The following is a 55659-nucleotide window of genomic DNA, read 5'->3' on the forward strand; positions in this document are numbered from 1 at the left end:
ACAGTCAGAAACCTAGACAGGAAGCGGCGTGCGGCCGTTAAGGCGCTCCGAAACACCCACGGATACAGCAGGGGAGCCAAAATCTCCGTCAAATTCGTTAGGGAGCCCGCGGTGCCTGAGGGGCGCACCGACGGATGCGCGTGGTCGGCCAACCACGGCACCGCGCCGACCGAATTATTTTCTATACTCGTGCAGAACCTCTTGACTTATCATTAGTACACATCTACTATTACGGTATGGCTGGAGCCCCCACTCCGCACCACCCCACCGCCTCACCGCAGGCGGTGCCTTCCCTCGCGCAGGCACCCCTCGCGCAGGCACCCCGTGCACAGTCACCCCGTGCACAATCACCCCTCGTGCAGCAGCTGCAGCAGGCCCGTGATCTGGCCGCGGCCGTGCTCGACTCGGTGTCTTTCTCGCTCCTGGGCGAGGCGGACGCGATGATGGTGCTGGGCACGGTCGAAGACCTCGGCCGTCGGGTCGATGCGGCCAGGGTCGCCTCCGCCGCTGACATTTCGGTGCGGTCCCGCCGCATCCTGGGCCATGAGTCCCTGGCGTATAAGAACGGGGCCAGCAGCGGCATCGACCTGATCACCCGCCTGACCCGCGTCTCGTCGCGTGAGGCGAACCGGCGGGTGCGCCTGGGCGAGAACGTCACGCCGCGCCGGGCGGGCACCAGCATGTTGCCGCCCTACTACCCGGCCGTGGCCGATTCCCTCACCGCCGGGGACCTCGGCGTGGACGCGGCCGAGAACATCGTCACCGCCCTCGACCAGGTTGCGGCCCGGGTCGCGCCCGACGAGCTCGGCACTGCCGAACGTGCCCTGGTGGCCAGTGCCACCGGCGCCGTCACCGACGACACCCGCGGCCTGCCCGGGGAGGGGTTCGCGTTTCCTGCGGACCTGGTGCGGGGCATGGCCAGCCAGTGGCAGGCCCGCCTCGATCCCGACGGCACCGCCCCCAACGAGCCCGTCGCCGAGGCCCGCAGCACCGTCGGCTTCGGGCTCTTCCGCGACGGTCTCTACCCGCTCCGCGGCGGAGTCACGCCGGAGCTCCGCGGCATCATGAACGCCATCTTCGACACGTATCTCTCCGCCCACGCGGCGCCCAAGTTTCCGACCGAAGAAGAACAGGCGCGCATGGCGGCCGGGCAGCTGATCCCGGGGGCGGAGGCCGCGGCCCTCAGCGACGACCGTAACGGTGGTCAGAAACGCGCCGACATCCTCCGTGGTGTGTTCGAAACCGCCACCCGTGACCCGGGGACCCCGACCATGGGCGGCGCCGCCCCCACCGTCATGATCCACGTCAACCAGGCCGACCTTACCGCCGACCATGGGGTGGGTTGGATCGACGGCGTCGAAGCGCCGATCTCGCTGACAAGTGTGAAGCAGGCGCTCTGCGCCGGCGGATTTCAGGAGATCCGGTTCGGGCCGCACAACGAGGTCCTCAGCCTCAGCACCGAGAATCGTTTCTTCAACCGGGCCCAACGCCGCGCCATCAGCGCCCGCGACGGCGGCTGCATCATTCCGGGGTGCACCGTGCCCGCCGCCTGGTGCGAAGTACACCACGTCACCCCCTGGTACCGCGGCGGAAAAACCGAGATCACCAACGGGGTCCTGCTCTGCTGGTACCACCACCACAGCATCGACACCTCCGGCTGGAACATCCGCATGATCCGGGGCAAACCCGAAGTCCGGGCACCCTACTGCTACGACCCCACCCGCACCTGGCGGCCTGGGGGAGGGAACCCGGCCAGCCGCTCACCGGTCTCGGCGGGCTCGACCAGCGTCACCGTGCGTTCCCGAAATCGGGTCACCACCGCCTCCTAGGAACGTGGCTTCGTCCGCCACCACCCGGGCGCACAGTGCCCCCACAGTTCGACAGGCGCGATCGCGGTGTTGCTTGGCCACCGGAGCACTCCAGCCGACACCAACCCCAAGATCGTGTCACGCTGGTCACATGGATCTGGAGGTGTCGCCCGCGCTGATTATTCCCGAGCGCGAACTCGGCTGGCGGTTCTCGCGGTCGTCAGGGCCGGGCGGCCAGCACGTGAACACCTCCGACAGCCGCGTCGAGCTCATCTGGAGCGTTGCCGAGTCGGAGAAGCTTTCCGACGACCAGCGGATGCGCCTGCTCGCCCGCCTCGCCAAACGCCTCGTCGACGGGGCGATCACCGTGACCGCGTCCGAGCGGCGCTCCCAGCTGCGCAACCGCGAGCTCGCTCTGGCGAAGCTCGCCGACATCGTGGCCACGGGCCTGGCTCCCGATGCGCCCATCCGCCGGCCGACCAAACCCACTCGTGGTTCGGGCCGAAGGCACCTCGCCGCGAAGCAACAGCGGTCGGCCACCAAGAAGCAGCGGCAGAGGCCGTCCGCCGACTAGCTGCGAGAGCGGGTGAATCGTCGAACAGCGCAGCACAAAGCGACGAGTCACCCGCTCTCGCGGCCTGAGGTGTCCGCAGGAGCGGCTAACGCAGGAGCGGCTACCGCACCAGCAACATCTGTCGGAAGAACGCCGCGAGCTCAGCGGTCGCGGTCAGCGGCAGCACGTTAGCCACATACATGTCCGGGCGCACCACCACGACGGCACCGCCGCGGTCGATCCCGCGCAGCTCGAAGATGTCGTGCGCCGGGTCGGTTGCATAGAGCTTTTCGTAGTCGATCAGCTCAAAGGGTCCTCTTTTCGGCAGGAAAACGCCCGGAACCCGGCCGATGTCCACCCCGGTGTGCTCTTGCTGGTAGACCACCTTGACGTCGAAGACACTGTCGATGTCGCTCTCGGTGGGGGTGTAAGCGAGCAGCGGCGACTCGAGTGAGGTGCGGATCCACTCGGCCCACTCGGTCAGCGCCGAGGCATCGCCGGACACAGCGGCATCCGCGAACGCGTACAGGCGCCACCGGCCATCGGCGCGGTGGTGGTGTCCGAGCTGCACGGGGTTGGCGTCGCCGACGCGCACCACCGGGGCGGACTTAAAGCGCTTGCCGAGCGGGAATCCCGTGGCGAGGTGCTGGTGTGTTGCCTCGCCGGTCAGCATCGACGGCGGGTATTCCGTCATGAAACCCGACGGGAACTCGGCCGTCTTCGTATAGAACTCCTCCAGTGGAACTTCCAGGTCCTCCGACTTCGTCGCCATCAGGGTCGACCAGGTCTTGTCGAAATCGATCAGGTTCTTTGCGATGACCTGGCGCTCGGCAGAGTAGGTACCGAGCAGGGATTCGGGGCTGCGGCCTTCGATCACGTAGCCGAGTTTCCAGGCCAGGTTGAAGCCGTCCTGCATCGACACGTTCATGCCCTGGCCGGCCTTGGCGCTATGCGTGTGGCAGGCGTCCCCGGTGATGAACACCCGCGGGGTGCGTGTGCCGATCTCGTGGGGGAGGAGGTCGTCGAACCGATCGGTGAGACGATGGGCGACCTCGTACACGCTGTGCCAGGCGACATTCTTCACGTCGAGGGTATACGGGTGGAGGATGCCGTTGGCCTTCGCGATGATCTCCTCGATCGTCGTCGTGCGCACTGCCCCGTTGTCGTCAGCGGCCACCTCGCCGAGATCCACATACATGCGGAATAGGTATCCGCCCTCGCGCGGGATGAGCAGGATGTTGCCGCCGGATTCGGACTGGATCGCGCACTTCATGCGGATGTCCGGGAAGTCGGTGACCGCGAGCACGTCCATAACGCCCCAGGCGTGGAATGCCTGGTCGCCGGCGAGCGTACAGCCGATCGAGTCGCGCACAGCGCTGCGGGCACCGTCGGCGCCCACCACGTACTTGGCGTGCACGACGCGTTCCTGGCCCTGCTTCTCCCCGGTGGTGTGCACGAGCGTCACCGTGACGGGATACTCGCCCTCGTCGGTGTTCTCCAGGCTGCGGAAATCGAAGCCGAAATCCGGCTCCATTCGCGTGGGGGAGTGCGCCATCACCTCGGCGAAGTAGTCGAGAACACGCGCCTGGTTGACGATCAGGTGCGGGAATTCGCTGATGCCGGTGGGGTCGTCCACGGCACGGGCCGAACGGATGATGCGGGTCACGTCGGCGGGGTCCGGTGTCCAGAAGGCCATTTCGGTGATGCGGTAGGCCTCGGCGATGATGCGTTCCGCGAAACCGAACGCATGGAAGGTCTCGACGCTGCGGGCCTGGATGCCGTCGGCTTGCCCGATTGCGAGGCGCTCACCGCGGCGCTCGACGATGCGGGTCGTGATGCCGGGGAACTGGGAGAGCTGCGCGGCGGTGATCATGCCGGCTGGGCCTGTTCCGACGATGAGAACGTCGACGTTCTCGGGGAGCTCGCCCGGGCGATTGAGGCCGACCCCGGCGGCATCCTGGATGCGGGGATCGGTGGACACGTATCCGTGGTGGTGAAACTGCACGGCTTCCTCACTTCTTTGTGGGCTCTGCGTGGGTGAATCGGACGTCACTGTCGTAGCGTGCATGTCCTGACGTGTTCGATAATCGAACACAAAGTTCTATTATCGCTTCTCGGATCATATATCATCCGGCTGGCCAGGACTAGATGAGAGGCGGCGAACCAATTCGACGGAGATTCTCGTCGAAAACAGCCATTCCGTCGTGTTCGGGCCCGCTATGGGCAAAATCTCCGTCGAATTCGTTCGGGACGGAGGCGCGGCAGGGAGCTACCGGGCGATCAGGCGGTCACGTGCGCACTTTGCAGGTGCGGTAGGGCGGCGAGGATACTGCTGACCACGCCGGCCTCCGAGCTCGACGGCGCGATGTTCGCGGCGCGCGCCAGGATGCTCGGGTGGCCGTTGGCCATGGCATAGGAGTGCCCGGCGGCATCGAGCATCTCGGCGTCGTTGAGGTAGTCGCCGAACGCCATCGTCTGGGCCCGGCTGATGCCGAGCTGCTGCTGGAGCCGTTCCAACGCTCGACCCTTGTTCGCTCCCTGGCGCATCACATCGACCCAGTTCTCGCCCGAGACCACGACCTCCGCGGGCAGCCCCAGGCCGCGCAAGGCCGGTCCGCTTCGCTGTTCGGCGCGGGCAGGGTCGTAGATCGCCAGTTTCAAGATGACATCGTCGAGGGCGGCCGCATGCACATCCGCTACGACCTCGACCGCTGCGTAGTACCGGCGAACCTGGTCGACGAAGCGCTCGTCGCTGCGCTCGATGTAGGCGCTCCGGGCGCCGCAGACGACGAGCCCCAGGTCGGCACCCGTGGCGGCGGTGCCGCGCACCCAGTCCACGATGGGGGCGATGATCTCGGACAAGACGGGTTCGACGTCGATGCTGATGCCGTCCTGCACCACGTTGCTTCCGTTTTCCGCGATGTAGATGAGTCCGTCGTGCTCGCCGAAGATGCCGTGCAGTGTCTGATACTGGCGTCCGCTGGCCGGCACGAACAGGATCCCGGCCCGATGGAGGTCGTCGAGGAGCGGCCAGAACGCGTCGGGCACGTTGCCGTCGTCGTCGAGAAGAGTGCCATCCATGTCTGAAACGATGAGTCGGATGTCGGAGGGCTCTGCTAAGTGGTTCACTGCGGCGGCTTTCGGTCGTTGTTCGTTCCCGGAATCCACGAGTGTTCGCTCGCGTCCCTTGGTCTGTGACGACGACGCTGTCTCTCTCGATGATGTCATCTCTGCCCGCCGGGCTCCGAGTTGCGCGCGAACTGAGCGTTGGGCGCACAGAACGAGCGGCCCTGGTGCCAAACTGGCAGGATTCATTGCACTATCTGCGAGGAGCGTCGACGTGCCTGGTTTTGATTTCTTCAGCGGCCAAGGGCTCGTGCGCCCGGATGTCACCGCGGCCGACGCCGAATCGATGGCGTCCTCGCTCTTCGGGATCACCGGCACGGCCCGCGAGCTCGGCAGCCAGCAGGACCGCAACTTTTTGATCACCGCCACCGGTGCCGCCACCGGTGCCGCCACCGGTGACTCCGCGGGTGACTCCGCCGGTGACTCTGCGGGGGGAGCGACGCAGCGCTACGTGCTCAAGGTCGACAACCCGGCCTTCTCAGCCGCCGAGCTGGCCGCGCAGGACGCGGTGATGGTGTTCCTAACCGAGCACGGCATGCGCGTGCCGCAGCCCGTGCGGGGGCTGAACGGCCTCAGCCGCCAGCACTGGCACGCAACGGATGCCGCCCTCCTCCCGGTGCGGCTACTCACCTTCCTCGAGGGCCCGTCGCTCGAGGCGCGGGGCTATCTGGCCCCGCCGGTGGTCCGGGCGCTCGGCCGGCTCTCGGGCACCACGTCGCTGCACCTGCGTGACTTCGCGGCGGACGGCCTCGACCGCACGCTGCAGTGGGACCTGCGCAACGCGAAGACCGTGATCGACCTGCTGATGCGCTGGGTGCCGGCGGAAGAGACCAGGGATCAGCTCCGTGCCATCGCCGACAGCGCCGCCGCACGTCTGGCGGCTGTGGCGTCCGTGCTGCGGCTGCAGACCATCCACGGGGACATCACCGACGACAACGTGATCTGCCGGGTGCTGCCGAACGGCCACCACGTGCCCGAGGGGGTCATCGACTTCGGCGATCTGGCCACCGGGTGGCTGGTCGCGGAGCTGGCGGTCACGGCGGCATCCGTTCTGCACCACATGCCGGACAATCCGCTGGCGGCCCTCGAGGCGATCGTCGCCTTCGACGAGGTCGTTCCCCTGACCGAGGCCGAGATCACCGCGCTCTGGCCGCTGATCGTGCTCCGCGGGGCGGTGCTGGTGGCCAGCGGCGAGCAGCAGGTGCAGATCGACGCGGACAACGACTACGCGAGGCACCGGATGGACGCCGAGTGGCAGGTCTTCGCCGCAGCCAGCGCGATCGGCTGGGAGGAAGCGGACGCGGCCATCCGGCAGGCGCTCGGTCGGCGGCCGCACACTGGTGCCGAACACACGACCGTGCCCGAACACACGACCGTGCCCGAACAGACGACCGTGCCGATGATCCCCGCGCTCGCCGACGGCGACTACGAAATGCTCGATTTCACCGTGACCAGCCCGGCCCTGACCGACGGCCTCTGGCAGACAACGGATGCCGAGTGGCGGCTCGCGCAGGCCGCCCTCGCCCGACGCAGCGCCGCCGTCGCCCCCTACGGCCAGTTCCGGCTCACCCGAACCCCGCCGCACTCGCGCCGGGAACCCGACACGTTCGCGCTGTTCACCGAGGTCTTCCTGCCTGCCGGTTCGGTGATCGTCGCGCCCGCGGCTGCCTCGGTCACCGAGATCGGAGGCGACACTCTGGTTCTGACGCTGGCCGGTTTCGGGCTGCGCATCGGCGGCATCGTGTCGAACCTCGTGCCGGGGGCCGCGATCGCCGCAGGGGAGCCCGTGGGCGTCGCGAGCCCGGTTGCTCGGGTGACCGTACAGGAGCTCGCTCGCCCGGGTCTGCCGGTCCCGCACTTCACCCAGCCCTCTCGGGCCGCCGCGTGGGCAACCCTCGCACCGGACCCGGCGCGGCTGCTTGGGCTGGCGCCGCAGGCATCCGTCGTCGACCCGGCGATCGAACTGGCCCGTCGCGGTGCCATGATGGCCGCGGCGCAGGAGAAGTACTACGAACGGCCGCCGCAGATCGAACGCGGCTGGCAGGAACTGCTGATCGACACTCACGGGCGCTCCTACGTTGACATGGTCAACAACGTCGCCGTGATCGGGCACAGCCACCCCCGGTTCACCCGTGCCGTGAGCGATCAGCTGGCGTTGCTCAACACGAACTCCCGGTTCCTCTACTCGGCGTTGGCCGACCTCTGCGAACACATCGTGGCGACATCACCGGATCCCATCCTCGACACCGTGCTTCTGGTCAACAGCGGCAGCGAGGCCGTGGACCTGGCCCTGCGCCTGGCCCGGATCCACACCGGTCGCAGCAACGTCGTCGCCTTACGAGAGGGCTACCACGGCTGGACGTCGGCCTCCGACGCGGTGTCGACCTCGGCCTACGACAACCCTTTCTCCTTGGCCTCCCGGCCCGACTGGGTGCACATCGCGGATGTTCCGAACTCCTATCGCGGGACGCATCGCGGTGCCGGGGCGGCAGGGGAGTACGCGGCCGACCTGGCCCGGCTGTTGGCCGATCCGGACGGCCCGGGGGCTGACCTGGCCGCGTTCATCTGCGAGCCCGTGCTGGGCAATGCCGGCGGCGTCGTGCCCCCGGCGGGATACCTCGCCCGTGTCTACGAGCAGGTCCGTGCACGCGGCGGGCTGTGCATCGCCGACGAGGTGCAGGTCGGCTACGGCCGGCTGGGCAGCCACTTCTGGGGCGTGCAGCAGCAGGGCGTCGTGCCCGACATCCTCACGGTGGCCAAGGCGATGGGCAACGGATACCCGCTCGGCGCGGTGCTCACCCGCCGGGACATCGCCGAATCCCTGGCCAGGGAGGGCAACTTCTTCTCCTCGGCCGGCGGCAGTCCGGTCAGCTGCGTCGCGGGGCTGGCCGTGCTCGACGTCATCCGGGACGAATCCCTCCAGCAGAATGCGGATGCTGTCGGCCGGCACCTGGCAGGCCGGCTTGCAGAACTCGCGGAACGGCATCCGTTGATCGGGATGGTGCACGGCCTGGGCCTGTACATGGGGGTGGAACTCGTGCGCGACCGGGACACCCTGGAGCCGGCGGTCAGCGAGACCGCCGCCATCTGCGAACGGATGCTGGAGCTCGGCGTGATCGTGCAGCCCACCTCGGAGAGGCAGAACGTGCTGAAGATCAAGCCGCCCCTGTGCTTGAGTCGGGAGAGCGCGGACTTCTTCGTCGACCGGCTCGACGAGGTGCTGCAGGGCGGCTGGTAGCGTGCACGACGTGCTTGACCACCCCCGCGCCGAGCACCCCCGCGCCGAGGTCGCGGCGCTCTGCGCTCGCGGCCTCGACTGGAACGCCGACGGGTTGTGCCGCCTGACAGTTGAACGGAATCCGGTGACAGACCCGGAAGGCCGAAAAAGTTCACCAAAATGGCTGGCCAAAACCCCTGACAGCGGCAGACTGTAACGACACGGGCGCGACCGGCTCCGGCAGCAGCGGTCCCGTCTTGATCGGCGTCAACGAAGCAAGCTTGGGGAGAAAATATGAACAAGTACACAGTCACGAACCCCGCCACCGGGGACAGCGGACCGAGTTTTACTCTGGCAACCGATGCTGAGGTGACCGAGGCCATCGGAGCCGCAGACCGTGCGCACAGTGAGTTCTCTCGCCGCACGTCTGTCGCCGAGCGCGCGGCCCTGATGCAGCGTGTCGCGCACCTGCACACCGAGCGGCGTGAGCATCTGGCCGAGCTCATCGTGCGCGAGATGGGCAAGCCCGTCGCGCAGGCCCTCGGCGAGGTCGACTTCGCGGCCGACATCTACTCGTACTACGCGACCCACGGCGAGGCCTTCCTCGCCGACGAACCGATCGAGCTGCTCGGTGGTGAAGGCGCGGCGTTCATTCGGAGCGCCTCCCTCGGAGTGCTCGTCGGGATCATGCCGTGGAACTTCCCCTACTATCAGGTCGCCCGCTTCGCCGGTCCGAACCTGGTTCTCGGCAACACAATCCTGCTCAAGCACGCCTCGCAGTGCCCCGAGTCCGCTGCCGCGATCGAGGCGATCTTCACGGATGCCGGTTTCCCCGACGGCGCATACCGCAACGTCTACGCCTCCAGTGCTCAGATCTCCGACATCATCATTCCGGACCCCCGTGTCTGCGGTGTGTCGCTGACCGGTTCTGAAGGCGCGGGTGCGGCGGTCGCGGAGGTCGCCGGCCGCAACCTCAAGAAGGTCGTGCTCGAACTGGGCGGATCCGACCCGTTCATCCTGCTCAGCACGGACAATATGGACGAAGCGGTCGACGCCGCCGTCGACGCTCGCCTCGACAACTCCGGCCAGTCCTGCAACGCGGCCAAGCGCTTCATCGTGATCGACGGCCTGTACGACGCCTTCCTGGCGAGCTTCACAGCAAAGATCACCGGCAACGTTCCCGGAGACCCCACGTCGCCGGACACCACGCTCGGCCCGCTGTCCTCCCTCGGTGCCGCCGAGGGCCTCGAGGAACAGCTCCAGCGCGCCGAAGCCCAGGGCGCAACCGTCACCGCGCGGGGAAACCGCATGGGCGCCTTCTTCTCGCCGACGGTCCTGACCGACGTGTCCCCTCAGAGTGACGCTTACCGGGAAGAGTTCTTCGGCCCGGTCGCCGCCGTCTATCGCGTGGCGAACGAGGCCGAGGCTGTGCAGGTGGCCAACGACGTCCCGTACGGCCTGGGTTCGTATCTCTTCACCACCGACCCGGAACAGGCCCTGCGGGTGGCGGACCAGATCGACGCCGGGATGGTCTTCATCAACGGCTCGCTCCTCGACGGAGCAGAGCTGCCCTTCGGTGGAGTGAAGAGATCTGGCTTCGGCCGTGAACTGGGACGCTTCGGCATCGCGGAGTTTGCCAACAAGAAGCTCATTCGCATCCTCAGGTGACACGCGGTGGCGCGCCGCCCGTCTCAGACGGTGGCGCGCCACCCACCCGCGCCAGACTGCGGCATCCGGTCTCCCTGACGAATTCGACGGAGATTTGGGCCGAAACGGCTCCAAATCTGCCCAAGACTGCGCGCTGCCTCAAAATCTCCGTCGAATTGGTTCGGCGCCGGGCCCGGGCGGCTCCGCCCCCTAGCTCAGGAAGAGCACCACTGCGGCGGTCACCGCGACCACGACCAGGATGGTGCGCAGTACCGGCGCGGAGAGCGTGCGGCCGATACGGGCACCCAGCCAGCCGCCCGCCGCGGAGCCGATGCCGATGAGGAGAGCGATTCTCCAGTCCACGGTCCCGCTGGAGATGAAGATGATCGCCGAAACGATGTTCGCGACTCCGGCGAGCACGTTCTTGGTCCCGTTGGCCCGGTGTATGTCGGTGGACCAGAGTATGCCCAGCAGTGCGAGCAGCACGACCCCCTGGGCGGCACCGAAATACCCGCCGTACACGCCCGTCGCGAGCACCCCGAGAATGAGCCCGAGGGTGAGGGGACGCGTATCCGTTTTGGTCAGCAGTGTGCCGGCGGGTGCCGCCGGCGCCTTACGTCGCACGAAGCCGGCCACCCGAGGCTGGATCGCCGAGAGCACCGCGGCCAGCAGCAGCAGGAAGGGCACGACGCCGGCGAACGCCTGTGCGGGCAGGGCGAGCAGGAGCAGACCGCCGACGATGCCGCCCACGGCGGAGAAGATCGCCATCACAGCTACGGGGCGCCACTGCGACCGCAACTCGCGTCGGTAGCCGTGGGCGCCGGCAATGGACGCAGGGATCAGACCCACGGTATTGGACACGTTCGCCGTGATCGGCGGCACGCCCAACGCCAGGAGAACGGGGAAGGTGATGAGTGTTCCGGCGCCGGCGACCACGTTGATGACTCCCGCGGCCAGCCCGGCGATCAGGATGATCGCACCTTCAAGCAATGTCACATCTACCCCCACCCGCCGTTGGACCGTGCAGGTCAAGGCTAGTTCAGGAAAGCTGGTTCAGGCGATGGCCGGCACCGGGGCAGTGGATGCTGCGGTTGTGGCTTGCATCACCGGCTCCCCATCGCGACGGGCATCGCGACGTGACTATGAACGGGGTCGGAATCTGTCGAACCGTCAGCTTCGGCCCCCGGTAGTCACCGCGCTTCTGGCGCTGGGGGAGCCTGACGTCGAGCCCAGGGAACGGCACGTACGGCACCAGGCTGAGGAGGTGGCTGATGATGTCGAGGCGAACCCTCTTCTTGTCGTCGGTATGCGCGACATACCAAAGCGCCCAGCGGCGTCATCCGCAGGAAGTGCTCGGTCTGATCCGGAGTGCAGAAACCAATCACCCGCTCCACGCCCACATGGTTGTTCCAGCTGCGGTCGAAGAGGACCAGCTCGCCGGCTGCGGGGAAATGCTCCAGGTAACGCTGGATGTACAGCTGGGACTTCTCGCGTTCAGTGGGAACGGCAAGTGCCGCGACTCGGAAGACCCGGGGGCTCACCTGCGCGGTGGTGCGTTGGTAGTGCCGCCCTTGCCGGCCGTGTCACGCCCCGCGAACACGAGGCAGCCAGGCGTCCGGTGATGTTCTCAGCCTTCTTGCGGGACGTGAACGCGGTGAACGGGACCTCGGCGACTTCGGTGCTACGCGATCCACGTTTTCGTGCTGTTGTCATAGATCGCGTTGGTGTACGCAATCGCTGTCCAGGCGTTGTCGGGGATCGTTCCGATCGCTCGTTTGATGGCGGGGTTCACGCGGGCGGTGACGGAGACGTCGGCACCGGCTGTGAGGGCCGCACTGATTGAGGCGTGACCGTAGCAGGCAGAGTCGGCGCGGAGGAGCGCGCGCGTTTTTTCGGCTCCGTGGAGCCGTTTGGTAGTGGCGAGGGCATCACGGATCAAACGGGCGGCGCCGCGCTGTGACTAGCACGCACCGCGGCGGAGCCGTTGACCGATGATGATCGGCGCTGATGATGATCGGCACTGACACGTCAGTTTTCAGCGCGTCGAGCAACACGTTGAGGCCGCGCACGCCGGAGTACCTGTAGCCGGAGCCTTCCTTCTGGTACCCGTGGACTTCGATGATGGTGTCGTCAATGTCGAGGAAGATGTAGCCGTCGGTGTCGTGCACGAGCAGTGGGGTTTCGGGCGCGAGGCCCCGCATGAAGCGTGAGGCGACGGCGTCGAGCTGCCGGACGTGACCGAACGCGAACTCGCGCAGGAACGACCCCGACGTCGACGGCGCGTATCAGTTGGTGAAGACCTTCCGCATGCCGCCGTGATGAAGAATCGCGAGGTCGTCGATCGAGTCTGCGCCGGCGACCATCCCTCCGACCAGTGAGGTGACTTTCAAGCCGGCGTTGGCACCCTTGTCGGCGGGGACGGTCAGCCACTGATCGGCCAGGGTCGCCAGCCCCGCTCTGGCGGCCAATTTCATGATCGGGACCAACTCAGCGCACGACACAAGATTCGGGTCGGTAAATGATGCAGAAACGGTGCGGTCGGTGTGGGTAGCTTGCATCTACAAGATGCTCATCTGTTTGGTAAATTCAAACTCTAGACAAGTTCTATCTACCTGATCAGCTGGGTATTCTTGGTATATCGCGCCGTCAAAATCCCACGTCGACCCGTGGATTCAGGCTAAGAAGACCACACCGAGACGAAACGAGCCGCCGCAACTTCCGCTGGCCTCATTCGCCTTGACAAATCCCGCGAACATGGTTGGCTCGTATCAGTGCCAATTTCCGGAACATAGTCCGACCGTGAAAGGAGGTGGCTCGTGAGCCACCATGCCGTTGTCAACCCCGCCACAGGCGAAACCATCAAAACTTACGCCCAGCTTTCTGCTGATGAAATCGAGCAGGTTATCGCATCGGCGGATGAGGCCCACCGCGGCTGGTCACGCAGCTCTTCAACCAACGAGCGGGCCACACTCCTGCGCAGGGTCGGCGATTTGCATGAGGAGCGCCGTGACAAGCTGGCGGCCATGATCGTGCGCGAGATGGGCAAGCCCGTCGATCAAGCGCTCGGCGAGGTCGACTACGCCGCCGACATCTACCGGTACTACGCCGACAACGCGCAGGAATTTCTGAAGGACGAACCAATCACCCTGCTGAGCGGCGAGGGTTCCGCGTTCATGCGTTCCAAATCGCTCGGTGTGCTGATCGGTGTCATGCCGTGGAATTTCCCGTACTACCAGGTTGCGCGCTTCGCCGCACCGAACCTCATGACAGGCAACACGATCATCCTCAAGCATGCGTCGCAGTGCCCGGAGTCGTCCGCGGCGATTGAGCAAATCTTTCACGACGCAGGCTTTCCGGCTGGTGCCTATACCAATGTGTACGCGGACAGCGAGCAGGTCGCCACGATCATCGCCGACCCGCGGGTGCAGGGCGTCTCCCTCACCGGTTCGGAGGGCGCCGGCGCGGCCGTTGCCGAGGTGGCCGGTCGTCACCTCAAGAAGGTCGTGCTGGAGCTGGGCGGATCAGACCCGTTCATTCTGCTGAGCACCGACGACATGGCCGCCGCAGTGGATGCCGCCGTTGCCGGTCGCCTCCGCAATGGCGGGCAGGCCTGCGACGCCGCCAAGCGATTTATCGTGATCGATGAACTTTACGATGAGTTCACGGAGAAGTTCACCGCCGCCATCCTGGCTTGCTCTCCCAGCGACCCGACCGTCCCCGGGGCAGACTACGGACCCCTCTCGTCCCTCGACGCGGCCGAACATCTCGCGGAGCAGGTCGAGCGTGCAGTCGCACAGGGAGCGACCTTGGCGGGCACTGGCAAACGGTCTGGTAACTTCTACCCGTCTGGCGTGCTCACCGATGTCACGCGAGACAACGACACATACCACGAGGAGTTCTTCGGCCCCGTAGCGTTCGTCTACCGGGCAGGCTCAGAAGATGAAGCCATCGCCCTCGCGAACGACACTCCGTTCGGGCTCGGCTCCTACCTGTTTACGACCGATCCCGAGCAGGCACTGCGGGTTGCCGACCGCATCGAGGCCGGCATGGTCTACGTCAACCTCGTCAACGCCGGCAGCGCGGAGCTACCGTTCGGCGGAGTGAAAAGAAGCGGCTTCGGTCGCGAACTCGGACGCTACGGTGCCAGCGAATTCGTGAACAAGAAACTCATTCGTATCGGCTAGACCCATCGCAGACCCAGGCGAACGCCGTTCAGTCGCCGAGTCTGCGGCACGCGAAAACTGCTCGTGCCGCCTCGTGGTCGTCCTGGCGTTCACGCAGCGCCTAGCGACCGCCGAACCCGCGTTTTCCGTGGGCGACCGCGAGTTCGACTTTCGCTCGACCATCGTTGACGAACAGCGAGAGCAACACGATCATGCGTCCACCTCCGTCGCCTTGTTGTGGATCTTCACAGGTTGCCACCGGTTCTCCGGGTTGAGCAGACCAGCGCCCACCAGTTCGAGCGCGGAACGGTGATCAGCCAGGTTGGTGCTGGCCCGCGGATGCCGCGGCCACGCTTGCTTACCCAGCGTGCTCGACTCAAAAACAATGGTCGGCTCGACACGTGCGGATGCCGCAGCCGGACCCGAAGCGCTGACGTCATCGTGGTCGGCCACGAACAGCATTCATCGATGCGCGCAACGTCGGGCGGATCGCCGCCTCGACCCGGTCCCAGCCCGGCCACATCGGGTCGGATACTTGACGAATTCACAAGCCACACCTATTTGATGCCGCTGCGCGCGAATCCCTGCACGAAGAAGCGCTGGAACACCAGAAACAGCACCACCATGGGCACCACGTTGATAAGGGCGAACGCCATCGTTGCACCGAAATCCGACCCGAATTGGCCCTGCAAGTAGAGCAGGCCGATCGGCAGGGTGAAGAGTTCGTTCTGCTTGAGGGCGATAAGTGGCCAGGCGAAATCATTCCAGGACTGCAGCAGCGTCATGAAGAACAGCACAGCGATCAGCGGCTTTGAGAGCGGCAAAACTATACTCGTGAACACTCTAAAGTGGCTAGCCCCGTCGATGAGCGCCGCCTCGATCAGGTCGCGCGGGATGGAGAGAATGAATTGGCGTGCGAGGAACAACCCGAAAGCGCTCGCGGCCGTGGGCAGGATGACCGCCCAGTAGCTGCCGTAAAGCCCGAGGTTCGTTACGAGCCGAAACAGCGGCACCATAATCACCTGCACGGGGATCATCAACGTTGTCAGGGCGATGAGAAAAACGACGTTCGAACCGCGGAACTTGAGCTGCGACAGGGCATACCCGCCTAACAGGTTGACGAGCACCGTGAGAACTGCCACCGTGATCGAGATCGCCATGGAATTGCTAAACCATGTGGCAATCGGGAACCCTGCGAGGACGCGCTCAAAGTTTCCGACTGTCAGGGTGCGCGGCCAGAGACGCAGTGTGCCACCCAGCAGCTCGGACCGCGATGAGAACGCGACTACAAGCATCCAGTACAGCGGGAACAGCACAACGATGCTGATGAGGATCGCCGCAACGATGCGGGCGACGAGCCCCCGTCGCGAGCCTCTGCGCGAGCGCGGCGCCCCTAATCTTGTCGTCTTCTGCCTGCGGGTCGCCGGCGCTGGCGAGAGGGTGGATGTTGTCACGATTGTGTCCTTATTCGACCAGGTCCCGGCTGCGGCTGGTTCGCCACCGTACCGCAGTGAAGATAAAGGTTACGAGAAGAAGCACGACACCGATAGCGGCGGCGTAACCCTGGTCGCGAGTCACGAAACCCGTGTCATAGGCGTAGGTGACAAGCACGGATGTGGCATTCTGTGGGCCGCCGCCGGTCATCACGAACACGATGTCGAAGACTTGGAAGGAATAGATGACGTTCAGAATGAGCAGAAAGAATGACGACGGGCCAAGCAGGGGCACTGTCACATTCCGGAATCGGACCCAGAAACCCGCCCCATCCAGTTCGGCCGCTTCATAGAGTTCGGGGCCGATGCTCTGAAGGCCCGCCAGGTAGATGAGCATGTTGAATCCGACCCTCCACCACAACGTCACGAGAACAACAGACACGAACGCGGCGAATCCACCGGACTGCCAGTTAACGCTCGGAAGTCCGATAAATCGGATCAAATTGTCGAGGATGCCGTTGTTCTCGTTGAAAACGAGTACACCGATCAGTGCGGTGGCGACGCCCGAGATAGCCATCGGGATGATGAGAATGGAACGGAACACGCCTCGGGCGGGAAGGATCGAGTTGAATAGCACGGCTGCGCCGAGGCCAAGGACCATCGACAGAGGCGTCACGATGATTGTGAACAGCAGGGTGTTCGCCGTGGATCTCCAAAAGAGCGGATCGCCAAGAAGGCGCTCATAATTGGCGACACCGACGTATTCACCGACCCCGAACCCGTTGGTCTCCTGAAAGCTGATCACCACGGTCCACACGAGCGGGACGAGCACGAATAGGCAAAGCAGCAGCATGTTCGGGGTCAGAAACAGCCACCCCGCGAGTGCCTCGCGCACGGTTTTACCATTACGACGCCCCGGGCGCCTTGGAAGCGTAAGCGACGGCGCGACGGTGCCCGCGACCCGGTCCTGCTCGACGGCGACTTTTGTCACGAATTGCCCGTGGTTTGGGCGATCCCTTCTGCGATTGATTTCAGAGTGTCTGCGGTACTTGTCGAACCGGCGAAGGCCGATTCCAGGTTGTCCTGGAGTACGGTGATGATTCTCGACATGTCGGGGGACGCCACCTGGCTTGAGTCCTTGGCGCGCACCGTTGAAGCCTGGCTGAGGAAGATGGGGGCGAGCTCGGGACGTACATCGAAAGCGATGCCCGATTCGCTGAGATCCTTCCGGGTCGGCAGGAGTGAGGCGGTCTCGCAGAAGTCGCGCATTTGCGTGCCGCCCGTGACGAAGTCAAGGAAGGCTGCGGCGAGCTCCGGGTTGGCGGTGCCCGCAGTGGCGACGAGCGCATTCCCCCCGAAGTCGCCCCCACCGCGCTTGCCACGTGGCGCGAAGGTCGCGCCCCACTCGAAGTCGAGTGTGTTCGTGGCATCCGGGATAGCGAACGCACCGGACCAAACCATCGCCGAGGTCTGCGAATACCAGGTGTCGCTCGCGAACGTGGCCGACTTGATGGTGTTGTTCGGCGGGACGAAGTTCTTCGTGAAAAAGCTTGACGAGAATTCCAGGGCAGCCAACCCTGCGGCCGAGTCGATCGCAGGGTCGGTGAGGTTCGTGTCCAGGAACCGGCCGTCCGCCTGGAAGAGCAGGCTAAGCCAGCGGGTGACGCCATTACCCTGCCAGTTGTAGGCCATGGGGTAGGCCTCTGCGGGTTGGGCGGCACGCAGGGTCGCGGCGACCTCGGACAGCTCGTCCCACGTCCAGGCGCTGTCGAGAGAGGTGGGAACCGACGTGATCCCGGCCAGTTCCAGAATGGCTTTGTTGTACAGGATCACTGAGGTATCGGTGTGGTGAGGCACCCCGAACGGCTTATCGTTACCCTGCACGGCCGCCCAGGCCGCGTCGGTGAAGCGATCGGAAAATCCGGATTCCAGGTACGGGCTCAAGTCCAAAAGCTGGTCCCGACCGGCGTAACTGCCAAACGTGTAATACGGCACGCGGAAGATGTCCGGCGGATTCCCCGCCTGCAGCTGGGCATCAATGTTGGTGAACATCTGTCCGTAGGGAACCGAGTTCAGCTCGATCTTCGTTCCCGCGTTTGCCTCCTCGAACGACGCGATGGCGCGAGCGAAACTTGCGAGCTCCGCGTCTGTGCCCCACGTAGTGAATGTCAACGTTTTTGACCCCGTGGCCGTAGAGGTTGACTGCTGCGGCGCGAAACCGCATCCTGACAGGAGCAGGGGTAATGACACCGCTCCGGAGCCGATCAAGAAATGACGTCTGCTAAAATCCATGCAGGGATCCTTCAGCTGGGTCTGGGAGATTCAGATTTCAGTAGTTACGTACACTGATGCCACTGGCACATTATCACGACCCTGGCTGCCGCCAACTGCCGTCTGTCACCGTCGGAATGGGCAAAAGGAATTGACTCACACCGGGCGCAAGACCCGCGCTCGGCCCATCGCTGCCGCGACGACCCTCCTTGTCAACGTCGGGCGTGATGGAGTGGCCACGCGTGCCGTCAGCCGCGCGGCCGGTGTGCAGCCACCCGCTGTATAGCGGATCGCGGCCAGGTCAAACCACTCCCGCTTCTGTGGCGGCAGCAACCACTCTCGCCGGTCCTCTCCACCGCGCAGCCAAAGCCGGGATTCTCGACGTTTCCGAGCTTCCAGGTATCCCATCGCACTCGTGAAGCGGTACTCGCATCTGTCCTGAACGACGCCGGACCGACAGTCGGGTCCGCTGCGGTCACTGCTGCTGTGCGGCTTCGAGCGTCTTTAGCCGACACAACCGTGCTCACCGCGACCGAGAGACAGCTTTTGGGAGACTGGCTCGACCGTGAGGACTCGCGCCGCACGGCCGACGAGCACGGCTGCTTAGCCGGAGTCCACCGGCTGGCTTGTGAGGGAATTCTGATATCGGTTTTGTGGGGGGCTTTGAGAGTTTCAGGCGCGGATGCGGTCCGGGTCTCGCGGCCCGGGGTGTTCCGCTGGTGTTCCTGTTGATGCCGGTGTCCGCTGCTTGGTCAGGTGGGGTCGGGTTGTCGCGGTCGAAAGTTCTGGTCGAACAGGGCCGTCCTGGGTTTCTCCGAGGGCCAGTGCTCGGGCAGGTGCGCCAAGGAACTGCTCTAAGGTCGGCATTCACGAGCGCTATCGTGGCGTGAGTGCGGTGGGTTGTGTCGGCGGCGACGGTGTCGACGGTGCTGGTGGTGAAGAAGGCATGGAATCGATGGGTGTCGAACAGGGTCGCCCGGGGTGGCCCTCAGGTCAACGGACGGGCGGTATCGACGTAGTCGAGCGTGTGAGACTGATGGCAGGGTCTCGGGCACTCCGCCTCGAAAAAGAACAGGAATCGCACATGGAATATCGCTCACTCGGCAACAGCGGCGCGGTCGTTTCGACCTACGCCCTCGGCACCATGACTTTCGGCGCGGAGGCCGATCAGGAGATGGCACACACACTTCTGGACACATATGTAGAGGCAGGCGGCAACTTCGTCGACACCGCGGATGTCTACAGCTCCGGGGTCTCGGAGGAAATGATCGGGTCCTGGCTGGCTTCGCACCCGACCGAGCGTGAGCAGATCGTTCTCGCGACCAAGGGCAGGTTTCCGATGGGCACCGGCCCCAACGATCGGGGAACCAGCCGCCGGCATCTGAACCGGGCACTTGACGATTCGCTGCGCCGGCTGGGCACGGATCACGTCGACCTATATCAACTGCACGCCTGGGACGCGTTGACGCCGCTGGAGGAGACCCTGCGCTTTCTCGACGACGCCATCCGGAGCGGGAAAATCGGCTACTACGGCTTCTCCAACTTTCTGGGTTGGCAGCTGACGAAGGCCGTGTACGTGGCGCGGGCGCTCGGTTTCACGCCGCCGGTCACCCTGCAACCGCAGTACAGCCTCCTCGTGCGCGAAATCGAATCGGAGATCGTGCCGGCCGCACTCGACGCGGGCCTGGGGCTTCTCCCTTGGTCGCCCCTCGGCGGAGGCTGGTTGTCGGGTAAGTACCGGCGCGACACGGACCCCACCGGAGCAACGCGCCTCGGTGAGGATCCCGCGCGCGGGATGGAAGCCTGGGGTCCGCGCAACAAGCAGGAACGCACCTGGCGTATCATCGACGCCGTCGCTGAGGTTGCAGCCGAGATCGGTGCCACGAGCGCGCAGGTGTCCCTTGCCTGGCTTGAGGTGCAACCGGCGGTGACCTCGGTCATCCTCGGGGCGCGGAGTGTGAAGCAGCTCGCGGAAAACCTGTCCGCGGCCGACGTGCAACTGAGCCCAGAGCACCTGGAACTGTTAGGCGCACTCAGTTCACCGGTCGTTTCCGACTATCCCTACGGTGAGGCGGCGGTCGCGCAGCGCTTGCGCGTGGTCGGTTTTTAGGCCCGGTGCTCGAGCCGGACCGGTCGCCGCCACGACCTTGCCCATCGCACCCGACGGCATACCGGTGCACTTCTCGAACGGCCAGGTGCCCTCCGTGCCGTCGATCTGTCCCTGTTTTCATACCCACGGGGTATTCACCGCGGAAGACATAAGCGACATCCTGTTCTGAGACCAGAAAGCGAAAACCCCGAAGGAGAAATCATGACCGTCATCAGTTCGAACACCGACACCGAGGCGCTGACGCTCACCTTCGTGGCCGATTTCGACGCGAGCCCGGAGCGGGTGTGGCAGCTCTGGGAGGACCCGCGTCAGCTCGAGCGCTGGTGGGGCCCGCCGACCTGGCCGGCCACCTTCGAGCGGCACGACTTCGTGCCCGGCGGCCGGTCGAACTACTACATGACCGGCCCGGACGGCGAGAAGGGGCCCGGCTGGTGGGTGACCACGCTGATCCAGCCGCCGCGCCGGTTGGAATTCGAGGACGGCTTCGCCGACGAGAACGGTGACCCGATTCTCGAGATGGGCTCGGTGCGGGCCGTGGTGACTCTGGAGGAGGCCGACGGTCGTACCCGCATGACCACGGTGTCGACGTTTGCGAGCCTCGAGCAAATGCAACAGATTTCCGAGCTGGGTATGGAAGAGGGTATGCGCCAGGCCATGGGGCAGATCGACAGGCTTCTCGCTGAAGACGACAGCGCCTGACCGGAGCGCCGTCGCCGGCGGTCGCGCCTCGCTCAGTGCACGAGCGCCTTGAGTGCGATCAGTGCCAAGCCCATGCCCGCCGTTCCCGCCGCGGTGGCGAGCTTCGCGCGTGAACCGGCCTGCCGTTGCCGGGCAGCCCACCAACCCAGCACCGCGAGGGTGACCACAGCAGCCCACAGTGAAAGGTCTACGGCCGCATCTATCGACCACCCGAGGAGTGCGGCGAGGATCAGGCAGGCTACCGGCACGATGAGCGCCCATAACAGCCCGGCTGAGCGTTGCAGCGCCTCACGGACCGCCTCCCGCCAGCTCAGGTCCCGATTGCCGACGATCTCGGCGTACACATGCGCGCCCCAGAACACCAGGACGGTTCCCACGGTACGGGCGATGAGGGCCGGCAGGCCGGGGTTGTACAGGGAGAACGCGGAAATGAGACCCGCGGTCAGCACAGTGCCGTAGACGGCCTCCGCGTTCATGGCCCGCGACACCCACGGGTAGCGCCGCAACCGGGCATCCAGGTCGAACCCCGAAGGCTTCACCGCCACCGCCGTTTCCGCATTGGCAACTCGCTGCCGCCGCGGTCAGCATAGTCGGGCGAGCTGCGTATGACCCTGCATCAGCAACCACGCCGCGCCAGCATCGTTGGGCGGTCGCGGTCGCGTTCTCGGTCGCGGTCGCGTTCTCGGGCATGCGTCGGGCGGAGAAGTTGCCCCCCCGGAGAAGACCGTACGGCAGGCGGACCGCGACGAGCCTGCGCCGTTCTGACTCGGGATCCGCGATTTCGCGTGCACGTGTTACACGGCGTTGCCGGCGATCCAGTCAAGAACGGCAGGAGTCGCATGGCGAGCGCGTGGCCCAACTCCGTGTCGACACGAGTGCCCCAAGGCCACGACCTCCGCCCGGTTGCTGGCTCCCGAGCACATGGCCAGCCGCCCCGAATATGCGGATGCCTTGCTGGACGACGTACTGGCCGGTCAGACCTCGGGCTCCCGGGCGACCACGCCTGAGACTTCGACGAGCTGGCGGCGACCATCGGCACCCTCATCGGGAGCGACGTCACCTTCCGCAACCTCACCCCGGCCGCGCACGCGGACATGCTGACGGGATTCGGACTCGACGCGGGCCTGGTGGGCTTTGTTGTGGGGCTCGACACCGATATCCGTGACGGCCTGCTCGGTGAGACCACCGGTGACCTCGCGTGCCTCACCGGCAAGCCGCCGACCCCGCTCGCCGCGGGTTTGGCTCGTGCGTCGTGAGGTGGTTGCTCGAGGCGAAGAACGGGGCCTCGGTGACCGACGCTCGATCGGCATCGGCATCGGCATCGGCAGGCGTCTGGCCAGCCCCGAGGGGGCGACGAGCAGGTGGAAGCCTTTGCGGGCAAGGATTGGCACAACCTCAGCCTGCCGGCCAAGGTGGAGGGCCAACGAAGAAACCCCAGTTCTGCGACTGGGGCTTCTTCATTGCGACCTCTGCAGAACTCGGGCTAGTGGCTCAGTGCCGGTTCCTCGAACTGGTTCATCGTGTTGTTGGTGCCGCCGGCCTTCAGGGCGGCCTCGCCGGCGAAGTACTCCTTGTGGTTGTCACCGATGTCGGAGCCGGACATGTTCTGGTGCTTGACCGTGGCGATCCCCTCACGGATCTCTCGACGCTGCACACCCTTGACGTAGGCGAGCATGCCCTGGTCGGCGAAGTAGCCCTTGGCCAGGTCATCGGTGGACAGCGCGGCCGTGTGGTAGGTCGGCAAAGTGATGAGGTGGTGGAAGATGCCGGCCTCGGCCGAGCCGTCGCGCTGGAAGGTGCGGATGCTCTCGTCAGCGATCTGAGCGAGCTCGGTCTCGTCGTAGGCGACGCTCATCAGCTTCGCGCGGTCGTAGGCCGACACGTCCCTGCCCTCGGCGAGCAGGTTGTCGTACGCCTGCTGACGGAAGTTGAGCGTCCAGTTGAACGACGGGCTGTTGTTGTAGACCAACTTGGCGTTCGGGATGACCTTGCGAACCTCGTTCATCATTCCGGCGATCTGGGCGACGTGCGGCTTCTCCGTCTCAATCCAGAGCAGGTCCGCGCCGTTCTGCAGCGAGGTGATGCTGTCGAGCACGCAACGGGCCTCACCGGTGCCCTGACGGAACTGGAACAGGTTGCTTGCCAGGCGCTTGGGGCGCAGCAGCTTGCCGTCGCGCTTGATGACAACATCCCCGTTACCCAACTCGGCCTCGGTGATCTCGTCGACGTCGAGGAAGGAGTTGTACTGGTCGCCCAGGTCCCCGGGCTGGTAGGTCACGGCGAGCTTCTGCGTCAGGCCGGCACCGAGCGAGTCGGTGCGCGAGACGATGATGCCGTTGTCGATGCCGAGCTCGAGGAACGCGTACCGCACGGCGTTGATCTTCGCGATGAAGTCCTCGTGGGGAACGGTGACCTTGCCGTCCTGGTGGCCGCACTGCTTCTCGTCCGAGACCTGATTCTCGATCTGGATGGCGCAGGCGCCTGCCTCGATCATCTTCTTGGCCAGAAGGTACGTCGCCTCGGGGTTACCGAAACCGGCGTCGATGTCCGCGATGATCGGCACGACGTGGGTCTCGTAGTTGTCGATCTGTTCCTGGATGTCCGCGGCCTTGGCGTCGTTGCCGGCGGTATGGGCCCCGTCCAGGGCGGTGAATAGCAGGTCCAGCTCGCGGGCGTCGGCCTGGCGGAGGAAGGTGTAGAGCTCCTCGACCAGCGCGGGAACGGCCGTCTTCTCGTGCATGGACTGGTCGGGCAGCGGGCCGAAGTCGCTTCGCAAAGCAGCGACCATCCAGCCGGACAGGTACAGGTAGCGCTTGTTCGTGGTCTTCAGGTGCTTCTTGATCGAGATCATCTTCTGCTGGCCGATGAAGCCGTGCCAGACTCCGAGGGACTGTGTGTAGACGGAGGAGTCCGCGTCGTACTCCGCCATGTCCTTGCGCATGATGTCGGCGGTGTACTGGGCGATTTCGAGGCCGGTCTTGAAGCGGTTCTGTGCACGCATGCGGGCGACCGACTCAGGGTTGATCGCGTCCCAGCTGCTTCCGGCCGCGTTCTTGAGAGCTTCGACAGCCTGGGTGTCGTCTTGATAGATGGTCATGTGCATTCCTTCGACGTTGAATTGTGCAGAGCGTTGGACGGCTTCCGGCGGCCCGTTATCGGCTGCTACTTGAAGACTGCTGCAATAACAAGCGGTCTTCTTCACGATTCCCGGCAGAACTTTTGGGATTCTTCTTCGTTTGAGAAGAATTCCCTGAGCGAGCCGGATCGTGACCGGAAATATGCCGAGATCGACGACCCAGGTGGGATCGGAGGGGAGGCCACCCCGGTGGATCCCTCCCCGCGCGACTAGGGTGTTGCGCGGAAGAAAGCTTTGACCGGAGGACCACCTGAGCCCTGACCGTGGCTGGGGTGTTCCTCGCGGGAAAGGCACGGCGGCAGAACCGCACCAATCAAAGGAAATCACTATGAACAGCACACCTTCAGTAATCGTTTTCGACGTCAACGAAACCCTCTCCGATATGTCCCCGCTGAGCGCCCGGTTCGTGGAGATCGGAGCCCCGGCCCACCTGGCCCGGGTCTGGTTCGCCTCGCTGCTGCGGGACGGCTTCGCCCTCGCCGCCGCGGGAGGAACCGCGCAATTCTCCATGATCGGATCCGAGATCCTGCGCGGGGTCCTCCGCGACGTCGACCTGACCCGTAGCCTCGACGACTCGGTGCGCCACGTGATGGACGGCTTCGAGACTTTGAGCCTGCATCCGGACATTGCCGACGGCATCCGTGATCTGAAAAGTGCAGGGTTGCGCCTGGTGACCTTCTCCAACGGATCCGCGCAGGTGGCCGAGTCCCTCCTGACCCGCGCGGGTCTCCGAGGGGAGTTCGAGGCTCTGCTCACGGTGGAGGACGCCCCGGCCTGGAAGCCGGTTCGGGCCGCCTACGACTACGCCGCGGATGTCTGCGGAGTGAAGCCGGGCGACCTGCTCCTGGTGGCCGTGCACCCCTGGGACATCCACGGGGCCGCGCAGGCAGGCCTCCGCACTGCGTGGCTGAACCGCGCCGATGAGATCTACCCCAGCTTCTTCGCGGCACCGGACCACACCATCACCGCCCTCGGCGAACTGGCCACCCAGCTCGCCCGCGACTCGCACCCCGCCCATCGCCCCTAACGAATTCGACGGAGATTTTGGCTCTGGAGCCCGGTTTGTGGCCCACACAGGTCGAAAATCGGAAAATCTCCGTCGAATTCGTTCGGGCGGGCCGTGGTCTGGGGGCAAGGGCTGTCGGGAAAGAGACCGAGGCCGATGGTGGCGCTCTAGATACCCTAGGGGGTATACTGATACTTTCAGTGAATCGAGAAGGAGTCAGCTATGTGCAGCCCCATTCGTTGTAACCGTTGCGGCAAGATCACCTGGACCGGTTGCGGTGAGCACGTCGACAGCGTCATGGCCGACATCCCGCCCGCTCAGCGCTGCACCTGCAACTAGGCATGAAGAACCTCGTCGCAGCACTCGTCCTGGCCGGTGCCGCCCTGTTCGGCCTCACCGCGTGCTCCGCTCCGGTCGCCCCGGCGGCTGAGTCCGCCATGGCGGCCGGCACCGTCGTGATCGACGTGCGCACCCCCGGGGAGTACGCCGCCGGTCACCTCGAAGACGCGCTGAACATCGATGTGCAGTCATCCGACTTCGACAGCCAGGTTGCGGCGTTGCCGACCGACGGCGACTACGTCGTGTACTGCCGCTCGGGCAGCCGTTCGGCCGCCGCGGCGGCCCGTCTGGCCGATCTCGGGTTCACCTCGGTGACGGATGCCGGCGCCATGTCTGCCGCCACCGTCTCCACCGGTCTCCCGATCGTCACGACCCCGTAGTGCCCGCAACACCGGCACCACCCACAACACCGCGAAGGGCACCCACGAGCGTGGGTGCCCTTCGCGGTGTTGCCGGTGCTTAGCCGCCGAAAGCGACGAGGTGCTTTCGAAAGCGGCCAGCAGTCGCTCGTAGACCTTCAGCACGTCGGGGGCGGTGACGCCCTCGACCGCGATGGTCAGATCGGCGATGTCGGTCTCCTCGACCGCGCGTCCGGCCTCCATCGCGGTGTCCACGCTGACCGAGCCCTCGGCGAGGAGGGTGTCGTAGAGGTCCTGGGTGTCGTCGGTCAGGAACTCGTCGGCCTCCAGTCCGACGGTCGGGTCGGTGAGCTCATACCGCTCCAGGAGGGTGCACACGGCATCCAGGTGCTTGGATTCCGACTTGGCGATGCGGGTAGAGAGCGCCGGGTCGTACTGGGCGTCGAATGCGGCGTACAGGTCGTACGCGAGCTTCTCTTCTTCGCTCATCGCCGCGAGCTCTGACTTCTGGTCCTCGGTCAGCGTGCCCATGACCATGCCGCTCGGGTTCGACTGGCCGGCCTGGGGGGCGTCGCCGGGAGTCGGTAAGGCGGAGAGGCCGGTCAGGCAGACGCCTTGTCGGCGGCCTGGCGTGCCGCGATGCTGGCGTGCACCTCGTCCATGTCGAGGCTCCGCACGGCGGTGATGACCTCTTCCAGTGAGGAGGCGTTCAGGGCGCCGGGCTGGGAGAACACCAGCACTTTATCGCGGAAGGCCATCAGCGTCGGGATCGAACGGATGCCCGCGGCGGCGGCCAGGCTCTGCTCGGCCTCGGTGTCGACCTTGGCGAACACGATGTCGGGGTGCTTCTCGGACGCGGCGGTGAAGGTGGGCGCGAACATGCGGCACGGGCCGCACCAGGCCGCCCAGAAGTCCACCAGCACGATGGAGTTGTCGGTGATGGTCTGGTCGAAGGTTTTCTCGGTGGTGTCAATGGTTGCCATGACTCCAGAATATACCCCATGGGGTATTTTGGTCAAGCGTCGGGCGACGCCCGGAGCGGCCCGACAGGTTGCTTTTCAGATACCCCTGGGGGTATCGTATCCAATGTGCGATCCGAGCGCACGCACAACGCAGGCAAGACGTCAGCACGACGCACGCAAGACTTGGAGGACTTCGAACCATGGACGTTATCGTTATCGAAACCCCGCAGCTGGGAGACCGCAGCTACCTGGTGCACGACGGCGCGGTCGCGCTGGTCATCGACCCGCAGCGCGACACCGACCGGGTGGAGAGCGCGGCACGCGAGGCCGGAGTCACCATCACCCACGTCGCCGAGACCCACCTGCACAACGACTACGTGACCGGCGGCTTCGCGCTCGCCCGGGTGCACGGCGCGAAGTACCTGGTCAACGCCGCCGACTCCGTCACTTTCGAGCGGGAGCCGGTCACCGACGGCCAGGTCTTCCCAGTCGGCGGCCTGACCGTCACCGTGGTGGCCACGCCGGGGCACACCCACACCCACGTGTCCTACATTGTCAGCGACGGCAGCGAAGAGGCGGTCTTCTCCGGCGGCAGCCTGCTGTTCGGCTCGGTCGGACGCACCGACTTGGTAGCCACGACCGACACGGTCGCGCTCACCCACGACCAGTATGCCTCGGTGCGCCGGCTCGTGCACAAGGCCGAGCATGACGCCGCGCTCTTCCCGACCCACGGGTTCGGCTCCTTCTGCTCCAGCGGCCCGGCCACCGGCGCCGGAGCATCCACCATCGGCGAACAGCTCACGGCGAACCACGCCCTGACCGACTCCGATGAGGAGCACTTCGTGCGCGACCTGATCACCAACCTCACCGCCTACCCCTCCTACTACGCGCACATGGCCCCCGCGAATACGCAGGGTCCCGGCGCGCCGAACCTGCAGGTGCCCGAGTCCCTCGACGCCGTCGAGCTCACCCGGCGCCTGGCCGAGGGGGAGTGGGTCGTCGACCTGCGCAACCGGGTCGCGTTCTCGAGTAACCACCTGCAGGGTGCCGTGAGCTTCGAATACGGCAACGGCTCGAACTTCACCACCTACCTGGGCTGGGTTCTGCCCTGGAAGGAGCAGCTCACCCTGGTCGGCGACCGCGCAGACGTCGAGGACGCCATCCGTGACCTGTCGCGCATCGGCATCGACTCGCCGGATGCCGCCATCGGCACCGAGCCGCACGCCCTGGCCCCGGATGCCCCGGTCGCCACCTACCCGCGTGTGGGCTGGGTCGGGATGCTGCAGGGCCGCGCCGAACAGGATGTCCTCCTGGACACCCGTCGCGCCGACGAGTTCGCCGGTTCCCACCTGCTCGGTGCGGTGAATGTTCCGCTGCACGAGTTGCTCTCCCGGATGGAGGAGATCCCGGCCGGCACAATCTGGGTGCACTGCGGTTCCGGCTACCGTGCCGGGGTCGCCGCCAGCCTTCTGCAGCGCGCCGGCCGTGAGGTCGTGCACGTCGACGGGAACTTCGACGAGGCCACGGCTGCCGGACTCACCCTGGCCGAGCTGACCGTCTAACCCCATGCCGGGAAAGCGAACGGCGATCCACCCGGCCGAGAAGCGCAGTCCCGGCTCGTGGACCGTCCCTGGAAGATGCTGCCGATCGGTGTGCTCTTCGGTTCTGGCCTCGACACTGTCGTCTCGATCAGTCTCTCCGTTTTTGCCCGGGGTGCTCACGCCGGGCCTGTTTTGGTACGCGGCCCTGGTGCTCCCCATCGTCTTCTGGGAGCGGTCCTGTTCGGCGTCGTCGCGCTGACCGGAGTCCTCCTGGTTCTGTGGGCACCATTCCGCCCCAATCTGTCCCTGGAAAGGCACTCATAATGGAACTCACCCCGCAGCAGGTCTTCAGCCGCCTGGCCGAGGCGCAGATCGTCGAAGTGCGGGAAACCCCCGAGCTTCTCGACGGCATGATCGCCGGAGCCCGGCACATTCCGCTCAGTACGATTCCGGAGAACACCGCAGCTCTGGACCCGAAGCGACCCGTGATCCTGGGCTGTCGCAGCGGGAGTCGCAGCGCCAGCGCCGCCGACTACGTGGCTGCCGCGGGATTCGACGCGAATACGATGACGGGCGGAATGCTCGAGTGGACTGCTGAGCGGCTGCCCACTGTTCTGCCTCAGCGCCCGTGATCATCGCGGCCCTCGTCCTCGGGCTCATCGTCGGGTCCCTGCTGGGCCTGGTCGGTGGGGGCGGGGCGATCATCGCCGTGCCGGCCCTCGTCTACGGGGTCGGGCTGCCGTTGGAGGAGGCGATCCCCACCTCCCTGATCGTTGTCGGAGCGGCCTCCGCCGTCGCCGTGCTCCCGCGGCTGCGTCGCGGCGTCAACTGGCGGCTGGCCACCATCGTCGGGTCGGCCGGGGTGGCGACCGCCTACCTGGGCACCATGGTCAACCGGCTGCTTAACCCGGGAGTTCTGTTGCTGATTTTCGCCGTGATCATGGTGATCGCCGGCATCCGCATGTTCATGCCGCCCCGACCTGGCGGCGGCCCCTGTGCGCTCCCGGGCGGGGAGATCAGGTGGCGCAGCTGCCTGCCCCGCGCGATCGCCACCGGCGCGGTGGTCGGTTTCCTGACCGGGCTGCTCGGAGTCGGTGGAGGCTTCCTCATCGTGCCCGCGCTCACCCTCGTGCTCGGCCTGCCCATGAGCGTGACCGTGGGAACCTCGCTGGTCATCATCGTCATCAACTCGTTGGCCGGGTTCACCGCGCACCTGGGTGACGTGCAGATCGACTTGGCCGTGACCGGTGCGTTCGCCGTGACGGCCATGGCTGCGTCGCTGATCGCCGGCCGGCTCGCCCGCGGACTGTCCGACACTGTGCTGAAACGCGGATTCGCCGTTCTGGTTCTGATCGTCGCGGTCTATGTGGCCGTGCAGGCCGTGGTGGCGCTTGTCGACTAGGACAGCGCTAGGAACAGCTTCTCGAGTTCCTCCACGTGGAGGGGCTTCTTGTCAACGGTGTCGCCCTGGTCGGGGAGACACTCCTTCATCGCGGAGGTGATGATCGTGAAGCCGGCGCGGTCGATGGCGCTGGAGACGGCGGCGAGCTGGGTGACGACCGCCCGGCAGTCGGTGCCTGCTTCGACGGCGGCGATCACCGCGACGAGTTGCCCCTGGGCGCGCTTGAGCCGGCTCATGGTCTTGCGCAGATCATCTGGCCTTGTCGGGTCTGACTACATGTGTATAAAATACCCCGTGGGGTATCAACCCTTTTGACAATCGAGGAATCAGCCACACCATGAGAATCTCTAGAACGTTCACCGACCTCCGCATCTGGCCTCGCCGAAGACGGATGGTCGCAGCCGGCATCGCGGCGGCGGCGTTAACCGCGCTGACACTCGCCTCGGGCTCCGTTGCCGTGGCCGGCGGATCACTGATGTTCCCCAGTGCCGTCTGGGCCTATGCGGTCACGGTCGTCGGGGCCGGGCTGATCGGCCTGGTCGTCGCCAGCTACTTCGATGCCCCGATCGGCGGGGAAGCCACCCGGTGTGACGTGCGCTGGCCCGTGCTCGGCCTGATCGCGGTTTATCTCACCACCGAACTGCGGGAGGCCGTTCCACTTATCGCGGCCGCCGTTCGCCCGGTCGTCGCCGTCGCCGCGATCGCGCTGCTGGCGTGGGCGCTGCTCGAGCGTCTGGGCATCGAGCACCGTGCCGTCGACGATCGGAGTGTAAACGGTGAGGACGGCGAGGTCTGCACGACCTGCAAGCCGCTGTTCCCGGCGACGCGGAGCCGCTGACACCGTCAGGGCGCCAGAGGGTCGAGCCGACCGGCAACCACAGGAAGTCAAACCCCCAACAGTCGCACCGACGCTCCACTGCCCGGAAGACCGTGGTGCTCAGGAGGTCACGTTCCTGCGCGCTGAGACCGCCGAGTTCCGGTCTGCTCCCGACGGAGGTCTCCAACGGCCGATGATGTTTTGGCTGGTCTCCCCGTTCCAGATCACCGGGTACACCGCTACATGGATTCCGCGACCACGGCCAGCACGTTGGCGGCCGGGTCCGTGAACCAGGCGATTTGGGCCCGGTCTTCCTCGTCGCGCATGATGCCCTTCTCGTCGTTGGGCGGCATGTCGGCCAGATCCGCATCGCCGTAGATCTTCGTGGTCACGCCGCGGGCGTTGAGCTCGTCGACCGTCTTCTCGACGTCGTCGGTCATGAAGTTGAGAACGGTGAAGGACGCCGGCACATGATCGGGCTTGACGTAAATGAACAGCTGCGCGCCGTTGCCGAGCCGAACCTCGAGGTTGCCCATCATGCCCTCCGTGACGGAGAGACCGAGGGTCTCACCGTAGAAGCGTTTCGCCTTGTCGATGTCGTCAACGGAGAACGAACTGAAGGCCTCGGAACTGGTGAACATGTCAATCTCCTTCGTCAGGAACCATGTGGTTCGCCGACGACGATTGCACTCTGCACCAGAGTTGGATAGCCCCCGGCAGGGTAGCGGATCGCGGATACCCCGTGCCCTGCCGAGGCAGGTGCCTAGTAGCTGCGCGGCTGGCGCGGCGGGCGCTCGGTGCGGCCCTCGCGACGGACCGGTCCGCCGCCGTCGGCACGGATTTCGATGAGCTTGCCGCTGATGCGGGTGTTCTCCAGTCGGCCCAGCACGTCGCCCGGCATGTCGGCCGGCAGCTCGACGAGCGAGTATTCCGGGTTGATCTGGATGTGACCGAAGTCTTCGCGGCTCAGGCCACCCTCGTTGGCGAGAGCGCCGACGATCTGGCGCGGTTCCACCTTGTGGCGCTTGCCGACCTCGATGCGGTACGAGGCCATCGCGCGGTTGTTGTCGCGGGGGCGGCGTTCCACCCGCTCCACGCGTTCGCCGCGCTCTGCGCGTTCGTCACGGCGGTCGCCGCGACCGGCGTCGGCGCGGGCGCGCTCTGCCCGGTCGCCGCGGTCGGCACGCTCGGGCCGCTGCGCGCGGGCATCCGCCTGGGTGAGCAGCAGGGGAGTCTCTCCCTGGGCGACGACCGCCAGGGCCGCCGCGACATCCGCTTCGGGCACGTCGTGATGTGCGACGTAGTGACCGATGATGTCGCGGAAGGCGCCGATCCGTTCGGACTGGCCGAGGGCCTCGGTGATGGCGTCGTCGAAGCGTGCCAGGCGGGTGACATTGACGTCTTCGAAGCTGGGCAGCTGCATCTGCGTCAGCGGCTGGCGGGTCGCCCGCTCGATGGCGTTGAGCAGGTGTCGCTCGCGCGGCGTGACGAAGCTGATCGCTGCGCCGCTGCGGCCGGCTCGGCCGGTGCGGCCGATGCGGTGCACGTACGACTCGGTGTCGATCGGGATGTCGTAGTTGACGACGTGGCTGATGCGGTCGACGTCGAGGCCGCGCGCGGCGACATCCGTTGCGACCAGGATGTCCAGCTTGCCGGACTTGAGCTGGTTGACGGTGCGCTCGCGCTGCACTTGGGCCACATCGCCGTTGATGGCAGCGGCGGAGTAGCCGCGCGCGCGCAGCTTCTCGGCGAGCAGTTCGGTCTCGTTCTTGGTGCGGGTGAAGACGATCATGCCCTCGAAGTTCTCCACTTCGAGGATGCGGGTGAGCGCGTCGACCTTCTGCGGGTACGACACCATCAGGTAGCGCTGGGTCGTGTTCGCGGAGGTCGTGGTCTTGTTCTTGATCGTGATCTCTTCAGGGTCGTTCAGGTACTTCTTCGAAATCCGCCTGATCTGCGGCGGCATGGTCGCCGAGAACAGGGCGACCTGCTTGTCGTTCGGGGTGTCGGCGAGGATCGTCTCGACGTCCTCGGCGAAGCCCATCTTGAGCATCTCATCGGCCTCGTCGAGCACCAGGTACTTCAGCTGCGACAGGTCGAGCGTGCCCTTTTCGAGGTGGTCCATGATGCGGCCGGGCGTACCGACGACGATGTGCACCCCACGACGCAGCGCGGAGAGCTGCACGCCATAGCCCTGGCCGCCGTAGACGGGGAGCACGTGCACGCCGCGCATATGACCGGCGTACTTCTCGAATGCCTCACAGACCTGTAGGGCAAGCTCACGGGTCGGGGAGAGCACGAGTGCCTGCGGGGTCTTCTGCGCCAGGTCGAGGCGCGAAAGAATCGGCAGCGCGAACGCGGCAGTCTTGCCGGTTCCGGTCTGGGCGAGGCCGACGACGTCGCGCCCGGCGAGAAGCGGGGGGATGGTGGCGGCCTGAATGGCGGAGGGAGTTTCGTACCCGACGTCCTTGAGCGCCTTGAGCATCGAATCATTGAGCCCAAGGTCGGCGAAGGTTTTCGTGTCGCGGGCAGTATCTGCCTCGCTCTGCGTGGGGGTCGTGTCAGGGGTGTGCATACTACAACGGTAATCCATCGGAGAGTGCGCCCCGTTCGTGCGGGAGGATAAGACCATGTCGACAACGCAGCAGCAACCCTGGGTAAAGAACTATCAGCCGGGCGTCCCGGCCGAGATCGAGCTCCCCACGGAGTCGCTCGTCGCGATGCTCGAGCGGGCCGTGGCCGAGGCCGGTGACCACCCCGCACTCGAGTTCTTCGGGCGCCGCACGACGTACACCGAGCTCGGCGACGAGGTCGACCGGGTTGCGGAGGGTCTGCGGCACCTCGGGGTGCGAGCGGGAGACCGGGTGGCCCTGATCCTGCCGAACTGCCCCCAGCACGTCGTCGCCTTCTACGCGGTGCTGCGCCTGGGTGCCGTGGTGGTCGAGCACAATCCGCTGTACACCTCGCGGGAACTCCGCCACCAGTTCGAGGACCACCAGGCGCGCATCGTGATCGCCTGGGACAAGTCCGTGGCCTCCGTTCGCGCCTTCCCGCGCGACATCGAGATCGACCACATCGTGTCCGTGAACCTGCTCCTGGCGTTCCCGACCCTCAAGCGCCTCGCCCTGCACCTGCCGGTGAAGAAATTGCGCGAATCCCGCGAGGCCCTCACGATTGCCGCGCCGGGCACGATCCCGTGGAAGGAACTGCTCAGCCATCTCCCGATCGATCCCGCGCATCCGCGCCCGTCGGTCGACGACCTCGCGGCCCTCCAGTACACCTCGGGCACCACGGGCCAGCCCAAGGGCGCCATGCTCACCCACTTCAACCTGTACTCCAACGCTCTGCAGGGCGAGGCATGGATGCACGGGGCCGAGTACCGCAAGGAGGTCTTCTACGCGATCCTGCCGATGTTCCACGCGTTCGGCATGACCCTCTACCTGACCTACGGCATCCGTAAGCAAGGTCTGCTCGTCTTGTTCCCCAAGTTCGACCCCAACTTGATTCTCGACGCCATGAAGAAGTCGCCCGCCACGGTGTATTGCGCGGTGCCGCCGATCTACGAGCGCACGGCCGTGGTGGCGAAGGAGCGCGGAATCTCGCTGCGCTCCTGCAAGTACTGCATCTCGGGTGCGATGAACCTGCCCGACCATGTCGTGGAACTGTGGGAATCGGTGTCGGGCGGGCTGCTGGTGGAGGGCTATGGCATGACGGAGACGTCGCCGGTGGCCCTCGGCAACCCGTTCCACCCCACCCGCCGGCCCGGCACGGTCGGCGTGCCCTTTCCCTCCACGCTGATGAAGGTGGTCGACCTGGACGACCCCACCGTGGAGGTAGTGCAGGGCCGGCCCGGCGAGCTGCTCCTGAAGGGCCCCCAGGTTTTCCAGGGCTACTGGAACAACCCCGAGGAGACCGCGAAGGCCCTCCTCCCCGGCGGCTGGATGCGCACGGGGGACATCGTGACCGTCGACGCAGACGGCTTCACCACGATCGTGGACCGCGCCAAGGAACTCGTCATCACCGGCGGCTTCAACGTCTCGCCCTCGGAGGTCGAGGCGGTGCTGCGACTGCACGCGGATGTCGTCGACGCGGCCGTCGTCGGCAAGGCTCTCGAACGCGGCGGGGAAATGGTCGTCGCGGCAGTCGAGCTGAAGCCCGGAGTGCCGCTCGATGAGGATGCACTGCGGGAGCACTGCCGCGAGCACCTCGCCGCCTACAAGATCCCGCGCCGGATCGTCACGATCGAGGACATGCCCCGCTCCATGCTCGGCAAGATCCTGCGCAAGCAGGTGCGCGAGCAGGTCCTGCCGGGGCTCTGAGACTGATCAGAGGTGCTGCTCGAGCCGACGTTTCGTGAGCAGGTAGGCCCGGCGCAACCACGGATCGCCGTCGCCGGCCCAGCGATTGAGCACCCCGTCTGCCCGGGCCCGGCCCGGCGCATCCAACCGCTCCACCAGCGGACCCACCACGTCGACGGCGAGCGGGTCGACCAACTCGCGCAGGCGGGCACTTCGCACAAATCCCTCGATCCGGCTCAGGTCGGAGTTATCCAGCACCCGCACATTCGATTGCAGCAGCACGACGGCCGCGAGACGGCGCTCGAACACCGGCACCGCCCACAGCTCGGAACTCAGTGCTGTGATGTCGTCGTGCGTCAGGCCGGGATACCGGCGGCCGGCGTCCCGGATCGTTCCGCGCACCGCGCCGACCGAGGCACCGTAGAACCGCAGGTCGCTGCCCAGCCGCTCCTGCGCCGCCGCCGCCCGGTACGAATCCCCCTCGGCCTGCAGCGTCGCGTCTACGAAGCTGCCGGCGTCACTCACCCCTTCATTCTCGTGTTTCCGGAGGCTGCCGGCGCACCCCGGCCGTTACGCTGAGTGCATGACGACGGCATCGGAGAACACCGTGACGGATGCCCGATCCACCCGCCTGAGCAGCGTCAACCTCGCCGCCGCACTCCTCCTGATCGCACAGGCCGTTCTGGTCTCCGTGGTCGTCCTGGCCCAGAGCGCCCCGGTGCTGCTGCCGGTCACGGCCGGCTTCCCCGGCGGGCCGGTGGGTTCCCAGGCCGAAGCGCAGGTCGTCGACCTGGCCGCCGTGAACCTCGGGGTGGCCGTCGTCGTCCTGCTCGCCTTCTCCGCGCTCCTACGCCTCGCCGCCGTGACCCCGACGGTCGCCGGCAGCTACCGGCGCGGCCTGGCCGCCGCGCGCAATCCGCTGCGCTGGGTCGAGTACTCGCAGGTCTCCGCGATCACGGTGTTCCTCATCGCCCAGTTCAACGGCGTCACGGAGGTCGGCACGCTGGTGGCGCTCTACGCCATCACGGCGGGTGCCACGCTGTTCCTCGCACTGCAGGAGCGTGAACCGGCCGGCGGCTCGCTCCGGCCCTTCGTCTTCGGAGCCATGGTCGGCATCGTGCCGTGGGGCATCATCGCCTTCTACCAGGTCGGCGCCGGGGTCCTCCATGACGTGCCCGAACTCTTCGTGCGCACCGTCACCCTCTCGCTGCTCGCGGTGGCGGCCTTGGTCTGGACCAACGCCTGGCTCGGCCGGCGAGCCCACGGCGCATGGGCGCATCCGCACCGAGTGGAGATCGTGCAGATCACCCTCGTCACGCTCGGCACCACGCTGCTGGCCGCGCACGTGGTGTGGGGCGTGCTGCTCTAGGCGAGGTTCGACACCGTCAGGTGCGGGGCCGACTCCAGCAGGGCCTGCTCGAACCCGGCCAGTGCCTCGGCGGGGAGCGACCAGGCCTGCCTTGGGCATCCGTCACCGGGTCTGCCACCCGCATCTGTCGTCACGTTAATACGGAGAATCTTAGGAAACGCCGGTTTGGGCGCCTGGGCGGCATGTCGCCAAAATCTCCGAAGTTAGCGACGGCGCGCCGGGTCTCGACGGGCTCGACCGCCGGAAGTCGAGCTCGACCGCCGGGCTCAGGCGGGCTAGGCGAGCGCGCGGGCCACGTCCAGTCCGGAGCGCACGGCCCGAGAGATGCCCGACGGATGCCCGTGCAGTCGCCCGAAACCGTCTCCCGCCACGAAGATGCCGGGCTGGTCCGCGCTGCGGAAGAACGTGGAATCCGACCCCGAATCTGCAGGCACCACAGCATTCGCATACCGCCAGCGCTTCAACGCTGAGTCCAGAACGCGCACGCCGGGCAGCAGCCGGATCAGCTCGGTCAGCAGCTCCGCCTGCGAGAATGTGGCGTCCGCGTCCCAGGTCGCCTCGCTCCAGAGCGGGCTTGCAATGACCTCGAGCCACACCTGTCGGGCATCGTCCCGGTGCCTGACTCTAATCGTCTCGATGACTCCGTCGGGAGCGGACCAGCCCACGACGTCATTCACGACGTCGGCGCCGTCGACGATGCACAGCAGAACGGCCCGCCTGTCGTAGGCAGCCTCGAGCAGGCCGGGCGCGACAGCGATCCCGCTGCCGCGCAGCATCTGCAGGTTCTGTGGAACCGGCGCTGTGAGAACCACCGCCCGGCCCCCGAACGGTTCCCCCGAGTTGTGCGGCACGACGTGGATGAGACCGGAATTCTGCACGGCGAGGTGGGTGACGAAGGTGCGCCGGAGCGTCGTGCCGCCCGCCCACCGCTTGGCGATATCGCCCGCGGGCTCGTCGAACATCCACTTCGCGTAGCCCTCGGTGTCGGGCACGAACCGGGCTCCCGTTCGGCGGGTGATCTCGCGGGTGACCTCGGCGTCGTGACTGTGAACCGTGTCGACGGACGGGTTCAACAACCGGCCGCCGAGCGGGCGGCTCGCGAGCCGCCCGCCCGGCCGCGATCCCTTGTCGAGGAGGAGGACCGCACGACCGCGCTCCTGCAGGTTCCGGGCGATGGTCAGACCGCAGACGCCCGCACCGACCACGATGACGTCCCACGTTTCCATGTCTGGAGGCTAGTGCACGCGCGTTGCACGCGCGTTGCACGCGCGTTGCACGCGCATTGCACGCGCATTGCACGCACAGCGCGCCCACCGTGCAGTCGTACGCTTGTTCGTGTCGTCCTAGCTGCCGAGACCCGGCACGGATGCCGCAGCGCTGCATCCGCAGCACCGCCCACACAAAGGAGTCCCGCATGAAGATCGTTGTCACTGGTGGAAGCGGAAAGCTCGGCCGGACCGTCGTGACGTACCTCGTCGCCGAGGGTCACGAGGTACTGAACCTCGACCGCGACGGTGCCCGCAGCCACGATCTGGTGGTCGTGGACCTCACAGACTACGGCCAGGTCGTCGACGCGGTCCTCGGTGTCGATGACCGGCATAGCGGGTTCGACGCCATCGTGCACCTGGGCGCGATCCCGGCTCCCGGCCTGGTTCCCGACGTGGCCACGTTCCACAACAACATCCTCTCCACCTACAACGTGTTCCAGGCGGCCCGGCGGGCGGGCATCAAGAAGCTGGTCTACGCGTCCAGCGAGACTGTGCTCGGTCTCCCGTTCGACATCGACCCGCCCTATATTCCCGTAGACGAGGAGTACCCGGCCCGGCCCGAAAGCACCTACTCGCTGGTGAAGCACCTCGAGGAGCAGCTGGCGATCCAGCTCACCCGCTGGGATCCCGAACTCAGCATCACGGCTCTGCGCTTCTCCAACGTGAAGGACCCGGAGGACTACGCGGCCTTCCCCGCCTTCGACGCCGACGCCACCCTGCGCAAGTGGAACCTGTGGGGCTACATCGACGGCCGTGACGGCGCCCAGGCCGTGCTGCGGGCATTGCAGAACGCGAAGCCGGGCTTCGAGGCGTTCATCATCGCCGCCGCCGACACGGTGATGAGCCGGCCGAACGCCGAGCTGGCCGCCGAGGTCTTCCCCGGCGTCGAACTCCGGGAGGTCGGCGAGAATGACACCTTGCTCTCCATCGACAAGGCCCGACGGATGCTCGGCTACGCACCGCAGCACAGCTGGCGCGACCACGTGTAGCCGTTTCAGCCGATGAAGCAACGGATGCCCCCACCCGGCCGGGCAGGGGCATCCGTCTTTTCGGTGCTGAGTGGCGTGCGGCTAGTTGGTGACCGCCACGAACGCCCGGGAGAACGACCACTGCGGGTTGCTCACCCCGGAGCACATGTACGCGGCGATCCCGCCGGTGCACGGCTGGTCCCGGGTCATTTCCCACCAGCCGAGGTAGTTCAGCGCGTTCGCCTTGGCGAACTTGCCGACCTTGGTCGTGTCGGTGAGCGAGCAGACCTCTCCCGTGTCGTTCAGCCCGATCATCGGCGTGATGCCGATCATGGACAGGCGCTGGGCGTCGGTCAGGCCGGTGTAGCGTCTCGTCCCGAACGAATTCGACGGAGATTCTGCCCAAATTGCCCCAAAACAGCCCGAAAACCGGATTTTTCCTTAAGATCTCCGTCGAATTGGTTCGGCCCTCCGGGCGTAATACAACCGCGCGATACAACCGCGCGAGACAACCAATGGCGGAGGACTCAGTGCACCTTGAGCGACAGCAGCTGCGGTCCGCCCGGTGAGCCCACGCTGAGGCCGGCCCACGAAACGAGGGTCCAACCGTCTTCGGGAGAGCCGGACAACTCGACCATCCCCGTGTTCTCGAGGTCGGTCGTGCCCGCGAACAGGGGCGACACATTGCTGGCGCGGGCCGCGGTCCACACGCGGATCGCCGCGCCGTGGCTGAACACCGCCGCCGTGTCGGCACCGGCGGCGGCAGAAGCGATATCGGCGTCGAACCGGGAGAAGAAGCTGTTCCCGTCCAGGCCTTCGGGCATCCTGGCCGCGAGGTCCCCGGTGACCCAGGTCAGCACGGTTTCAAAATAGGTGCGAATGGATGCCCGGTCGCTAAGCCCCTCGAGCGCGCCCGCTTCGATCTCGTGCAGCCCGGTGGCCACCTGAACGTCGAGCTGCAACGCGGTCGCCAGCGGCTCGGCCGTGAGCCGGGTGCGTACGAGCGTCGACGCGAAGATGGCGTCGATGGACTCGAGGCGCAGGGCATCCGGAATCACTGAGGCCTGCCGGAACCCGAGCTCGGTCAGGCCGGGGCCAGGGTGAGCGGTGTCGAGCTGACCGAGCACATTGGCGGGCGTCTGGCCGTGACGGATCAGAAAGAGTCGCATTGTGACACCAGCATAGGCATCGGGCCTGGCGAGAGCCCGCAGGGTGAGATCGTCGCCGCCGAGGGTGACAGCATGGGAGGAGTAAACAGTGCATCCACGAGAGGGAGAAACCCCATGACGATCATCAAAATCAACGCCATCACGGTGCCCGGCGACAACGGCGACGAGCTGGCCCTCCGGTTTGCCGCCCGAGCCGGTGCGGTCGACGACCGACCGGGTTTCGAGGGTTTCGAACTACTCAAGCCGACGGATGGTCGCAGCACTTGGCTGGTCGTCACCCGCTGGGCCGACGAGGAGTCCTTCCAGGCTTGGCTGACCTCGCCGTCTTTCGCGCAGGGTCACCGCGGCGACGCCCCGACGGAGGGCGAAGCACCGGCCCGGCCCATGGGCATCAGCAGCGAGCTGTGGTCCTACAAGATCGCCGGCGGCTCGCCGGCCTGACGCAGTCGCGTCCCCTGCGGTGCCCGAGGCCACGGCGCGTTACACGGAGCTGCGCGGCGGGCGGCCCGGTCGAGCTGGGTCGATGAGCGAACCCCGTGCACACGACGCCCTGCACACCGACGCCGTGCGACCGATGCGGGCCCAGGCTCTGCTGGATGCGTTGAACGTCCAGGTCGTCATCGCCGACGGCGCCATGGGCACCATGCTGTAGGACGGGCCTACGTCGAGGAGGACCGTGCCGAATTGTTCGACGGCACGGTGCGCCACGCGCGGGATGCCTTCGAGGGGTTGGCGGTGATGGAGCCGCTGGTCGCCGTCGCGCGGGGCGCCGACCCGGAATCCGTGGGTCTGCCGCCGCTCAAAAAGCGCATCCACAAGCGCAGTCTGCTCACCGTCACGGAGCCGGACGCCATGCCGGCCCGCTCCGATGTGGTCGCCGACAACCCCGTGCCCGTTCCGCCGTTCTGGGGCACCCGCATCGTCAAGGGGATCGCGCTGGCCGAGTACTCCACGTTCCTCGACGAGCGGGCCACGTTCATGGGGAAGTGGGGTCTGAAGCCCAGCCGCGGCGACGACGGCAAGAGCTACCAGCATCTGGTGGACACCGAGGGCCGACCCCGGCTGCGCTACTGGCTCGACCGCATCCTCGCCGAGGGCATACTCGACGCCTCCGTCGCCTACGGCTACTTCCCGGCCTCAAGCGAGGGCAACGACCTCGTCGTGCTGCACCACGGCGACGACCCGTCGGGCGTGCTGGGGGTCGCCGGCCTGCCCGCCCCCGACGGCGGCTCCGGCGGCACCGTGGATTCCGAACGCCTGCGATTCGTTTTCCCCCAGCAGCGGCGCGACCGGCACCTGTGCCTGGCGGACTTCGTTCGCCCACGCGAATCCGGCCAGACGGATGTCGTCGCCCTCCAACTGGTCACGGCCGGAGCGAACGTCGACACGGTCACGGCAAAGCTCTTCGCCGAGAACAGATACCGCGACTACATGGAGCTCAACGGGCTGACCATGCAGCTCACCGAGGCGCTGGCCGAATACTGGCACTCCCGGGTGCGGGAGGAGCTCGGCCTGGGTGCCGAAGACCCGGTCGAACTGGCCGGCATGTTCAAGCTCGAGTACCGCGGCACCCGGTTCTCGCTGGGCTACCCGGCCTGTCCCGAGATGGAGGACCGCCACACGGTCGTCGAACTACTCAGGCCTGAGCGGATGGGTGTGGTGCTGTCGGAGGAGCTGCAGCTGCACCCGGAGCAGTCGACGGATGCGTTCGTGTTCCACCACCCGGAAGGGAAGTACTTCTCGGTGTAGCCGGTGTAGCCGGTGTAGCCGGTGTAGCCGGTTCGGCCTCGGGTGGTCGGGCGGCCCTGCCTGGCCGGCCCAGCTTCGCTCGGCGGAGAGCGGCCAGTGCGGCCGGGCCTACCAGCACGATCCCGACCGTGGTGGTGATGGCGCGCACGGTGTCCCAGGTGAGGGTCGACGTTACGAGCGTGTACAGGGCGAAGGAGGCGAGGTTCTCGCCGAGCGTGGCGTCGGCCGCATAGGAGATGTCGGTGCCCGAGCCCACCGCGAACGGCCAGAACCAGAGGTTCATCACCAGTCCGAAGAGGTAGGACGCCACGATGCCGTAGGCCACGAGCATCGCGATCTCGAGGCGGGCCGCGCCGATATGTGCGGAACGGATGCGCGGCAGCAGCGCCGCCCCGGCTCCCACCCAGCCGCAGGCGAACATCTGGAACGGGGTCCACGGGCCGAACCCACCCCACAGGGCCGAGGACACCGCGATGGTGAGCAGGCCGAGCAGGAACCCGAAGCGGGCCCCGTAGGCGCGACCGGCCAGGATCAGCAGGATGAACACGGCCTCGACGCCGCCGACGCCGGTGCCCGCGATGCGCACGGCGGCGCCGACCGCGGAGAGCACCCCCAGCAGGGCCACGGTCTTGGCCGTGTACATCTCCCCGTCGAGGGTGAGAGCGAGGGCCACGATCAGGGCCGGCACGAGCGCGAAGGCCACGACCGGCGCGGCCGACTGGGCGTTCTCCGGCAGCGCCGAGGCGAAGAACGGCCAGGCGAAGCCGGCGGCCGCGAGGATACTGCCGCCGCCGAGCACCCAGGCGGTCCAGCCCGTCCAGCCGGTGCGCCTCATGACCGCACCGGTTCCGGTTCGGTGAGCAGGCCGGCGGCCATGATGACCATCTTCGTCGCCAGGGACCGGGCGAAGTCGCGGTCGTGGGTAGCGAACAGGACCGCCGACGTGTCACTCGAGGCGCGCACTAGCGCGGCGGCGACGATCGCCCGGGCCTGTGGATCGAGGCCGCGCGTCGGTTCGTCCACCAGCAGCACCCGCGGCTCGGCGGCCAGCTGGATGGCCATCACGAGGCAGAGGCGTTCGCCGGCCGAGAGGTCCCGCGGATGCCGCCGCATCAGGTGCGCCGCCTCCGCCATGGTGCCAAGCCCGAGTAGGTTCGCGAACCGGAGCGCGGTTCCCTTCCCGGCCGGGGGCTTCAGCCGGCGGTCGGCCCGGCGGCACTCCTCGGCCACCGTGACGGCGAAGAGCAGATCGTCGAAATTCTCCGGCACCAGGGCCACAGCCGTGCGGCGGTATCGGGGGCGCAGCTGCGCCACGTCCCGCCCGGCCACGAGCACGCTGCCTCGCGTCGCCGAAAGGGCGATCGCGCGCAGCAGGCTGCTCTTGCCCGCGCCGTTCCGACCCTCGAGCGCCACCAGGTCGCCCGCGTAGAGGTCCAGCGACACATCGTCGACCGCCCGCTCGCTCCCGTGCAGAACCGTGAGGTGACGGATACTCGCGAGCGGCCCCGCAGGCCCGGTGGCGGAGGTGGTCAGGGTGCTCTGACCCTGCTGTGCTGCCTGCTCCGCCGCCTGCTCCGCCGCGACCAGCGCACTCGGCCGCTCGCCCGGGCCGAGCGCATGCACGCGCGCACCGCGGAGCTCGAGCCAGGCATCCGCCGAATTCGACCACTCCCGGGTGTTGTGCTCGGCGACCACGACGCAGACCTGGGTCTCGTGGGCCAGGCGGTCGAGCACCTGCACCACGCGCTCCCGGGCCGGGGTGTCGAGATCGGCCAGAGGTTCGTCCACGAGCAGCAGGATCGGCTGGTTGACCAGGGCGGCGCCGATGGCGACGAGACTGGCCTCGCCCGCCGAGAGCTCCGAGGTGCCGCGGCCGAGCAGATGCTCGATCCCCAGCCGCTCGGCCACGTCGCGCACCCGCTGCTCCACGAGGACCGGTGCGATGCCGCGCACCGCGAGGGCGAAGCCGATCTCGTCCGGCACGGTTTCGGCCACGAAGGAGAGCCGCACGTTCTGGGTGACAAGTCCGACGAAGCCGGCCGTTTCGCGTGGGGGAGTGGCGGCGCGGTCGGCGCCGCCCACCTCGATCGAACCGTGCTGGGTGCCTTCGGCGAAGTGCTGGAAGAGACCGCTCATGCTGTGCAGCAGGCTGGTCTTTCCCGATCCGGTCGAACCGGCGATCACGGTCAGCGTGCCGGGAGCGAGGTCGAGGGTGAGTCCCTCGAGGTGCCAGCGCTCACCCTCGAAGCCGAGTGCGGCATCCGTCATCACGACCGGCTTCTCACACTCGCCGGCTGCCGCCCGCGTGGCGGCGAACCCGCGGGACTCCATGGACGCAGCCAGGCCGAGCGCCCGTTCCACGGTCTGCTCGAAGACCGGCACCAGCAGGGCCGGTGCCGACCGTTCGCCGCGCAACGCACTGGCCGTGCGCACCCGGCGCACCGCGTCGATCAGTGCCGGGAACGTCGCCCAGGCGATCACGAGCGACCGCGACAGGGCGCGCAGCGGGCCCCGGTTAGCGCCCCGGGCGAAGAAGCGGCGCACGTCGACGAGCGCGTTGAGCACTCCGAACCCGAGGATCACCAGAGCGAAGGGCAGCGCGCTCAGGGCGGCATTGCCGAGGCCTCCGGTCGTGACGGGCCCGAACAACGCGATGTGGTTGAACGGCCCATCGAGCGGCAGGCGCGGGAGGTCGAGCAGCAACAGGCCGCCGCCGGATGCCCCGCTGAAGGCCACCCGGTAGAGCACCCGGATGCCCACGAACGCTCCGGCAAGCAGCGCCGCCGAGCGCAGGGGGGGAAACCGGAAGCGCAGCATTAGCTTCCGGGGGTGGGCGTCTCGGTGCCGGTCGTGAAGATGAGGCCGACGGACTGGCCCGGTTCCAGCTCGAGGCTGCCGAGGCCCTCCTGGGCGTACTCCCACTCCGCGTCGGCGGTGGGCTTGACCCAGAGCGCCCAGTAAGCGGCAGCGGCGGGCATGGACGCGCAGGTTTCGGTGAACGGGGTTTCGCCGGCCACCTTGATGGTTTCGTCGGCGGCCGGGCGGCCGCCCACGCGGCAGACCACCTGGTCGCCCCACTCCACGGTGCCCTCGGTTTCCACACCGGCGGTCGCCAGAACCGTGCTGGCCGTGATCGTCCCGGCGGTGGCGGTGGCGGTGTCGACGCAGTCCGTGATCTCGGGGGCGTCGAGCGCGCCGAAGTCGACGACGACGCTCACGCCGGCACAGGCCCCGTCGGCCGGAGCGGCGGTGGCGGAGGCGGCGGCAGGGGTGGTGTCGGTCTCGGGCGCGCCGGTGGTGCATCCGCTCAAGGCCAGCGCCCCCACCAGGGTCAGGGTGGGCACTGCTGTCAGCTTCATGTGCTCCAGAATACCCAGCGGCGGGTGAAGTCTGGTTCTTGTCACGCGCTGAGACGGGGGCACCGAGTGTTCACCGGGCCGACACCGGCTGGAGACCGGGAGACCTCCGGGCGTCAGCATGAGGCTCATAGATTCGATGGCGTTGTACCTACCCCCTATGAAGGAGTCGCGCCTTGCGCAAAAAGATCGCTGTCTTTGCCCTCACCGCCACCGCCACTGCCACCGCAGTCGTCGGCATCGCCCCTGCCGCGCTCGCCGCGACCGGCCCGTTCGATTTCGTGCCTCTCGCCGGTTCCGCCTACGGCATGGGCAGCACCGACTGGACCCAGCCGTACCTGCTACCGGAGGGCTTCACCCAGACCCTCGTGCACGACGAAACCGTGCTCGACGTCTACCCCGGCGTCGACGACCTGCATGACATGAACACCCAGAACGAGACCGGTGCTCAGGCCGGCCGCTTCCTCTACAACACTTACGAGGTCGGCTCGAACGGCGCCGTCTCTGTGACCGACCTGAAGACCGGTGCGGTCAGCGTCATCGCGCAACGCGCGGACTGGAACCGTCTCGATGGCATCCGCTGGACCCCCTGGGGCAGCCTCCTCGTCACGGAAGAGACCACCGGCGGCAAGGTCTTCGAACTGTTCTTCGCGAAGAACGACCCGACCACGGTCGAGCGTATCGAGGAGCGCACCGAGCTCGGAGCGCAACGTCACGAGGGCATCGACGTCACGGCCGACGGCTCCGTCATCGTCATCGACGAACTCAACGGCGGCTCAATCTTCAAGTTCGTGCCGACCGTTCGCGGCGACCTCTCCCAGGGCCGGCTGCACGCCCTCAAGATCACCGGGCTGACGGATGCCGCGCAAACGTGGAACCAGGCCACCTTCACCGAGAAGGTCGGCGCCTTCGAATGGGTGGCCCTCGACCAGGCGCAGGTGCGCGTCGACGCGGATGCCGCGGCCAACGCGGTGAGCGCCACCGAATTCGGTCGCCCGGAAGACGTCGAGATCATCGGCCAGACCCTTTACGTGGCCAACACTTCCGAGGAGCGTGTGGTCGCGATCGACCTGTCGAAGCTCACCGTCAGCAGCTTCGTCGAGGCCGGCATGAACGTGCCGGTCGAGGACAAGGCCGCCGGGGTCACCGGGTTCAACAACCCGGACAACCTTGCCGAGGGCCCCGACGGCGCCCTCTGGATCACGGAAGACAACAGCTTCAGCGACATCTTCCGGGCCGAAAAGGACCGAGACCACGACGGAGCGTCCGACAGCGTCGAGCTCTTCGCCTCGCTGACGGATGAAGGCGCCGAGACCACCGGGATCTACTTCGGCAAGAACCCGAAGGAGCTGTTCGCTACGGTGCAGCACCCCGACAAGGACCTCGCCGACGGCATCTGGAAGATCACGCGCGACTAGCCTCACCCCGGAGGCAGGCTACTGCAGCGCCGAGGTCAGCTGCGCGAGGCCGTCGAGCACGGTCTTGCTGTGGGGCTCGTTGTTCCAGTCCGACAGCGTCAGCTCCCGGCTCACCTTCCGGTAGCCTGCCTCCACCTCCCGCATCCGGTCAACGAACGTGCGCCCACGCACCATCAGGGAAGTATCGAAGTGCCGCGTCGTCAAGAAGCCGGCATGAATGTAGCGCGGGTGAGGCGCGGAGGTGCTGGCAGCCTCAGTTCTGCGACAACCCGCGGGTGCCCGGCAGTTCCTCGCTCGACACCGAGCTGAGCAACAGGCTGGTCTCGCTGTTGAGCACGCCCTCGATCGAGCGCACCTGCCCGAGCAGCCGGTCGAAGTCGGCCAGGGTGTCGGTGCGCAGCTCGGCGACGAGGTCCCAACCGCCGTTGGTCGAGTGCAGGGCCTTCACCTCCGGAAAGCCGCGAAGGGCGTGGATCACCTTCGTGATTGCGCGCCCCTCCACTTCGATCAGGGTGATGGCCCGAATCGAGTTCGGGTCGCGGTCCTCCCTGATCCGCACGCCGAAACCCACGACGGTTCCCGAATCGGTCAGCCTCTTGAGCCTGCTGTTGACCGTGGACCGGGTGACACCGAGGTCGCGGGCGAGGCTGGCCACGGGCTCGCGGCCATTCACGCGGAGGACGGAGAGCAGGCGGCGGTCGAGGTCATCGAGGGGATACATTGCACATAGTGTATGTATATTGAGCGCACAATGCATAGTCATCTGGACAGAATGCGGCAATAATCAAATGGCGGCTGCACATCGCCCATGCATATGGTTGTAAACCTGAACGAGGGGAGACGCACGTGGTGCGCTTTGTAGACGTAGGAAACATCAACCGCTGGGCCGCCGCGACGGGTGTGGAACGCATCCTCACGGACATGGTCGAGTACCTCGAACGGGACTTCCGCCGCTGGCCTACCTTCGACAAGGCGCCGCGCGTGGCCAGCCACTCACCGCTCGGCGTGATCGAACTCATGCCCACGAGCGACGGCGTCACCTACGGCTTCAAGTACGTCAACGGTCATCCGTCGAACCCGTCGCGGGGCCTGCAGACCGTCACCGCGTTCGGCGTCCTCGCCGACGTGCAGAGCGGCTACCCCACCTTCTGGTCCGAGATGACCGTGCTCACGGCCTTCCGCACCGCCGCGACCTCGGCCATGGTCGCGCGCGCGCTCGCCCGCCCCGACGCCCACACCATGGCCATGATCGGCACGGGCACCCAGTCGGAGTTCCAGGCGCTCGCCTTCCGTGGGCTCCTCGGCATCAACCGGCTCCGCGTCTGGGACACCGATCCCGATGCCATCGCCAAATTCGTGCGCAACCTGGCTCCGCTCGGTTTCGAGATCATGGTCGCCACCGGGGCGACGGATGCCGTGACCGGCGCCGACATCATCACGACCTGCACCGCGGACAAGGCGAATGCCACCGTACTCACCGACGCCATGGTCGGCCCCGGCGTGCACATCAACGCCATCGGCGGCGACTGCCCGGGCAAAACGGAGCTCGACGCGGGCATCCTGCACCGCGCCGACGTCTTCGTGGAATTCACCGCGCAGACCCGTATCGAGGGCGAAATCCAGCAGATGCACCCCGAATTCCCGGTCACCGAGATCTGGCAGGTGCTCCTCGGCGAGGCCGCCGGCCGCACCTCGGCAGAGCAGATCACGGTCTTCGACTCCGTGGGCTTCGCCATCGAGGACTTCTCGGCGCTCCGCTTCCTGCAGGATGCCGTCGACCAGACCTCGTTCTACACCGATATCGACCTCGTCGCCGACCCCGATGACCCGAAAGACCTCTTCGGTCTGGTCACCGCGGGCGCGCCCGTCCTCGTCTGACCCCGGTGTCCGTGCAGGCCCCATCGGCCGTGGTGCTCATCCGGCCACATTTCTTCTCGCCGAACCCCGAGACGGCCCATGACAACGCTTTCCAGTCACGGGACGCCGGGCACGACGCCGCCCTGGTGGCCGAGGCCGCCTACGCCGAGGTGACCCAGGTAGCAGGCACCCTGGAGGCGCAGGGCATCGCGGTGCACCTGTTCGATGACGACGGGCCGGGCCGCCCCGACAGCGTGTTCCCCAACAACTGGATCTCGACCCACGCCGGGGGTCACGTGGCGCTCTATCCGATGCACGCGCCGAACCGGCGCACCGAGCGCCGGGGTGACATCGTCGAGATGCTCAAGCAGCGCTACCGCGTGCAGGATGTCGTCGACTACTCCGGTCTCGAACTCGACGACGTCTTCCTCGAGGGAACCGGCGCCATGGTTCTCGACCATGCGGCGCGCATCGCCTATGTGGCCCGGTCGCGGCGGGCCGACCCGATCGCGCTCGAACGGTTCTGCACCAACTTCGGCTACGAGCCCATCGTCTTCGACGCGTCTGACGAGAACGGCACGCCGATCTACCACACCAACGTCATGATGTGCATCGCCACGGACTTCGCCCTGGTCGGTCTCGACCTGATCGAGTCGCCGGCCCGGCGCAGCCACGTCGTGGAGCGCCTGGCGGCGCAGGATCGGCAGGTGCTCGCCCTCGACCGCGATCAGATCCGCAACTACGCCGGCAACGCGATCGAACTGCACGGACGGAACGGACGAATGCTGGCGCTCTCCCGCCGCGCCCTCGGCAGTCTGACTGCCGAGCAGCGCCGGATCATCGAGCAGAGCTGCACGATCCTGCCGCTTGACGTGCCCACGATCGAACTCGCCGGCGGCTCAGTGCGGTGCATGCTCGCCGGGATCCACCTCGACCGTCGTGCTGCGTTCACCAGTCAGGCGGCCGCGGCCGCCTGAGGGCTCAGGCGTTCGACGCTAGAGGCATTCGTCCGGATGGATGCTCCTGGTTGAAGCCCGGCGGTTGCGTACGCGAAACCAATCCGTGGGGTGTGGCTTCGGGAGGATCTTCGCGACCGCGAGTGCGGCGAACATGACCGTATTGATGGCGACGAACGCCGCAAGGATGGCGAATTCGTCCGATTGGAGCACCGTTGACGGAAGGAGGATTCCGACCGGAACCAGGGCGTGGAGAGCATCAACCATGATGGATCAGGCCACCCTTTGCAGTTCGTCGTTGGGTGCGGAGCGGATGACATGGCCCCACTGTGCCTGCCGGCCCAGGGTGATGTCGATGATCCCCTTGACAAAGACGAGGTCTAGGAACACATCGAAGATCAGCTCGGGGAAAAGCGTGAGCGCCTGCAGGCGTGCCCGTAGACCGCCCGCCCAGACCGACACGACACGTTCGGCGATGAAAACAAGACCGAGGCCAGCCCGAACGGAAACCAGACCCACGAATCGATCGCCAGAAGCGTCACAAGCATGAGCAGCAGGAACGCGCTGAGCGCGATGAAGCTGTAGCCCAGGCCCAACTGCTGGGCCCAGTACCGGAAGGTGAAGGGTGAGACGCCGCATGCCCCGATGTTCTCCAACGCGCCCCGTTGCCAGCGCAGGCGTTGTACCCACAGAGTGCGAACGGTTGGCATTACCTCGGTGACCACCGTGCACTTTGAGGGAGAGATGATGAGCGCTCCCAGCGACTTCAGGGCAATGGTGAGTTCGTTGTCTTCCGTGAGCGCGGCGGTGTCATAGACATCCCCGCTGGCCCCGGCGACGGCGACTGTCACGGGAGTACCGAATGTACTCGTTGCGCTGGAACTGACCGAGAAGCCCCAAACCTTCCTCTCCGGAGAACAACCCACCGACCGCCATCAGCGCACGATCGCTGGTGAAGCGACCAACGGCGGCTTCCAGAAAGCCGTCGTCGAGACGTGTGTCGGCATCCAGGACCATGATGAGGTCGTTGTCGCCCTGGCCCGGTAAGAGCACCTTCAGGATTTGATTGAGCGCCCCGGCTTTCTTGAATGTGTTCCGGCGAGATTCGAAGATCTCCACCCCCAGCGATCGGGCAATGTCGACGGTCCCGTCGGTGCAGTTATCCGCCACGACCACGACGCGTTCCGGGCGGTGCGACTGGGCGAGCAGCGATGACAGTGTCGCGAAGATCGATGTCTCTTCGTTGTGCGCGGGCACCAGAACGGTCACGGTCACGGCGCCGGCGAAGACTCCGCGCGTTCTTGCCATCGCGATTCCCGCCGAGAGGGGAGTGGTGCGCTGGTTCAAAGACCGACGGGCCTTGCTCGACGTTCCTCGTTCGAGCATCGCAATTCCTGCGGCGACGACAAACCAACAAACCAGAGGAGGGCCGCTGCACCTCCAGCCACAAGCCCGATGACGACGCCGACGCCGCGATCGAAAGTCTTTGCCCCGATGAGCGCAGATCAGCAGAGCAGGGGGACCTCGACCCTCCCGCTGCTGCTCCCGCTCCGGAAGAACTCGATCGCCGCCTCCCGGAACGCGCGTGACGTCGGGGCGTTGAAGTGATTGCGCCCGGGGATCTCGAAGAATCCTCCGCTCGGCGTGGCCGCGGCAAGTACCTTGGAGGCCTCGAGGATGCTGTCTTTGGTCCCGGTGGCGAAGAGCACGGGCTGAGTCGGCGCGTTGTCGGCGCCGGGTTGGGGGCCGCCGCGCATTCCCTCGACGAGGGCCACGAGGGCTTTGAGGTCGTTGCCGGGCAGCGCGCGGGCCATGGTCAGGTATGCCCCGGTAAGGCGGTCGGCGACCTCGGTGCCGTGCTCGATATGAGCGCGGGCATCCATGACCTTGAAGCGTCTGAGGGGGTCGCCGTCGGGTATGCCGCCGAGCACGGCCCGCGAGATGCGTCCCTCCAGTTCGCGGGCGGCCTGCCAGCCCACGCGGGCGCCGAGGGAGTATCCCGCGTAGGCGACCTCGTCGAGCAGGTAGGCGTCGAGTACCTGCAACACGTCGTCGACCAACGCCTCCATCGTGTAGTCGGCGGGGGAGCGGGGCTTGTCGCTCAGGCCGTGCCCGCGCTGGTCGATCGCGATCAGGTGGAAGCCGGCGCGGATGAGATCGCGCGTCCAGCCGGTGACGTGCCAATTGGCGACGGCGCTGGAGGCGAAGCCGTGCACGGCGAGCACGGTGGGGGCGCTCGAATCTCCGAATTCGTAGGTGGCCAGGTTGACTCCATCGGCCGAATAGACGAAGCGGTGCGGTGGGGCGGTGCGTTGTGACATCACGGACCATTGCATCACGACCATCCGGATTTCGGCCCACCAGGTCGACTTTTGGGCAATCCCGCCACCCTGCTTTGCCAGTGCTTTGCCAGCTAAAAATGAGGATATGTCCAGAAATCCCGGGCAGTCTTGAAGGTTCGCCCGGCCGGGTCCCCGACCGAGGAACGTCGAAAAAGAAGCGTGAGCGCAGCCGCGCGCGATTCGCCCAGTGAAAGTTATGCCAAACTCAGACTCGTCTTCCCCTTTGTCCGTCCTTTTCCCCAGTTCAAACCCTGAATCAGACGCCACTCCGGTCCGTGCGGCAGCCGCGATCGGCACCGACGTCGGACTCACCCGCCATCAGGAAACGCGTCGCCGGCGTGGACGAAGCCGCCTACTCGTGGCCGGCGCCGTCATCGCCGTTGGCGCCATCGTGGGCAGTGGATTCTCCGCCCAGTCTGCGTCGCAGGCTGCCGCGGACGAGCAAAAGAAACGCATCATTGCCACCGCAGCTCTGGCAGCCGCCACCGGCCCTCATCCCGAGCAGGCAGGCAGTCTCGACGGAGTCGTCCCGGCCCACGCCTCCGCGAGCGCCCGCACCGCCCTTGCCGGTGCCACCGGCGTGATCGCGGCGGCCCAGGGCAAGACGGATGTCTCGGCGCTCTCGAGCACCGTCGCCTCGCTCAGCGAGTACTCGCTTCTGGCTCCCGAACGAGTTTTCGATCTTGTGGAGCAGGTCACTGCCGAAGCCGAGGTCGTGAAGGCCTCGACCGCCGAGGCCGATCGCATCGCCGCGGAGCAGGCCGCGGCTGCTGGTCAGGCTGCCGCAGCTGCTCAGGCCGCCGCAGCTGCTCAGGCTGCCGCGGATGCCCAGGCGCAGGCCGCGGCCCAGGCGGCGGCTCCGAAGCCGGCAGCACCCAAGCCGGTCGCGCCCGCCCCGGCACCGCCCCGCCCCGCCGCCCCCACGAACCCCAGCGGAGCCCAGGCGATCGCCCGGGACATGATGGCGTCCAAGTACGGCTGGGGCGCCGACCAGCTCGGATGCCTGGTCAGTCTCTGGAACAAGGAGTCCGGCTGGAACGTCAACGCCTACAACGCCTCGAGCGGTGCCACCGGCATCCCGCAGGCCCTGCCCGGCAGCAAGATGGCCTCGGCCGGCGCCGACTGGGCGACCAACCCGGCCACCCAGATCTCCTGGGGTCTGAACTACATCGCGGAGCGCTACGGCGATCCCTGTGGAGCGTGGTACAAGTCGGTGGCCTCGGGCTGGTACTGATGGTCAACATCTTCGAAAAGTCATGTAGATTTTCTGCGTATTTCTAGAACTGAGATTCCATCAGTGCTAAAATCAGGGTATGGAAAACCTGGCCGATCTCAGCGACATCGAGAACTTCGACATCGAAGAGCTTGACGACGGCGGCGCGCTCGGCGTCGTGACGGCCGAAACGTCCGGTGATGCGGCTTCCCTCGATCGCAGAATGAGTGTCCTGGCCGAGCTGGTCTCCGCGGCCGCGGCCGCCGACCGACTGCTCGCCGCGGCGTCGGCGGCGCGGGCCGAGGCGGTCGACGAGGTGCGGGCCTGGTGCCTGTCCAATGAGCTTGCCGTCGAACGTGATCGCGCCCGCCGGACGGCTCGGGCCGAGGCCGTCGAACAGGGGCTCACGCCGCCTGCCGACAGCGCGGCCGACAGCGCGGTCGACAGCGGTTCGGTTTCGGCCGGCGTGGCCGGTTCCCGGTGGAACGCCCTTGAGATCGCCTACCGCACCGCGATCTCCGAACTCGCCTGTGCGTTGCACATCTCCCAGGCTTCGGCCTCCAATCTGATGGCGCAGAGCGAGGCGCTCACCGGCACGTTCACCGCCAGCCGCAATGCCCTCGCGGCCGGCCAGATCAGTTACGCGCACGTGCGGGTCCTGATCGAGCACGCCAATTCTCTTCCGACGGCGGCCCGCGCCGCCTTCGAGGCCGAGATGCTGCCCCAGGCGAAACGGCTCACCGTGCCCCAGTTCGACCGCACGGCCCGCCGCCTGCGGGAGAAGTCGCATCCGGAGTCGATTACCGTGCGCCGCAGCAAGAGCCAGGCCGACCGCACCCTCATGTTCGAGCCGGCCGCAGACGGCATGGGGTGGCTGCACAGCTACCAGCAGCTGCCGGTTGCCCAGGCGATTTTCCACCGAGTCAACGACATGGCGGCCAGTCTGCAGGGCCCCGACGAGCACCGCACCCTGGCCCAGCTCCGAGCGGATGCCTTCGCGGCACTGGTGGTCGACGGCGTCACCCCCGCGGGGCTCGGCCGGGGCATCCGCGCCACCGTGAACGTGACGGTGCCGGTGCTCACCCTCCTCGGCCGCAGCGACGAGCCGGGTCACCTTGAGGGGTGCGGGCCGATCGACCCCGAGACGGCCCGGGAACTGGCGGCCGGAGCGCCGAGCTTTACTCGCATCCTGGTCCATCCCGAGACCGGCGTGATGCTGTCGGTCGGCCGAGATCAGTACCGGGTGCCGAAGGACCTCCGGCGGCTCCTTGTGATTCGAGACGAAACCTGTCGATTCGCCGGCTGCAACCGACCGGCGGCCCGCGCCGAGATGGACCACAACCACGAATGGCAAGAAGACGGCATCACTCGGTACGACAACCTCGCCAGCCTCTGCGCGCCCGACCACCGGTTGAAGACCCAAACCAACTGGACGGTGACCCAGTCGCCGCGCGGCGAGCTCCACTGGACCGCGCCCAGCGGTCTCCACTACAGGTCCGATCCGGCAATACCCTTCGAGCCTCCGGGCGCCGTCGACGACCCACCGCCCTTCTAGGGCCGGCGTCCAGGGTCACAATGTCTGCTGAAGCTCCCTCTCGTGCTCGCGGGAGCCCAGACCGACAAGGGCGGCTGGGCATTGGCCGGCTACGAGGAGGACAAGAAGCTGGCCGGGATCGTAACGGCCGCAGTGTTCGTGACATCCGCGATCTCCTCCGGGGTCGCGAATACGTGCAAGCCGAGGCAGGTCAGGGCGTAGCCTCAAGCCATGAAGCGCGCGCTCGCAATTGCCCTGGTGTCGGCCCAGTTCCTGCTGCTCCTGGCCCTGTCCCTCCTGCCCCACGGCACACTGTGGCCGGTGCACCTCGCCGTTGTCTTTGGCGCGATCGTGCTTGCTGTCGCCGGCGCGGTCTTCGCCGTGCTCGGCATGCTCGGCCTCGGACCGGCCCTCACCGCGAGCCCGATTCCGCGGGAACACGCGCCTCTGGTCACCACTGGTGTCTACGGTCTTGTGCGCAGCCCCATCTACACCGGTCTGATGATCTGCGGCCTTGGGCTCGTGCTGCTCGGTGCATCGGTCTGGCATCTCGTAGCCTGGCTCGCCCTCGTTCTGCTGCTGGCGGGCAAGGCACGCTGGGAAGAGCGGATGCTCGTCGCCGAGCACCCGGACTACGCCGCTTACGGCGCCCGCGCCGGCCGCTTCCTCCCCGGGATGGGCCGGCTGAAGCCGTGACGTGGTGAACCAATTCGACGGAGATTTTGGAGCACAAGTGCTTTTCGGCCGGGTTTTGAGACATTTCGGCCAGATTCTCCGTCGAATTCGTTCAGGACGCGGAGAGGAACACGACGGCTGGAACACGACGGCTGAAACACGACGGCTGAAACACGACGGCTGAAACACGACGGCTGAAACACGACGGCTAGACGAAGACCAGAACCAGCCGCACGACGACAGCCAGAATCGCGACTCCCGACAGGGCCAGCGACGCGAGCACCAGCCCTCGCCCTCGGGCGCCGGCCGGGATCACACTGAAAGCCCGCAATGAAAGGGAAAGCCCGATCAGGGCAACGAACAGCGCGGGAAACGGCAGCAGCACCGCGAGGACGACGCTGACGACCGACATCCAGAAACCCGGCACCCGGCCGGGCGTCTTCGACCAGTCCAGGTGGGGCGCACCGAGATTGAGCAGGTTGTTGCCCTCCATATTCGCGCGCGGGTCGGTCACGTGTCGCTCCTTCAGCTTGTCCTGACAGTCTCACACGCGCCACGAGCGCCTGCCCGCGTGTCGGCCCGCACGCGAGGACCGTTACCCTTGAGGAGGCCCGGGAAGGAACTTCTATATGAGCGAGCTTGCGGGTGAACTGGCGCGGGTGCGCGAAGCCTTCGACAAACCCACCCTGCGCCTGCTGGACCGCAAGTGGGCGCCGTTCGTGCTCTTCGTGTTCAAGTCCTCCTTCAGCCGCGACCGGCGCAGCGTGCGGGCCGATCTGCTGCACATTCAGGTCGACGCCTACCTTGCCGACCTGCGCTCGGTCGGCAGCGATGTGCCGGGCAAGACCGGTCGGGCCCTCTGCGTGCAGTGGATGAACGACCAGTGGCTCTACCGCGA

57 protein-coding genes and 4 pseudogenes (1 of these 61 only partly in view) are annotated in these 55659 nt (G+C 66.6%); 29 read left to right on the top strand and 32 right to left on the bottom strand.

Features of this window, described 5'->3' with window-relative positions:
- The 3 genes from E3O54_RS16675 to arfB all read left to right on the top strand — a co-directional run.
- The coding region (locus tag E3O54_RS16675; RefSeq protein WP_206750345.1) for a hypothetical protein at positions 1–216 on the top strand (216 nt) is incomplete at its 5' end.
- 20 nt (positions 217–236) lie between these two features.
- Positions 237–1829 carry an HNH endonuclease signature motif containing protein gene (locus E3O54_RS09130; RefSeq protein ID WP_166805237.1) on the top strand — a complete coding sequence of 531 codons (1593 nt, stop codon included), beginning with the start codon at positions 237–239 and terminating at the stop codon, positions 1827–1829.
- Positions 1830–1959: 130 nt separating this feature from the next.
- Entirely contained in the window at positions 1960–2382 is a 423-nt protein-coding gene (gene arfB, locus E3O54_RS09135) for an alternative ribosome rescue aminoacyl-tRNA hydrolase ArfB (protein WP_134401448.1), read from the top strand.
- Between the two features lie 100 nt (positions 2383–2482).
- Here arfB and E3O54_RS09140 read toward each other — a convergent pair whose 3' ends face one another.
- On the bottom strand, positions 2483–4366 hold the full coding sequence (locus E3O54_RS09140; RefSeq protein WP_134401449.1) for an FAD-binding monooxygenase: 1884 nt from the start codon (positions 4364–4366) through the stop codon (positions 2483–2485).
- A 275-nt stretch (positions 4367–4641) separates the two neighbouring features.
- Positions 4642–5529: a Cof-type HAD-IIB family hydrolase gene (locus tag E3O54_RS09145; protein WP_370247652.1), complete on the bottom strand. Its 888-nt coding sequence runs from the start codon at positions 5527–5529 to the stop codon at positions 4642–4644.
- 172 nt (positions 5530–5701) lie between these two features.
- Here E3O54_RS09145 and E3O54_RS09150 point away from each other — a divergent pair, with 172 nt between their 5' ends.
- Positions 5702–8725: an aminotransferase gene (locus E3O54_RS09150; RefSeq protein ID WP_198411464.1), complete on the top strand. Its 3024-nt coding sequence runs from the start codon at positions 5702–5704 to the stop codon at positions 8723–8725.
- A gap of 273 nt (positions 8726–8998) precedes the next feature.
- Positions 8999–10372 carry an NAD-dependent succinate-semialdehyde dehydrogenase gene (locus E3O54_RS09155; RefSeq protein ID WP_134401452.1) on the top strand — a complete coding sequence of 458 codons (1374 nt, stop codon included), beginning with the start codon at positions 8999–9001 and terminating at the stop codon, positions 10370–10372.
- A 189-nt stretch (positions 10373–10561) separates the two neighbouring features.
- Here E3O54_RS09155 and E3O54_RS09160 read toward each other — a convergent pair whose 3' ends face one another.
- From E3O54_RS09160 to E3O54_RS16920, 3 genes and pseudogenes are all read right to left on the bottom strand, one after another.
- Complete coding sequence (locus E3O54_RS09160; RefSeq protein WP_134342404.1) at positions 10562–11347, bottom strand: sulfite exporter TauE/SafE family protein; 786 nt, start codon at positions 11345–11347, stop codon at positions 10562–10564.
- A gap of 194 nt (positions 11348–11541) precedes the next feature.
- A complete protein-coding gene (locus E3O54_RS16915; RefSeq protein WP_241976832.1) occupies positions 11542–11892 on the bottom strand; it encodes a hypothetical protein in 351 nt (116 codons plus the stop codon).
- A 67-nt stretch (positions 11893–11959) separates the two neighbouring features.
- A pseudogene (locus E3O54_RS16920) lies at positions 11960–12909 on the bottom strand (IS1380 family transposase); the annotation flags it as partial.
- Between the two features lie 258 nt (positions 12910–13167).
- Between E3O54_RS16920 and E3O54_RS09185 the strand changes: the two are divergent.
- The gene (locus tag E3O54_RS09185) at positions 13168–14535 is read left to right on the top strand and encodes an NAD-dependent succinate-semialdehyde dehydrogenase (protein WP_104101534.1); all 1368 of its coding nucleotides are present in this window, start codon (positions 13168–13170) and stop codon (positions 14533–14535) included.
- 189 nt (positions 14536–14724) lie between these two features.
- Here the strand turns inward: E3O54_RS09185 and E3O54_RS09190 are convergent, their stop codons facing one another.
- The 5 genes and pseudogenes from E3O54_RS09190 to E3O54_RS17350 all read right to left on the bottom strand — a co-directional run.
- The gene (locus tag E3O54_RS09190; protein ID WP_104101531.1) at positions 14725–14976 is read right to left on the bottom strand and encodes a hypothetical protein; all 252 of its coding nucleotides are present in this window, start codon (positions 14974–14976) and stop codon (positions 14725–14727) included.
- Positions 14977–15071: 95 nt separating this feature from the next.
- A complete protein-coding gene (locus tag E3O54_RS09195; RefSeq protein ID WP_241972976.1) occupies positions 15072–15968 on the bottom strand; it encodes a carbohydrate ABC transporter permease in 897 nt (298 codons plus the stop codon).
- 10 nt (positions 15969–15978) lie between these two features.
- On the bottom strand, positions 15979–16938 hold the full coding sequence (locus E3O54_RS09200; RefSeq protein ID WP_233191439.1) for a carbohydrate ABC transporter permease: 960 nt from the start codon (positions 16936–16938) through the stop codon (positions 15979–15981).
- Positions 16935–18119, bottom strand: a complete 1185-nt coding sequence (locus E3O54_RS09205) for a sugar ABC transporter substrate-binding protein (RefSeq protein ID WP_241976834.1) — start codon at positions 18117–18119, stop codon at positions 16935–16937. Before E3O54_RS09205 ends, E3O54_RS09200 begins: the two co-directional genes overlap by 4 nt.
- A gap of 929 nt (positions 18120–19048) precedes the next feature.
- Positions 19049–19197 (bottom strand): annotated as a pseudogene (locus tag E3O54_RS17350) (IS1380 family transposase); the annotation flags it as partial.
- Between the two features lie 105 nt (positions 19198–19302).
- Here E3O54_RS17350 and E3O54_RS09215 point away from each other — a divergent pair.
- Both E3O54_RS09215 and E3O54_RS09220 read left to right on the top strand, forming a co-directional pair.
- The gene (locus E3O54_RS09215) at positions 19303–20328 is read left to right on the top strand and encodes an aldo/keto reductase (protein WP_104101524.1); all 1026 of its coding nucleotides are present in this window, start codon (positions 19303–19305) and stop codon (positions 20326–20328) included.
- Positions 20329–20529: 201 nt separating this feature from the next.
- Entirely contained in the window at positions 20530–21027 is a 498-nt protein-coding gene (locus tag E3O54_RS09220) for an SRPBCC domain-containing protein (protein WP_134342397.1), read from the top strand.
- Between the two features lie 32 nt (positions 21028–21059).
- Here E3O54_RS09220 and E3O54_RS09225 read toward each other — a convergent pair whose 3' ends face one another.
- A complete protein-coding gene (locus E3O54_RS09225; protein ID WP_134401454.1) occupies positions 21060–21566 on the bottom strand; it encodes a hypothetical protein in 507 nt (168 codons plus the stop codon).
- Positions 21567–22121: 555 nt separating this feature from the next.
- Here E3O54_RS09225 and E3O54_RS16330 point away from each other — a divergent pair.
- On the top strand, positions 22122–22283 hold the full coding sequence (locus tag E3O54_RS16330) for a hypothetical protein (protein WP_158250278.1): 162 nt from the start codon (positions 22122–22124) through the stop codon (positions 22281–22283).
- A 227-nt stretch (positions 22284–22510) separates the two neighbouring features.
- Here the strand turns inward: E3O54_RS16330 and E3O54_RS09230 are convergent, their stop codons facing one another.
- Positions 22511–24124, bottom strand: a complete 1614-nt coding sequence (locus tag E3O54_RS09230; protein ID WP_134401455.1) for an isocitrate lyase — start codon at positions 24122–24124, stop codon at positions 22511–22513.
- A gap of 367 nt (positions 24125–24491) precedes the next feature.
- Here E3O54_RS09230 and E3O54_RS09235 point away from each other — a divergent pair, with 367 nt between their 5' ends.
- A complete protein-coding gene (locus tag E3O54_RS09235) occupies positions 24492–25190 on the top strand; it encodes a haloacid dehalogenase type II (protein WP_104171164.1) in 699 nt (232 codons plus the stop codon).
- Between the two features lie 416 nt (positions 25191–25606).
- Positions 25607–25888: a rhodanese-like domain-containing protein gene (locus E3O54_RS17355; RefSeq protein WP_370247709.1), complete on the top strand. Its 282-nt coding sequence runs from the start codon at positions 25607–25609 to the stop codon at positions 25886–25888.
- Positions 25889–26014: 126 nt separating this feature from the next.
- On the opposite strand, the pseudogene E3O54_RS17360 reads toward E3O54_RS17355, so the two are convergent.
- A pseudogene (locus E3O54_RS17360) lies at positions 26015–26404 on the bottom strand (DUF2202 domain-containing protein); the annotation flags it as partial.
- A 65-nt stretch (positions 26405–26469) separates the two neighbouring features.
- Positions 26470–26850: a thioredoxin gene (gene trxA / locus E3O54_RS09250; RefSeq protein WP_104101506.1), complete on the bottom strand. Its 381-nt coding sequence runs from the start codon at positions 26848–26850 to the stop codon at positions 26470–26472.
- A 179-nt stretch (positions 26851–27029) separates the two neighbouring features.
- Between trxA and E3O54_RS09255 the strand changes: the two genes are divergently transcribed.
- The 3 genes from E3O54_RS09255 to E3O54_RS09265 all read left to right on the top strand — a co-directional run bounded on the left by E3O54_RS09255 (position 27030) and on the right by E3O54_RS09265 (position 29772).
- Positions 27030–28391 carry a rhodanese-like domain-containing protein gene (locus tag E3O54_RS09255; protein WP_134401457.1) on the top strand — a complete coding sequence of 454 codons (1362 nt, stop codon included), beginning with the start codon at positions 27030–27032 and terminating at the stop codon, positions 28389–28391.
- Between the two features lie 302 nt (positions 28392–28693).
- Positions 28694–29002, top strand: coding sequence for a rhodanese-like domain-containing protein (locus E3O54_RS09260; protein WP_134342391.1), 309 nt, complete (start codon positions 28694–28696; stop codon positions 29000–29002).
- Positions 28999–29772, top strand: coding sequence for a sulfite exporter TauE/SafE family protein (locus E3O54_RS09265; protein WP_370247660.1), 774 nt, complete (start codon positions 28999–29001; stop codon positions 29770–29772). The genes E3O54_RS09260 and E3O54_RS09265 overlap by 4 nt, the downstream gene beginning before the upstream one ends.
- Here E3O54_RS09265 and E3O54_RS09270 read toward each other — a convergent pair.
- Positions 29769–30008 (bottom strand): metal-sensitive transcriptional regulator, encoded by a 240-nt coding sequence (locus E3O54_RS09270; protein WP_134342390.1) that lies wholly within the window; start codon positions 30006–30008, stop codon positions 29769–29771. The genes E3O54_RS09265 and E3O54_RS09270 overlap by 4 nt on opposite strands.
- Before the next feature lie 101 nt (positions 30009–30109).
- Between E3O54_RS09270 and E3O54_RS09275 the strand changes: the two genes are divergently transcribed.
- Positions 30110–30610: a hypothetical protein gene (locus E3O54_RS09275; RefSeq protein WP_134401458.1), complete on the top strand. Its 501-nt coding sequence runs from the start codon at positions 30110–30112 to the stop codon at positions 30608–30610.
- 218 nt (positions 30611–30828) lie between these two features.
- On the opposite strand, the gene E3O54_RS09280 is transcribed toward E3O54_RS09275, so the two are convergent.
- Positions 30829–31230, bottom strand: coding sequence for a VOC family protein (locus E3O54_RS09280; protein WP_104101492.1), 402 nt, complete (start codon positions 31228–31230; stop codon positions 30829–30831).
- 122 nt (positions 31231–31352) lie between these two features.
- Positions 31353–33164, bottom strand: coding sequence for a DEAD/DEAH box helicase (locus E3O54_RS09285; protein ID WP_104101489.1), 1812 nt, complete (start codon positions 33162–33164; stop codon positions 31353–31355).
- A 55-nt stretch (positions 33165–33219) separates the two neighbouring features.
- On the opposite strand from E3O54_RS09285, the gene E3O54_RS09290 reads away from it, so the two are divergent.
- Positions 33220–34908, top strand: a complete 1689-nt coding sequence (locus E3O54_RS09290) for a long-chain-fatty-acid--CoA ligase (protein ID WP_134401459.1) — start codon at positions 33220–33222, stop codon at positions 34906–34908.
- A gap of 6 nt (positions 34909–34914) precedes the next feature.
- On the opposite strand, the gene E3O54_RS09295 is transcribed toward E3O54_RS09290, so the two are convergent.
- Positions 34915–35412: a DNA alkylation repair protein gene (locus E3O54_RS09295; protein ID WP_134401460.1), complete on the bottom strand. Its 498-nt coding sequence runs from the start codon at positions 35410–35412 to the stop codon at positions 34915–34917.
- A gap of 58 nt (positions 35413–35470) precedes the next feature.
- Between E3O54_RS09295 and heR the strand changes: the two genes are divergently transcribed.
- Positions 35471–36256, top strand: a complete 786-nt coding sequence (heR, locus tag E3O54_RS09300; protein WP_134374454.1) for a heliorhodopsin HeR — start codon at positions 35471–35473, stop codon at positions 36254–36256.
- Here the strand turns inward: heR and E3O54_RS16335 are convergent.
- On the bottom strand, positions 36253–36390 hold the full coding sequence (locus E3O54_RS16335) for a hypothetical protein (RefSeq protein ID WP_166785314.1): 138 nt from the start codon (positions 36388–36390) through the stop codon (positions 36253–36255). The genes heR and E3O54_RS16335 overlap by 4 nt on opposite strands.
- Before the next feature lie 141 nt (positions 36391–36531).
- Positions 36532–37482 (bottom strand): FAD-dependent oxidoreductase, encoded by a 951-nt coding sequence (locus tag E3O54_RS09305; RefSeq protein WP_134401461.1) that lies wholly within the window; start codon positions 37480–37482, stop codon positions 36532–36534.
- A gap of 188 nt (positions 37483–37670) precedes the next feature.
- Between E3O54_RS09305 and E3O54_RS09310 the strand changes: the two genes are divergently transcribed.
- Positions 37671–38513 (top strand): NAD(P)-dependent oxidoreductase, encoded by an 843-nt coding sequence (locus E3O54_RS09310; protein ID WP_134374450.1) that lies wholly within the window; start codon positions 37671–37673, stop codon positions 38511–38513.
- A gap of 81 nt (positions 38514–38594) precedes the next feature.
- Here E3O54_RS09310 and E3O54_RS09315 read toward each other — a convergent pair whose 3' ends face one another.
- Together E3O54_RS09315 and E3O54_RS09320 are read right to left on the bottom strand one after the other, a co-directional pair.
- Positions 38595–38825 (bottom strand): hypothetical protein, encoded by a 231-nt coding sequence (locus tag E3O54_RS09315; RefSeq protein WP_104101473.1) that lies wholly within the window; start codon positions 38823–38825, stop codon positions 38595–38597.
- A 194-nt stretch (positions 38826–39019) separates the two neighbouring features.
- Positions 39020–39661: a histidine phosphatase family protein gene (locus E3O54_RS09320; protein WP_134342382.1), complete on the bottom strand. Its 642-nt coding sequence runs from the start codon at positions 39659–39661 to the stop codon at positions 39020–39022.
- Between the two features lie 114 nt (positions 39662–39775).
- Here E3O54_RS09320 and E3O54_RS09325 point away from each other — a divergent pair, with 114 nt between their 5' ends.
- From E3O54_RS09325 to E3O54_RS09330, 3 genes and pseudogenes are all read left to right on the top strand, one after another.
- Positions 39776–40102 carry an antibiotic biosynthesis monooxygenase gene (locus tag E3O54_RS09325; RefSeq protein ID WP_134401462.1) on the top strand — a complete coding sequence of 109 codons (327 nt, stop codon included), beginning with the start codon at positions 39776–39778 and terminating at the stop codon, positions 40100–40102.
- 82 nt (positions 40103–40184) lie between these two features.
- Positions 40185–40313: a hypothetical protein gene (locus tag E3O54_RS17165; protein WP_255570307.1), complete on the top strand. Its 129-nt coding sequence runs from the start codon at positions 40185–40187 to the stop codon at positions 40311–40313.
- A pseudogene (locus tag E3O54_RS09330) lies at positions 40298–41410 on the top strand (vitamin B12 dependent-methionine synthase activation domain-containing protein); the annotation flags it as partial. The gene E3O54_RS17165 and the pseudogene E3O54_RS09330, both read left to right, overlap by 16 nt.
- Here E3O54_RS09330 and E3O54_RS16925 read toward each other — a convergent pair.
- Genes E3O54_RS16925 through E3O54_RS16340 form a run of 3 tightly spaced genes read right to left on the bottom strand, consistent with a single transcriptional unit; the run spans position 41298 to position 44769 of the window.
- Positions 41298–42245, bottom strand: a complete 948-nt coding sequence (locus E3O54_RS16925) for an ECF transporter S component (protein ID WP_241976836.1) — start codon at positions 42243–42245, stop codon at positions 41298–41300. The pseudogene E3O54_RS09330 and the gene E3O54_RS16925 sit on opposite strands and share 113 nt — an antisense overlap.
- Positions 42242–44227, bottom strand: coding sequence for an ATP-binding cassette domain-containing protein (locus E3O54_RS09335; protein WP_241976837.1), 1986 nt, complete (start codon positions 44225–44227; stop codon positions 42242–42244). The genes E3O54_RS16925 and E3O54_RS09335 overlap by 4 nt, the downstream gene beginning before the upstream one ends.
- On the bottom strand, positions 44227–44769 hold the full coding sequence (locus E3O54_RS16340) for a hypothetical protein (RefSeq protein WP_166805240.1): 543 nt from the start codon (positions 44767–44769) through the stop codon (positions 44227–44229). The genes E3O54_RS09335 and E3O54_RS16340 overlap by 1 nt, the downstream gene beginning before the upstream one ends.
- 173 nt (positions 44770–44942) lie before the next feature.
- On the opposite strand from E3O54_RS16340, the gene E3O54_RS09345 reads away from it, so the two are divergent.
- Positions 44943–46184, top strand: coding sequence for an alkaline phosphatase PhoX (locus E3O54_RS09345; RefSeq protein WP_241976838.1), 1242 nt, complete (start codon positions 44943–44945; stop codon positions 46182–46184).
- Positions 46185–46202: 18 nt separating this feature from the next.
- On the opposite strand, the gene E3O54_RS16345 is transcribed toward E3O54_RS09345, so the two are convergent.
- On the bottom strand, positions 46203–46358 hold the full coding sequence (locus tag E3O54_RS16345) for a hypothetical protein (RefSeq protein ID WP_166784717.1): 156 nt from the start codon (positions 46356–46358) through the stop codon (positions 46203–46205).
- A gap of 79 nt (positions 46359–46437) precedes the next feature.
- A complete protein-coding gene (locus tag E3O54_RS09350; protein ID WP_134342377.1) occupies positions 46438–46905 on the bottom strand; it encodes an Lrp/AsnC family transcriptional regulator in 468 nt (155 codons plus the stop codon).
- Between the two features lie 125 nt (positions 46906–47030).
- Here E3O54_RS09350 and E3O54_RS09355 point away from each other — a divergent pair, with 125 nt between their 5' ends.
- Positions 47031–48062 (top strand): ornithine cyclodeaminase, encoded by a 1032-nt coding sequence (locus tag E3O54_RS09355; RefSeq protein ID WP_104171237.1) that lies wholly within the window; start codon positions 47031–47033, stop codon positions 48060–48062.
- 5 nt (positions 48063–48067) lie between these two features.
- Complete coding sequence (gene ctlX / locus E3O54_RS09360; RefSeq protein ID WP_198411465.1) at positions 48068–49018, top strand: citrulline utilization hydrolase CtlX; 951 nt, start codon at positions 48068–48070, stop codon at positions 49016–49018.
- A gap of 18 nt (positions 49019–49036) precedes the next feature.
- On the opposite strand, the gene E3O54_RS09365 is transcribed toward ctlX, so the two are convergent.
- The 4 genes from E3O54_RS09365 to E3O54_RS09375 form a co-directional block, all read right to left on the bottom strand.
- Positions 49037–49264, bottom strand: a complete 228-nt coding sequence (locus E3O54_RS09365) for a hypothetical protein (RefSeq protein WP_134342376.1) — start codon at positions 49262–49264, stop codon at positions 49037–49039.
- 131 nt (positions 49265–49395) lie between these two features.
- The gene (locus E3O54_RS16930) at positions 49396–49848 is read right to left on the bottom strand and encodes a glycosyltransferase family 2 protein (RefSeq protein WP_241972982.1); all 453 of its coding nucleotides are present in this window, start codon (positions 49846–49848) and stop codon (positions 49396–49398) included.
- On the bottom strand, positions 49808–50383 hold the full coding sequence (locus tag E3O54_RS16935) for a glycosyltransferase family 2 protein (protein WP_241976839.1): 576 nt from the start codon (positions 50381–50383) through the stop codon (positions 49808–49810). Before E3O54_RS16935 ends, E3O54_RS16930 begins: the two co-directional genes overlap by 41 nt.
- A gap of 119 nt (positions 50384–50502) precedes the next feature.
- Positions 50503–51318 (bottom strand): alpha/beta fold hydrolase, encoded by an 816-nt coding sequence (locus E3O54_RS09375; protein WP_241976840.1) that lies wholly within the window; start codon positions 51316–51318, stop codon positions 50503–50505.
- A 379-nt stretch (positions 51319–51697) separates the two neighbouring features.
- Here E3O54_RS09375 and E3O54_RS09380 point away from each other — a divergent pair, with 379 nt between their 5' ends.
- The 4 genes from E3O54_RS09380 (at position 51698) to E3O54_RS09390 (ending at position 54782) form a co-directional block, all read left to right on the top strand.
- Positions 51698–52573 (top strand): transglycosylase SLT domain-containing protein, encoded by an 876-nt coding sequence (locus E3O54_RS09380; protein WP_233191432.1) that lies wholly within the window; start codon positions 51698–51700, stop codon positions 52571–52573.
- A 79-nt stretch (positions 52574–52652) separates the two neighbouring features.
- The gene (locus E3O54_RS09385) at positions 52653–54107 is read left to right on the top strand and encodes an HNH endonuclease signature motif containing protein (RefSeq protein ID WP_134401465.1); all 1455 of its coding nucleotides are present in this window, start codon (positions 52653–52655) and stop codon (positions 54105–54107) included.
- 42 nt (positions 54108–54149) lie between these two features.
- A complete protein-coding gene (locus tag E3O54_RS16350) occupies positions 54150–54308 on the top strand; it encodes a hypothetical protein (RefSeq protein WP_166784718.1) in 159 nt (52 codons plus the stop codon).
- A 9-nt stretch (positions 54309–54317) separates the two neighbouring features.
- Positions 54318–54782 (top strand): isoprenylcysteine carboxylmethyltransferase family protein, encoded by a 465-nt coding sequence (locus E3O54_RS09390; protein WP_134401466.1) that lies wholly within the window; start codon positions 54318–54320, stop codon positions 54780–54782.
- A 187-nt stretch (positions 54783–54969) separates the two neighbouring features.
- Here E3O54_RS09390 and E3O54_RS09395 read toward each other — a convergent pair whose 3' ends face one another.
- Positions 54970–55275, bottom strand: a complete 306-nt coding sequence (locus E3O54_RS09395; RefSeq protein WP_134342372.1) for a hypothetical protein — start codon at positions 55273–55275, stop codon at positions 54970–54972.
- 115 nt (positions 55276–55390) lie between these two features.
- On the opposite strand from E3O54_RS09395, the gene E3O54_RS09400 reads away from it, so the two are divergent.
- A protein-coding gene (locus E3O54_RS09400) for a DUF3375 domain-containing protein (RefSeq protein WP_104101447.1) crosses the window boundary here: on the top strand, positions 55391–55659 show its 5' portion. The gene runs 1234 nt beyond the window's last position; the window shows 269 of its 1503 coding nt (coding positions 1–269); its start codon is at positions 55391–55393; its stop codon lies off the right edge, out of view.

This window comes from Cryobacterium sp. TMT2-4 (assembly GCF_004402575.1).
Lineage (GTDB): Bacteria > Actinomycetota > Actinomycetes > Actinomycetales > Microbacteriaceae > Cryobacterium > Cryobacterium sandaracinum.

Bases quoted from the DNA above. Each gene is read 5' to 3' on its own strand.
- E3O54_RS09275 (WP_134401458.1), top strand. From the start codon at position 30,110: ATGAGAATCTCTAGAACGTTCACCGACCTCCGCATCTGGCCTCGCCGA.
- arfB (WP_134401448.1), top strand. From the start codon at position 1,960: ATGGATCTGGAGGTGTCGCCCGCGCTGATTATTCCCGAGCGCGAACTC.
- E3O54_RS09325 (WP_134401462.1), top strand. From the start codon at position 39,776: ATGACGATCATCAAAATCAACGCCATCACGGTGCCCGGCGACAACGGC.
- E3O54_RS09290 (WP_134401459.1), top strand. From the start codon at position 33,220: ATGTCGACAACGCAGCAGCAACCCTGGGTAAAGAACTATCAGCCGGGC.
- E3O54_RS09315 (WP_104101473.1), bottom strand. From the start codon at position 38,825: ATGATCGGCATCACGCCGATGATCGGGCTGAACGACACGGGAGAGGTC.
- E3O54_RS16330 (WP_158250278.1), top strand. From the start codon at position 22,122: ATGCTGACGGGATTCGGACTCGACGCGGGCCTGGTGGGCTTTGTTGTG.
- E3O54_RS09350 (WP_134342377.1), bottom strand. From the start codon at position 46,905: ATGTATCCCCTCGATGACCTCGACCGCCGCCTGCTCTCCGTCCTCCGC.
- E3O54_RS09375 (WP_241976840.1), bottom strand. From the start codon at position 51,318: ATGTCACAACGCACCGCCCCACCGCACCGCTTCGTCTATTCGGCCGAT.
- E3O54_RS09235 (WP_104171164.1), top strand. From the start codon at position 24,492: ATGAACAGCACACCTTCAGTAATCGTTTTCGACGTCAACGAAACCCTC.
- E3O54_RS09365 (WP_134342376.1), bottom strand. From the start codon at position 49,264: ATGGTTGATGCTCTCCACGCCCTGGTTCCGGTCGGAATCCTCCTTCCG.
- E3O54_RS09270 (WP_134342390.1), bottom strand. From the start codon at position 30,008: ATGAGCCGGCTCAAGCGCGCCCAGGGGCAACTCGTCGCGGTGATCGCC.
- E3O54_RS16340 (WP_166805240.1), bottom strand. From the start codon at position 44,769: ATGAAGCTGACAGCAGTGCCCACCCTGACCCTGGTGGGGGCGCTGGCC.
- E3O54_RS09280 (WP_104101492.1), bottom strand. From the start codon at position 31,230: ATGTTCACCAGTTCCGAGGCCTTCAGTTCGTTCTCCGTTGACGACATC.
- heR (WP_134374454.1), top strand. From the start codon at position 35,471: ATGACGACGGCATCGGAGAACACCGTGACGGATGCCCGATCCACCCGC.
- E3O54_RS17355 (WP_370247709.1), top strand. From the start codon at position 25,607: ATGGCGGCCGGCACCGTCGTGATCGACGTGCGCACCCCCGGGGAGTAC.
- E3O54_RS09320 (WP_134342382.1), bottom strand. From the start codon at position 39,661: ATGCGACTCTTTCTGATCCGTCACGGCCAGACGCCCGCCAATGTGCTC.
- E3O54_RS17165 (WP_255570307.1), top strand. From the start codon at position 40,185: ATGAGCGAACCCCGTGCACACGACGCCCTGCACACCGACGCCGTGCGA.
- E3O54_RS09385 (WP_134401465.1), top strand. From the start codon at position 52,653: ATGGAAAACCTGGCCGATCTCAGCGACATCGAGAACTTCGACATCGAA.
- E3O54_RS09190 (WP_104101531.1), bottom strand. From the start codon at position 14,976: ATGCTGTTCGTGGCCGACCACGATGACGTCAGCGCTTCGGGTCCGGCT.
- trxA (WP_104101506.1), bottom strand. From the start codon at position 26,850: ATGGCAACCATTGACACCACCGAGAAAACCTTCGACCAGACCATCACC.
- E3O54_RS16925 (WP_241976836.1), bottom strand. From the start codon at position 42,245: ATGAGGCGCACCGGCTGGACGGGCTGGACCGCCTGGGTGCTCGGCGGC.
- E3O54_RS16345 (WP_166784717.1), bottom strand. From the start codon at position 46,358: ATGGTGCGTGGGCGCACGTTCGTTGACCGGATGCGGGAGGTGGAGGCA.
- E3O54_RS09155 (WP_134401452.1), top strand. From the start codon at position 8,999: ATGAACAAGTACACAGTCACGAACCCCGCCACCGGGGACAGCGGACCG.
- E3O54_RS09285 (WP_104101489.1), bottom strand. From the start codon at position 33,164: ATGCACACCCCTGACACGACCCCCACGCAGAGCGAGGCAGATACTGCC.
- E3O54_RS09335 (WP_241976837.1), bottom strand. From the start codon at position 44,227: ATGCTGCGCTTCCGGTTTCCCCCCCTGCGCTCGGCGGCGCTGCTTGCC.
- E3O54_RS09255 (WP_134401457.1), top strand. From the start codon at position 27,030: ATGGACGTTATCGTTATCGAAACCCCGCAGCTGGGAGACCGCAGCTAC.
- E3O54_RS09305 (WP_134401461.1), bottom strand. From the start codon at position 37,482: ATGGAAACGTGGGACGTCATCGTGGTCGGTGCGGGCGTCTGCGGTCTG.
- E3O54_RS16935 (WP_241976839.1), bottom strand. From the start codon at position 50,383: ATGCTCGAACGAGGAACGTCGAGCAAGGCCCGTCGGTCTTTGAACCAG.
- E3O54_RS09220 (WP_134342397.1), top strand. From the start codon at position 20,530: ATGACCGTCATCAGTTCGAACACCGACACCGAGGCGCTGACGCTCACC.
- E3O54_RS09215 (WP_104101524.1), top strand. From the start codon at position 19,303: ATGGAATATCGCTCACTCGGCAACAGCGGCGCGGTCGTTTCGACCTAC.
- E3O54_RS09230 (WP_134401455.1), bottom strand. From the start codon at position 24,124: ATGACCATCTATCAAGACGACACCCAGGCTGTCGAAGCTCTCAAGAAC.
- E3O54_RS09310 (WP_134374450.1), top strand. From the start codon at position 37,671: ATGAAGATCGTTGTCACTGGTGGAAGCGGAAAGCTCGGCCGGACCGTC.
- E3O54_RS09260 (WP_134342391.1), top strand. From the start codon at position 28,694: ATGGAACTCACCCCGCAGCAGGTCTTCAGCCGCCTGGCCGAGGCGCAG.
- E3O54_RS09130 (WP_166805237.1), top strand. From the start codon at position 237: ATGGCTGGAGCCCCCACTCCGCACCACCCCACCGCCTCACCGCAGGCG.
- E3O54_RS09390 (WP_134401466.1), top strand. From the start codon at position 54,318: ATGAAGCGCGCGCTCGCAATTGCCCTGGTGTCGGCCCAGTTCCTGCTG.